We start from the raw sequence: 57057 nt of genomic DNA on the forward strand, positions 1-57057 counted from the left end.
TCGACGCCCTTGTGGACGAGGAGGGTGGCGTCGCCACCGTCGTCCAGGATCATGTTCGGGCCGCCGGTGGGGCTGTCGGGCCAGGTCAGCGCCTGCTCCGTGCACCACCAGTACTCCTCCAGGGTCTCGCCCTTCCAGGCGAAGACCGGGACGCCCTGCGGGTTGTCGGTCGTGCCGTTCGGGCCGACGGCGATGGCGGCGGCCGCGTGGTCCTGGGTGGAGAAGATGTTGCAGGAGGCCCAGCGGACCTGTGCGCCGAGGGCGACCAGGGTCTCGATGAGCACCGCGGTCTGCACCGTCATGTGCAGCGAACCGGTGACACGGGCACCGGCCAGCGGCTGCGCCTCGGCGTACTCCTTGCGGATCGCCATCAGGCCGGGCATCTCGTGCTCGGCGAGGGTGATCTCCTTGCGGCCGAACTCGGCCAGCGAGAGGTCGGCGACCTTGAAGTCCTGTCGGTTTTCGACAGTCGTCATTACGAGCTGCTCCTCGGTATCGGGGCGAGGGTGGGTACGGCTGGTCTGCGCGGCGGCGGACACACGGGTGTCCGAGAAGAGGACACTGGCATGCCCACGTACGCGCAGCGCAGTCCGTCGGAGGCCCTCTCTCCCTCGGCCGGTCCCTGCTGGACCGCCCGACCGCCATCAGCAGCGACGTCTGGCTTCGTCCCAAGCTACACCGGACGACCCACTCGTCCCCAGTCCGCATCCGGATACTTCGAGCCGATCCGGGGCGGAGACCGGTCCGGCGCCGGGTGGGTCAGTGGCCGACGGCGTGCGGGTTCGGGCCGCCCGGGGTGGCCTCCGGGTCCGGGCCCTTGGCGGCCTCGGCCTCGCTGTAGATGTCCGGTTCCAGGTAGATCACGCGGGCGATGGGGACGGCGGCGCGGATCCGGGCCTCGGCGGCGTTGATGGCGTTGGCCACCTCGGCGGCCGTGTCGTCGTGCTGGACGGCGATCTTGGCGGCGATCAGCAGTTCCTCGGGGCCGAGGTGGAGGGTGCGCATGTGGATGACGCCGGTGACCGTGTCGCCGTCGACGATCGCGCTCTCGATCTTCTTGACGTCGTCGAGGCCGGCGGCCTCGCCGAGCAGCAGCGACTTGGTCTCGGCGGCCAGGACCAGGGCGATGCAGACGAGCAGGACACCGATGCAGACGGTGCCGACGCCGTCCCAGACGCCGTCGCCGGTGAGCACGGAGAGGCCGACGCCGCCGAGGGCCAGGACCAGGCCGATGAGCGCGCCGAAGTCCTCCAGCAGGACGACGGGCAGCTCGGGTGCCTTGGCGCGGCGGATGAACTGCGCCCAGGACAGCGAGCCGCGCAGCTCGCTCGACTCCTTTATGGCCGTGCGGAAGGAGAAGCCCTCGGCGATCACCGCGAAGACGAGGACACCCACCGGCCAGTACCAGTTCTCCAGTTCGTGGGGGTGGCTGATCTTCTCGTAGCCCTCGTAGATCGCGAACATGCCGCCGATGGAGAAGAGGACGATCGAGACGAGGAAGGCGTAGATGAAGCGCTCGCGGCCGTAGCCGAAGGGGTGCTGCGGGGTGGCCTGGCGCTGGGCCTTCTTGCCGCCGATGAGCAGCAGGAACTGGTTGCCGGAGTCGGCGAGCGAGTGGACGCCCTCGGCGAGCATCGAGGAGGAGCCGCTGAAAGCGAACGCCACGAACTTCGATGCCGCGATCGCGAGGTTGGCGCCGAGTGCCGCCACGATCGCCCTGGTACCGCCTGACGCGCTCATGTGTCCGCGTTGTCCCTTCGCCGCTATTCGCGCTCGTCCGTCCACGCCGTCCGGGCGTGGCCCGGCTTTGCCCGGCCTTTGCCGGTGGGCCATTGTTGCAGCCCGGCCGGGCCCCGGCGCGTCAGGTATCCACAGCCGCGGTCATACGATCACAGTGGCACGGAAGATCGTGCCCGCGCCCGCGATCTCGGCCTTCTCGTCCGCCGGGACGAAGACGGACTGACCGGGGCTCAGCTCGTGCTCGCCCGCCCGGACGGAGCCGGCCGTGCAGAGCAGGATCTGCGGGGTGTCGCGGGTGACGTCGTGGGCGGCGGCGCCCTCGGACAGGACGTAGCGGGAGAGGCGGAACTCGTCGATCGGGGTCTCGTAGACCTCCTCGCCGTCCGGGGAGGCCTCGGGGCGCAGCACGCCCGGGTCGCCCGCCTCGAAGCGGACCACGCGCAGGAGTTCGGGGACGTCGACGTGCTTGGGGGTCAGGCCGCAGCGCAGGACGTTGTCGGAGTTGGCCATGATCTCGACGCCGAGGCCGCTGATGTAGGCGTGCGGGATGCCGGCGCCGAGGAACAGGGCCTCGCCGGGCTGCAAACGAACGTGGTTGAGGAGCATGGCCGCGATCACGCCGGGGTCGCCGGGGTAGTGGTGGGCGAGGCCGGCGTAGGGGGCGTAGTCGCCGCCGAGGCGGTCACAGGCGGCGGCGGTCTCGGCGACCGTGTGCGCCATCTCCTCGGGGTCGGCGCCGAGGATCGCGGTGAGGACCTCGCGCAGGGCCGCGTCCTCGGGGTGGGCGTGCAGCAGGTCGACGTACGGCTTGAGGGAGTCGACGCCGAGCCCTTCGAGCAGGTCGGCGGCCTGGTCCGGGGCGCGGAAGCCGCACAAGCCGTCGAACTCGGTGAGGGCGCAGATCAGTTCGGGCTTGTGGTTGGCGTCCTTGTAGTTGCGGTACGGGGCGTCCACGGGGATGCCGCGCTGCTCCTCGTCGGCGTAACCCTCCTTGGCCTGCGCCAGGTCGGGGTGCACCTGGAGGGACAGGGGCGCGCCGGCGGCGAGGACCTTCAGCAGGAACGGCAGGCGCGGGCCGAACTTCGCGACCGTCTCGCTGCCCAGTTCGCCCTTCGGGTCGGCGTCGATGACGTCGACGAGCGTCCCGCGCGCGGTGCGCGAGGGAGCGCCGGGGTGGGCGCCCATCCACATCTCCGCCTGGGGTTCGCCGGTCGGCTCGACGCCGCGCAGGTGCGGGATGGCGGTGGGCGAACCCCAGGCGTAGGGGCGGATGGTGTTGTCGAGGCGGTCCATGTGTTCTCTGTCTCCGTGTGTACGCGGCTCGGCCGGCGCCCGTGCCGGGGGCGCCGTGCCGGTGGTGGGCGCGGCGGATCCGGCCCGTAGCCAGATCAGGCCCTGGAAGCGAGCGCCAGGTAAACGGCGGCGAAATCCGTGACGGCGATCAGTTCCGCGAGGGTCTCCAGTTCGCCGCCCTCCTCCGGTTCGAGCTCGCTGATCGGCGTGTCGTGGCTGAGGGCCAGGTCGCGGGCGGCGGGCGCGGCGGTGAGGCCGCCGAGGGGGCGGTCACGCAGCAGCACCACGCGCGCGTGCATCGCGGGCGGCTCCTCCACGCGGTCGCGGAAGAAGTCCTCCGGGTCGGCGCTGGCGGCGAGCGGTCCGGCCAGCAGGGCGCTGTGCGCGGCGAGCGCCTCGGGAAGCTCGGCTACGACGGCGGGGCGGCCGGCGAGTTCGGCGAGGGCGGCGGCGAACCGGCGGCCCGCGGGCCCCGCCGAGCTGCCTTCCGTCCACACCACGGGGAGGGCGTCGGCGAGTTCGGCGGCGAGCGTCTTGGCCGGGTTGCTGTAGGTCACGATGGCGGGGCCGCAGCGCTCGGCGACCTGGTCCAGGTGGTCGGCGATCTTCTCCAGGGCCTCCGGCGGCGCGTTGAGCAGGCCGATGCGGTCCAGGAGGGCGAGCAGCGGGGTCAGCAGGGCCCAGAAGACGCCCGGGGAGGACGCGGCGAGCGGTTCCTCCTGGTCGTAGGGGGCCGTCGCCATCGGTACGAGCAGCCCGTGCGCGCCCGCGACCGCCTCGGCCAGCGGGGTGCCGTCGGGAGCGACGGCCACCACCGAGACACCGCGGCGGTAGGCCTGGTCGGCGAGGAGGGAGAGGCTGGGTTCGGTGCCGTCCGGGGTGGCGATCAGGAGCAGGTCCACGGAACCGGCCCAGCCGGGCAGCTCCCAGCGCAGGGCTCCCGCGGCCGGGGCGACGCCCGAGGGGGCCAGGCGGACCACCGGACTGCCGGGGCCGGCCAGTGTGCCGAGGAGGTCGGCGGTGTGGGTGGCGGCGGCGCCGGGGCCTGCGATCAGTACGGCGCGCGGGCGGCCGTCGGGCTTGAGTTCGCCGACGCCGGCCTCGACGGCGTGCCGGGCGGCGGTACGGACGCGGGCGCCGGCCTCCGCGGCCCCGCGCAGCAGGCCTCGGCGGTCGGCCTCGGCGAGGCCTTCCGGGGTGTCTAGCAGCGATTCGTCCAGCATGGGCGGCAGCCTCCGATCGCCGGGGGTGCTGTGCGGGGTGGGGTCCTTCGCGGGGGCGCGGGCGCCCTGCCGCTACGGGGTGACGGGCCGCGTCACGCGGGGCGGCGGGCCTCGTCCACGAGCAGGACCGGGATGCCGTCGCGGACCGGGTAGGCGAGGCCGCAGTCCTGGCCGGTGCAGATCAGCTCGGTGTCCTGCTCCTTGAGGGGAGCGTGGCAGGCCGGGCAGGCGAGGATCTCCAGGAGGCCGGCTTCGAGCGGCATGGGATGTCCCTTCGAGGGCGGGTACGTGTCTGTGGTCGTGCCTGGTCAGCGTACCGCTGGTGAACGGGCTGGGCCGGGCCGCGGGCGGCGCCCAGGGGAGCCTTTCGCCCCCTGGGCACCGGGCCGCGCGGTCCCGGCTGCCGCAACCGCGGGCCGGGGGGCCGCGTGTCAGGCCCTGATGATCGCCAGTGCCTCGTCCCTGACCTCGGCCATCGTCGCCTCGTCCTTCGCCTCGGCGTTCAGGCGCAGCAGGGGCTCGGTGTTGGAGGGGCGGACGTTGAACCACCAGTCGGCGGCGGCGACGGTGAGTCCGTCGAGTTCGTCCAGGGTGACGCCGGCGCGCCCCTCGTACGCGGCGCGGATCGCGGCGAGGCGGCCGGCCTGGTCGGCGACGGTGGAGTTGATCTCACCGGAGCCCGTGTAGCGGTCGTACTGGTCGACCAGGGCGGACAGCGGGCCGTCCTGGCCGCCGAGGGCGGCGAGGACGTGCAGGGCGGCCAGCATGCCCGTGTCGGCGTTCCAGAAGTCCTTGAAGTAGTAGTGGGCGGAGTGCTCGCCGCCGAAGATCGCGCCGGAGCGGGCCATCTCGGCCTTGATGAAGGAGTGGCCGACGCGGGTGCGGACCGGGGTGCCGCCGTTCTCCCGGACGACCTCGGGGACCGTGCGGGAGGTGATCAGGTTGTGGATGATCGTGCCGGTCCCGCCGTTGCGGGCCAGTTCGCGCGCGGCGACCAGTGCGGTGATCGCGGACGGGGAGACCGGGTCGCCGTTCTCGTCCACGACGAAGCAGCGGTCGGCGTCGCCGTCGAAGGCGATGCCGAGGTCGGCGCCCTCCGCGGGGACCCGCTTCTGCAGGTCCACGAGGTTGGCCGGGTCGAGCGGGTTGGCCTCGTGGTTCGGGAAGGTGCCGTCCAGTTCGAAGTACATCGGGACGAGCGCCAGCGGCAGGCCGTCGAAGACGGTGGGGACCGTGTGGCCGCCCATGCCGTTGCCGGCGTCGACGACGACCTTGAGGGGGCGGATGGCGGTCAGGTCGACCAGGGAGCGCAGGTGCGCCGCGTAGTCCGCCAGCGTCTCGCGGGAGGTGAGGGTTCCCGGCTCGGCGGCGGGCTCGGGGGCGCCCGACTCCAGCCACTGCTCGACCAGTTCGCGGATCTGCGACAGGCCGGTGTCCTGGCCGACCGGGGCGGCGCCGGCGCGGCACAGCTTGATGCCGTTGTACTGGGCCGGGTTGTGGGAGGCGGTGAACATCGCGCCCGGCAGGTTCAGCGCGCCCGAGGCGTAGTACAGCTGGTCCGTGGAACACAGGCCGATCTCGGTGACGTCCACGCCGCGGTCCGCCGCGCCGCGCGCGAAGGCGCGGGTGAGACCGGGGGACGAGGGCCGCATGTCGTGGCCGACGACGATCGCCGCCGCACCCGTCACCTCCGCGAAGGCGGCACCGAAGAGTTCGGCCAGTGGCTCGTCCCACTGGTCCGGAACCACTCCGCGTACGTCGTACGCCTTCACGATCTGCGACAGATCAGCAGTCACGGCCAACCCTCCTGAAAGTCCTATGGGTGCCCACAAACTACCCGTCCGGGGTAAGGGCGAGGTGTGCGGACACCAGGTGGACGCTCAGTCGTGACCGGGAAGGCGGTCGGCGGGCGTGGCTCGGCCGACGGGGTGGCTCAGTTGTCCGGGGAGCGCAGGACCCGCAGATGGCCGCGGCGGGCCACCTCCATGGGATCCGCCGTACGGCCGCCGCCGCCCGCCTCGGCAGCGCGCTGCTGGGGGCGGGCCGCCTCGCGCACGGCGTTGGCCAGCGCCTCCAGGTCGTCCCCGCTGGGCCGTGCGGGGGCGGAGCCGTCGAGGAGGCGGACGACCTCCCAGCCGCGCGGGGCGGTGAGGCGCTCGGAGTGCTCGGCGCACAGGTCGTAGCAGTGAGGTTCGGCGTAGGTGGCGAGCGGGCCGAGGACCGCGGTCGAGTCGGCGTAGACGTACGTCAGCGTCGCGACGGCGGGTCGGCCGCAGGCGGTGCGCGAACAGCGACGTACAGGGCTCACGATGTTGGACGGTACCGCACTCTTGAGCGGGCCGCGACGACTCTCCCCCAGGTCACTCCACCGTGTCTTGCTGTGAGGCGCCCCACACGCCCCCTCGGACAAGCTCTGCTGACCTGCGTGGACGAGGTCCCGCCGGCTCCTGGGCGGGACTGCTTCCGGTCATGAGTCGGCACAAACACCGTCAATTGCCTTGTGCTCGGCGCTCTTGGAGGGTTACGGAAACGAGCCAGACCTTGGCTGGAATGGTCATCCTGCGACATGGGGGCGCCGGTGGCCGGTCGGCGCGTGGGGTCGGGCGGGCGGGGCGCCCGGGGACTAGGCTTCACCGGTGATGGACAACCGTGTACCGCCCCGTGCCGCCGGCCCCGGGCCCCGCCGCCGTGATCGTCACGGACGGGGCATGCGGGGGCCGATCGCACCGCCGCAGGTGCCGCTGGCGGCCAGCCGTGCGGAGGTGTTCGCGGACCTGGTGCAGGACTCCGTGGAGCGACTTGAGCGGCGCTGGCCGCAGCTGGCCGACATCGATTTCCTCGTGCTCGAGGTGCCCCGGCTGGAGGCGCCGGGTGAGCCGGCCGGGTGGACCGACGAGGCCGTGCCGCTCGGGGGGATCATCCCCGCGCGTGACGGGCGGCAGGCACGGGTGGTCGTGTACCGGCGGCCGGTGGAGATCCGGACGAAGGGGCGGGACGAGCGGGCCGCGCTGGTCCACGAGGTGGTCGTGGAGCAGGTGGCCGAGCTGCTGGGGCTGACCCCGGAGACGGTGGATCCCCGGTACGGGGAGGACTAGGACGTCGGCGGCGGCCCGGGTGGTGCCGCCGCCGCGCCGCTGTCACTGGAGGATCGACAGGTCCTCGTCCACTTCCGGGACCGCCACCAGGCCCCTGTCGTTGGGGAGGGTCTGGATGGTGAAGCCGGGGACGCCGCCTTCGGTGGCCGCGAGGGTGCGGGAGGCGTAGACGGGGCCGCCGGAGAGGGGCTCGACGGTCAGGGCGTACGTGCCCTTCACCCCCGAGGGGACCGGGGCGTCGACGTTCTGGGTGGTGCCGGACTTGATCGTGTAGGTCTTGGACACCGTCGTACCGCCGTCGCTTCCCGCCGAGGCGGTGACCTTGACCTGGGCCGCGGCGGTGGGGGCCGTCAGCGCGAGGGTCGTGCCCTTGGCGCTGTTGTCGGCCACCGTCGCGCGCGTGCCGACCGGCGCGGTGGCCGGGATGAAGGCCGTCTCCTGGTTGGCGCCCTTGCCCCGGACCACGCGCAGCGCGGCGACGACCGGAACCGTCTGGTCGGTGGGGGTGAGCACCAGGGAACCGGCCTCGCCCCGGGTCACGGGGCCGAGGTCGGTCGCGGTCGTCATGCCGGACTTGACGTGCACGGTCTCGTTGCCCGCCGGGGTGATGAGGCCGTCGGGCGAGGCGAGACGGATCTTGAGGTCGGCGTCCGCGTCGCCGGGCGTGAAGGCGATCAGACTCACGTCGGTGGCGTCCTTGGGGATGCCGGGCAGCACCATGCTGCCGGCCGGGTCGGCGGACGCCGCCAGCCAGTCGCCGCCCGACTTGTCGTCCAGCGCCTGCACGGCCGCGCCGACCCGCCCGCTGCGCACGCTGACGTGCACGGTCAGGTCGCTCTCCTGCGCGTCGGTGAGGGTGGACAGCAGGATCGGCTTGCTCGCGTGCGGGTTGACCGTGAGGTCCTCCCCCAGCGGCGACTTGATCGCGCCGTTCTTGCCGTACAGCTCGATGTCGACGACGGCGGCGGAGTCGTCGGGGTTGGTCAGGTGCACGTAGTCGGTGCGGCCGGTGGCCGTGCTGGCGCCCGGGAACCAGAACTCGGTGTCCGCGGGCGTGCAGTTGACGCCCTGGAGGCCGCGGCCGGTGCCGGCGGCGACCTCGGTGGTCTCCTGGACGGTCCAGCCGGGCGCGAACTTGCCGTCGGCGGTGCCGATCAGCGCGGGCGCGTCGGCACCGGAGGTGTCGCCGGTGACCGGCGTGCCCGGCTCCTTGGGGGTGAGCACCGGCCGGGCGGCCTTCTTCTTGGTGCCCTTGCCCTGCGGGGTACCGCTGGCGCCGTCCGCCGAGTCCTCGGCGGCCGCCTGGAGTTGGGCCTTGCCACCGCTCGCGGCACTCTTGGTGACCGGTGTGAACGACGTGTACGACGTGTCGGCGATGTCCGAGATGCTCGGCGCCGGGCACAGCAGGCTGGTGCGCTCCACGGGCAGCTGGGCGGCGGCCCTGGGGGCCGGGGCGCCGGACGCGGACGGGGTGTCGAGCGCGGCGAACGCCGTGACGGCGGCCAGCGCGGTCGTGCCGGCGATCAGGGACAGGGTGGTGCGGTTCACTGCTGGCTCCCGTCGGGGCGCTCACTGCCGGTGCCGTGGGGGTGCTGGGCGGGGTCGTAGCCCTGCTGGGCCGGGTCGTACGCCGGGTCGTAGGCCTGCTGCTGGTACGCCGCCGGGTCGTAGGGCATCTGGTCGGCGGTGCCCCCGTAGGCGTACGGGTCGTACTGGGCGGCCTGGTAGGGGTCGCCCTGGTACGCCTGCTGGTCGTAGCCCGCCGCCTGGTAGGGGTCGGTGTCGTAACCGGCGTACTGGGCGTTCGCGTAGGAGCCCGCGTCCCACTCGTCGTAGGACTGCTGGTGCGGTACCGCGGCCGGGGTCTCCTCCGGCGCCGGGGGCACGTCCGGCTGCTCCTCGGCGGCGGCCTCCTCCTCGGCCTGGGCGCGCAGCCGGCGGGCGCGGCGGCCCTCGCCCGCGGTGGCCTGGGCGGGCAGGGGCTCCTCCTCCGGGAGGTCGTCGTCGACGTCGCGGCGGCGGCCGGGCAGGGCGAGGACGACCAGGACGACGGCGAGCGCGCCCTGCGCCCACAGCCAGGCGGTGTGGGTGATCGGGGCGTCGTAGGTGACGTCGAGCCGGCCGCCGGACGCGGGGAGCTGGAAGCCCTGGGCCCAGCCGTCCACGGTGGTGCGGGTCAGGGGCTTGCCGTCCAGGGTGGCGGTCCAGCCGGGGGCGGCGCTGTCCGCGAGGCGCAGGACGCGGCCGTCCGCTCCGGAGGGGACCGTGGTGTGGATCTCGACCGGTCCGGCGGAGACCGGCTGGGCGGTGCCGGAGCCGCCGGCGGGCTCGATGGCGGCGCGGGAGACCTCCTGGTCGACGCGCCACAGGGCGCTGCCGTCCTGCTGGCTGAGCCGGGTCAGGCCGGGGGTGGCGTCGAGGACGCGGGTGATGTCGCGCGGGGCGCCCTTGTGGACGAGGACGTAGCGCACGGCGAAGCCGCCGAGTTCGTCGGCCTGGTCGGCGCCGGAGCCGGCGACGAGGTTGGCGACGACCTTGTCGAGCCGTGCGTTCTCGCCGTCGGCGGCGGTCAGTTCGGCGTCCCCCATGCGCGCGCCCGAGCCGCGGACCAGGGTGTAGCGCACGCGCGCGGTGGAGTCGCTGTCGAGGACGAGGGTGCGGGCCCGGTCGCCGGTGCTGGAGTCCTCGGCGACGAAGGCGGGCACCTGGGACGGGTCGTGGCGCCCCAGCGGGCCGTCGGCGCCGCGGAGCATCCAGCCGGCGGCGACGAGCAGCGGGCCCGCGGCCGCGGCGAAGGCGATCAGCGCGGCGACGGGTTGGCGCCAGCCGAAGCTCTGCTCGGCCACGCGCGCGCGTGCGCCGTCGGCGCCGAGGGTGGCGGCCGCCAGCAGGGCGATGCCGTAGACGAGGGTGGCCGGTCCGGCCCAGGCGGAGCGGTTGGACAGCACGGCGAGGACGAGGCCCACCAGGGCGACGGCCCATGCGGTGCGGATGCCCAGCTGCCGCTCGGAGCGCAGCAGCGCGGCGAGGGCGGCGAGCACGATGCCGATGAGCAGCAGGCCGTTCAGGGTGCCGGGGCCGCCGGGGCTCGCGCCGAGCAGGTCCGGCGCGGAGGCGGCCGAGGTGCCGTACGCCAGGCCCGCTTCCTTGAAGAAGCCGGTCGGGAGCAGGGTCAGCGACCAGGGCGCGAGGACCAGCAGCGGGGTGCCGAGCTGGACCAGGAAGCGCAGGCCGTGGGCCACGAGGTCGGAGCGGCGCAGGACGAGCACGCCGAGGCCGAGGACCAGCGCGACGGGCCAGACGACGGGCGTGAAGGCGGTGGCGACGGTCAGCAGGAGCGCATACGCCCAGGTGGCTCGCCAGCTGCCCCGGGCGCCGGTGCGGCTGGTGAGGCCGCTCGCGGCGACGCCCGCACGCGCGATGAGCGGCAGCAGCACGGCGAGGACGGCGGTGCCGACGCGGCCGCCGGCCAGCGCGCCGGTGGTGGCGGGCAGGAAGGCGTAGGCGATCGCCGCCCAGGCGCGCAGCAGCCGGGAGGTGACGAGCGGCCGGGAAGCGAAGTAGGCGGTGAAGCCGGCGAGCGGCACCGCGCCGACGAGCAGGACGGTGACCGCGAGTCCGGTGGAGCCGAACAGGAGCGAGGCGAGGCTCGCCACGATGGCGAGGTAGGGCGGTGCGGACGGGGTGCCGCCGGCGCCCACCGCGTGCCACGCGTCCGTGTAGCGGGACCACAGCTCGCCGGCGTCGGCCGGGGCGGGCAGCAGGGCGCCGCCCGCGAGTGCGCCGCTGCCGAGCAGGGCGCGGCAGGCGACCAGGGAGACGGCCAGGAGCGCGAGGAAGAGCACCGGGCCCGGCCTGCGGGCGATCCGCTTGAGCCGGGCGAACTGCTCGACCTCGAGGAAGTCGGCGTCGTCGCCGCCGGGCCCGGACTCCACGGCGCCGCCGTGCCGGCCGGCCGTGGTGTCGATGTCGGAGCCGCCGGTGAAGTTGCCCGCGAACTGCTCCGCGGTGGCCCGGACGGTGGCGCCGGGCGGCGGCAGGAGCTGGCGCAGTTCGCCCTTGTCGATCCCCGGGCGGCCGCGGCGGCGCCGGGCGGCGATGATCCGCTCGGGCCGCAGCAGGGTGCTCAGCAGACCGCGGATCTCGTCGACAGCCTGTCCGGGGACCTTGCCGACGAGGTAGGCGACGGTCCTGAGGACGGTGCCGAGGACGAGCCGGAGCAGCACCCACGGCAGGGCGCCGGTACGGGTGTTGGCGAGCAGGGTGTAGACGGCGCCGGCCTTGTCGACCTTGTGCGGTGAGGCGGTGGTGCGGCCCGCGCAGTCGACGGTGCGGCGCTCGCGGGAGGCGGCCTCGGCGTGCCGTACGACCGCGTCGGGGACGATCAGCACGCGGTGGCCGGCGTTGTGGGCGCGCCAGCACAGGTCGACGTCGTCGCGCATCAGGGGCAGCCGGCGGTCGAAGCCGCCGAGCTGTTCGAAGACGTCGCGGCGGACGAGCATGCCGGCGGTGGAGACGGACAGCACGGTGCGGACGTGGTCGTGCTGGCCCTGGTCCTGTTCGCGGCGGTCCAGGCCGGTCCAGCGGCGCCCGGAGTTGGCGATGGAGACGCCGACCTCCAGCAGCTGCCGGCGGTCGTACCAGCCGCGCAGCTTGGGGCCGACGATCGCGACGTCGTCGCGGCCGAGTTCGATCTCGTTCTCGACGACCCGGAGCAGCTGGGCGAGCGCGTCGGGCTCGGGGGCGCAGTCGTCGTGCAGCAGCCAGAGCCACTGGACGGGCTCGCCGTGCGGCAGTTCGGGGAGGTCGTAGGCGTCGTCGCGCCAGCTGCGCGTGACGGGGTCCCAGCCGCTGGGGCGCCGGAGGTACGGCAGGTCGTCCGGGGTGAGGACGGGGGCGGTGCGCCCGGCCTCCTCGACGGCCTGGCCGAAGCCGGTGCGGCGGGCGAGGTGCAGCACGTTGCCGTCGCCGAGGGCGCCGGTGAGTAGCTGGGCGGAGTCGTCCGCGCTGCCCGTGTCGGCGGCCACCGCGTACTGGACGGGGCGCTCCTGGCCGAGCAGCCCGGCGAGCGCGTCGGGCAGCCAGCGGGCGCCGTCGTGGGAGACGAGGACCGCGGTCACCACATGACGCGGGAACTCAGGTGTGGCGGCGCCGTCTTGGGCTGCCGTATGGCTGTGCACGGACATCGAGGTACGGGCCCCGGTTCGATGGACTGCGGTGGACGCCTGTGCCTTCTCGTGCGCCGAGGGGACAGCGGGGCGTCTCGGACGAGCGACCACACTATCGGCTGCCCACGACGACGGCCCGCCGCCTGTGGATAACCCACCCGCGACGGGCCGTTCGTGCAGTTTGTGTGTGTACGTGTGATCAGACGGCGGCCTTCTTGAGACGGCGGCGCTCCCGCTCGGACAGTCCGCCCCAGATGCCGAAGCGCTCGTCGTTGGCGAGGGCGTACTCGAGGCACTCGGACCGGACCTCGCAGGCGAGGCAGACCTTCTTCGCCTCTCTGGTGGAGCCGCCCTTCTCGGGGAAGAAGGACTCGGGGTCGGTCTGGGCGCACAGCGCGCGCTCCTGCCAGCCGAGTTCCTCGTCCGCGTCGTCGACCAGCAGTTGCTGCACCAGCTCGGTCATGTGCGCCCCTCGTCTGTCTTTCACGTCCCCGTGCGTAGCCGTACCGATTTCGGCTGAACGACACGAGTGAAATTACAAGTGTGCTGCTCCGGGCGAGTCAAGCCGAGATCTGCTATTGGGCCCGTTATTCACTCTGCGGAACCAAGCCCGTGCGGAAAGTGTTCAAATCGCCATAAACCCTGACACGCAGACGAGACCCCTTGTGGGTTCCGGACCCGTACTGATCTCTGTACGGAGGAGGACGCCCTGGCGTTCGATCGCGTTCCGCGAGGTTTGACCGCTCGGTTGTGCCCCATGTGTCCTGGCATCCCGGTGAGCAAACCTTTCATCTGAGAGATGAACCGGATGAGGTGAAACATGTCCCACATTTCGGGCTCCGAGTTGACACTGCGCGTGTGAACCGATGTCCTAGTGGGCATGTTCGCGAACTTGGCACCCACCTCGACCCGCCCCGCCGGGTCCCACGGTGCCGCTCGCGCGCGCTGTAGCTGTTGTTGCTGTCCCAGCTGTTGAGCCAAGCCCGCTCCGGCTGTTCCCGAGTCCATCCCGGCTCGGTCGCGTCTCCCCCTTCGTGATCCCTCACCCAGGGCACCCCGCCCGCCCGTGACCCGGGCGGACCGACACGCCACCTCCAGCTCCGGCCCCCACTCCCGCCGAGGACCACCGCACCCCGATGAACAGCGACAACGACCTCCAGATCGCAGGCGACATCCTCGAAGTCCCGCACCTGCTCCAGCCGCCCCGCGAGCACCCGGCCACCGTCGCCGAGTTCGTGGGCCTCGCCCGCGAGATCGCCGCCGACCGCTCCCAGTGGGCGCACCTCGTCCGCTACGACGCCACCACCCGCTGGTACCACCGTCTGCGCACCGGCCCCGGCTACGAGGTGTGGCTGCTGTCCTGGGTGCCGGGGCAGGGCAGCGGGCGGCACGACCACGGCCGCTCCTCCGGTGTGCTCACCGTCCTGGAGGGCACCCTCACCGAGCACACCCGGCGCGGCACGCGCGCGCTGGCGCCCGGCACGCAGCGGGCGTTCGCGCCGGGCTACGCGCACGAGGTCGTCAACGACACGCTGGAGCCCGCGGTCAGCCTGCACGTGTACTACCCGGGCCTCACCGAGATGCCGATGCACACCTCCCCGCACTGCGAGGCGCGCACCGAGCCGCCCGCGGTACGCGCCTGACGCCCCGACTGCTCCGTACCGCCCCGGACTGCTTCCGTCCGCTTCGATCCGCCCCCGCCGGCGCCGCGACCGCCTGACGCGTTGTCGTACCAGCCTGCAAGACTGGGGCCCATGCGCATTGTGGTTCTGGCAGGCGGCATCGGCGGTGCCCGGTTCCTGCGTGGTCTGAAGCGGGCCGTGCCGGACGCGGACGTCACGGTGATCGGCAACACCGGCGACGACATCCATCTCTTCGGTCTGAAGGTCTGCCCGGACCTCGACACGGTGATGTACACGCTGGGCGGCGGCATCAACGAGGAACAGGGCTGGGGGCGGGCCGACGAGACCTTCCACCTCAAGGAGGAGCTGGCGGCCTACGGGGTCGGGCCGGAGTGGTTCGGGCTCGGCGACCGGGACTTCGCCACCCACATCGTGCGGACGCAGATGCTCGGCGCCGGCTATCCGCTCAGCGCGGTGACCGAGGCGCTGTGCGACCGCTGGAAGCCGGGCGTGAAGCTCATCCCGATGACCGACGACCGGGTCGAGACGCACGTGGCGGTGGAGACGGACGGCGAGCGCCGGGCCGTCCACTTCCAGGAGTACTGGGTGAGGCTGCGCGCCTCCGTACCGGCCCAGGCGATCGTGCCGGTCGGCGCCGAGCAGTCCAAGCCGGCGCCGGGCGTCCTGGAGGCGATCGCCGCGGCCGACGTCATCCTCTTCCCGCCGTCCAACCCGGTCGTGTCCATCGGCACGATCCTCGCCGTCCCCGGCATCCGGGAGGCGATCGCGGACGCGGGCGTACCCGTGGTCGGCCTCTCCCCCATCGTCGGCGACGCGCCCGTGCGCGGGATGGCCGACAAGGTCCTCGCCGCGGTCGGCGTCGAGTCCACGGCCGCCGCGGTCGCCGAGCACTACGGCTCGGGCCTGCTGGACGGCTGGCTGGTGGACACCGTGGACGCGGGGGCGGTCGAGCGGGTCGAGGCCGACGGCATCCGCTGCCGCGCCGTACCGCTGATGATGACCGACGTGGACGCGACCGCGCAGATGGCCCGGGAGGCACTGACGCTCGCCGAGGAGGTGCGGGGAGCGTGACCGAGGAGCGCCCGCAGTACCGGGTCTGGGCCCTGTCCGGCATTCCCGAGGTGCAGCGGGGCGACGACCTCGCCAAGCTGATCGCCACCGCCGAGCCCGCCCTGGCCGACGGGGACGTGGTGATCGTCACCTCCAAGATCGTCTCGAAGGCCGAGGGCCGCATCGTGCAGGCCACCGACCGAGAGGCCGCGATCGACGCCGAGACGGTGCGCGTGGTGGCGCGCCGCGGCACGCTGCGGATCGTCGAGAACCGGCAGGGCCTGGTCATGGCCGCCGCCGGGGTCGACGCCTCCAACACCCCCGCCGGCACCGTGCTGTTGCTGCCCGAGGACCCGGACGCGTCCGCGCGCGCGATCCGCGCCGGCCTGCGCGACGCCCTCGGGGTCGACGTCGGTGTCGTCATCACCGACACCTTCGGGCGCCCCTGGCGCTCGGGGCTCACCGACGTGGCGATCGGCGCCGCGGGCGTGCACGTGCTGGACGACCTGCGCGGTGGCACGGACGCGTACGGCAATCCGCTCAGCGCCACCGTCGTGGCCACGGCGGACGAACTGGCCGCCGCCGGCGACCTGGTCAAGGGCAAGGCTGCGGGCCGCCCGGTCGCCGTGGTGCGCGGGCTCCCCCAGGTGCTGGACCCGGACGGCGGCACGGGCGCCCGCGCGCTGGTGCGCGGGGCGGCGGGCGACATGTTCCGGCTCGGCACCTCCGAGGCGGTCCGGGAGGCCGTGACCCAGCGGCGCACCGTGCGGGCCTTCACCGACGCCCCCGTGGACCCCGGCGCGGTACGGCGGGCGGTGGCCGCGGCCGTGACCGCGCCCGCACCGCACCACACCACCCCGTGGCGGTTCGTGCTGCTGGAGTCCGCGGAGTCCAGGACCCGGCTGCTGGACGCGATGCGGGACGCGTGGGTCGCCGATCTGCGCCGGGACGGCAGGAGCGAGGAGTCCGTCGCCAAGCGGGTGCGCCGCGGTGACGTCCTGCGCAACGCCCCCTACCTGGTGGTGCCCTGCCTCGTCATGGACGGCTCGCACCACTACGGGGACGCGCGGAGGGACGCCGCGGAGCGGGAGATGTTCGTCGTCGCGATGGGCGCGGGCGTGCAGAACTTCCTGGTCGCGCTGGCCGGCGAGCAACTGGGCTCGGCCTGGGTGTCCTCGACGATGTTCTGCCGGGACGTGGTGCGCGAGACGCTCGGGCTGCCCGCGGACTGGGATCCGATGGGCGCGGTCGCGATCGGGTGTCCGGCGGAGCGGCCGGAGCCCCGGGGCGAGCGGGACGCGGGGGCGTTCGTCGAGGTCCGGTGAAAGGACCCGGACACCATGGGCACCGCCTAGTCTCGTAGGACGGCACCGGCTCCCCTAGGAACTCGATCGTGGCAGGACGATTCGCTCAGCGCCCCACGCGCACGACCGTGCGCGGCGGCCATGCAGGCGTACCCGCGGGTTCCACCGCGATACCGCGTCAGGCCGCCGTCCCGCCGCGGGTGCGGCGCTGGGTGCCCGAGGGGCCGCTCGATCTGGGACTGGTGCTCGGACCGCTGCGGCGCGGGCCCGCCGACCCGACGTTCCGGGCCACCTCGGACGGCTCCGTGTGGCGGGCCACCCGCACACCCGCCGGTCCGGGCACGCTGCGGGTGCGCGCGCACGGCGGCGAGGTGCTCGGCGAGGCGTGGGGCCCCGGTGCGCAGTGGCTGCTCGACCGGCTGCCCGAACTGCTCGGCGCGGCCGACGACCCGGAGGCGTTCGTGCCCCGGCACCGGGTGGTGGCGCTGGCACGGCACCGGCGGCCGGGACTCCGGCTGACCAGGACCGGGCTGGTGCTGGAGTCCCTGATCCCGTCGGTGCTGGAGCAGAAGGTTACGACCGACGAGGCGTACCGGGCGTGGCGGCTGCTCGTCCGGCGGTTCGGGGAACCGGCGCCGGGGCCCGCGGGGGCGGGCGAGCGGCCGATGTCCGTGATGCCCGCACCGCGCACCTGGGCGCTGATCCCCTCCTGGGAGTGGCACCGGGCCGGGGTCGACGACAAGCGCGCCTCGGCGATCCTGCGCGCCGTACGGGTCGCCGCGCGGCTGGAGGAGGCGGTGGGGATGCCGGCGGCCGAGGCCCAGGCGCGACTGGAGGTCGTGCCGGGGGTGGGGCCGTGGACGTCGGCGGAGGTGGTGCAGCGCAGCCATGGGGCCGCCGACGCGGTGACGGTCGGTGACCTGCATCTGCCGGGGATCGTGGGGTGGGCCCTCGCGGGCGACCGCCATGCCGACGACGCGGCGATGCTGCGCCTGCTGGAGCCGTACGCCGGGCAACGGCACCGGGCGGCCCGGCTGATCCTGCTGAGCGGGAACGGTCCCGCCCGGCGGGCCCCGAAGATGCCGAAGGTGGACATCGGGCTGCTGTGAGGCGCCCAGCGCCTCACCGGCGCGCGTCGCCCCGCCCGCGGCACCCACAGCGGACGATCAAGCGGATCCGTCCCCCGGGCAGGGGGTTCCGGGGGCGCAGCCACCGTGGACGGCGCCCCAGCCGGCCCGCCCGGCTACTGGTCGGAGGAGAACCGCACCGCCCCCGCCGGGATCCGCGCGTCGCACCACACCCGCGCGCCCTCCAGCAGCTCGTTGTCGGGCCCCACGACCGCGCCGTCGCCGACGACCGTGCCGGTGAGCACGGAGCGTTCGCCGACGCGGGCACGGGCGCCGATGAGGGAGTCGGTGATGACGGCACCGGGTTCGATGACGGCGCCGGGGAGGATGGTCGAGCCGAAGACCCGGGCACCCTCGGCCACGAACGCGCCCTCGCCGACCACCGTGCCGCCCGTCAGCTTGGCGTCCGGGGCGACCTGGGCGGTGGGCAGGATCAGGCGGTCGCCGCAGCGGCCGGGGACGGCCGGGGAGGGGGCGCGGCCGAGGACCAGGTCGGCCGAGCCGCGCACGAAGGCGGCGGGGGTGCCGAGGTCCAGCCAGTAGGTGGAGTCGACCATGCCCTGCAGATGGGCGCCCGCCGACAGCAGCTCCGGGAACGTCTCGCGCTCCACGGAGACCGGCCTGCCCATCGGGATCGCGTCGATGACCGAGCGGCGGAAGACGTACGCACCGGCGTTGATCTGGTCGGTGACGATCTCCTCGGGCGTCTGGGGCTTCTCCAGGAACGCCAGCACGCGGCCGGTCTCGTCCGTGGGGACCAGGCCGTAGGCGCGCGGGTCGGTCACCTTCGTCAGGTGCAGGGAGACGTCCGCGCCGGTCGACCGGTGGGTGTCGACGAGGGCCCTGATGTCCAGACCCGTCAGGATGTCGCCGTTGAAGATCAGCACCGGCTCGTCGGGGCCCGACTGGAGGCGGGAGGCGACGTTGCGGATCGCTCCGCCGGTGCCCAGGGGCTCCTCCTCGGTGACGTACTCGATGTGGAGGCCCAGCGCGGAGCCGTCACCGAAGTACGGCTCGAAGACCTCGGCCAGGTAGCTGGTCGCGAGCACGATGTGCTCGACACCCGCCGCTTTCGCTCTGGCCAGCTGGTGGGTGAGGAACGGCACCCCGGCGGCCCGGACCATGGGCTTCGGAGTGTGCACCGTGAGCGGACGCAGCCGGGTGCCTTTGCCGCCGACCAGGAGGATCGCTTCTGTCACCTGTCGTCTCTGCTTCCTGCCGGGACCGGCCGAACTGTTCGTTACTACTCGTTTCGGCCGGTCAGTGTATGCAGACCGTAACGACGGCGCCTTCGAAGACAGCGTGGTTTCGCGCGAGATCGGTGTGAGATCGGTGTGAAGTCGGCATGAACTCGGCGCGCCCCCGTCGGCGCTGAACACGCCCCCGGCCTCATCGCCCCTGGTGGTGGGCGGCGCCGGAACGGGCCGTACCGAGTCCGGCACAGAGCCGCCTTGCCGGGGCACTCGGTGGCGAACCCGTCCCGATGACCTGAGATCACGTTCAGTCGTACGTTCTTCCCCTTGGGGTAGAGATTGCCACCACCCGGCGTCAGATATGTCATTCCACGCGGGTCCCACCGGTCCCTGCTCGTGACGTGGTAGCGGTGGGTACTGCGGATGGCGGAGGGCGCCCGGGAGCGAGGCACCGGCGGACGGGGCCGGGAGTGTCCGCTCCACCCCGTGCGCGGGGCCGCCCGCGCGTACCCTGTGCCGGGTGAACGCCACCGATCGCACCCCTGCCGACCTGCTGGCTTCCGCGCTCGCCGCGGACCCCGGCCGTCCCCTGGTGACCTTCTACGACGACGCCACGGGCGAACGCGTCGAACTGTCCGTGGCCACCTTCGCCAACTGGGTGGCCAAGACCGCGAACCTCCTCCAGGGCGATCTGTCCGTCGGACCCGGCGACCGGGTGGCGCTGCTGCTGCCCGCGCACTGGCAGACGGCCGTGTGGCTGCTGGCCTGTTCGGCGGTGGGCGTGGTCGTCGACGTCGCCGGGGACCCGGCCGCCGCCGACGTGGTCGTCAGCGGGCCGGACGCGCTCCAGGCGGCGCGGGCCTGCCGTGGCGAGCGGGTCGCGCTCGCGCTGCGGCCGCTCGGCGGGCGGTTCCCCGCGACGCCGGAAGGATTCGTGGACTACGCCGTGGAGGTGCCGGGCCAGGGCGACCGGTTCGCGCCGTTCGCGCCGGTGGACGCGGAGGAGCCCGCGCTCATCGTGGCCGGCCGGGAGTTCAGTGCGGCGGAGGTCGTCGAGCGGGCCGCGGCGGAGGCGCCGTCGCTGGATCTGACCGGGCCCGGGTCCCGGCTGCTGTCGGGGCTGTCGTACGACACCTGGGACGGCCTGAACGCGGGGTTGTACGCGCCGCTCGCCACCGGCGGTTCCGTGGTGCTCTGCCGGAACCTGGACCGGCTGGACGAGGAGGCCCTCGCCAAGCGGATCGAGAGCGAGCGGGTCACCGCCGTACGGCGCTAGGGCCGCCGCAGCCGGCGACCGTCCGCCGGCCGTCCGGCGGGGGGCCGCCGCCGTTCAACCAGGCCTTCCGGCTCGGCGGTTCGGCGTGCACGATCCGAACCGCCGGGATACCGGAGGGCGTTCGGATCCCCGGTACGCGGCCGGGCACTGCAGCGGTCTTCGAACGGACGGGGCGTCAGCGGCGCTTCCCCGGCGCGCTCCTCGGCGGTCCGAGCGCCGGGACGGCGAACTTCCGTTCAGAAAATGAGGCGGATTGCCCAGTTGTAGGGAGGTGGAATTTGTCACCGGCGTCGCTTGACGCTGAACTGGGCGGATAGTGTGAGCGATCCGGTGCACGACCGCGTGGTCCGTCCTGGGGTCGTGCACTGTTTCACCGAGACCCGAGCGCCTTTTGAGGGGGGAAGGCGCCGCGTGGCCCCGACGGAGGATTCGGACAACCGTGGACGCGCAAGGCCGTGGGCGGGCGGACAACATCGACCCCGCAGACCAGTGGGTGCTCAATCCGAGCACGGGCGAATACGAACTGCGACTGACTCCTTCCGCTCAGCAATCAGGGGTGCCGCGCCCGCGCCGTTCGGGCTCCCGGGGCAACGGCGCCGCGCCGCGCCCCCGTGAGGACGCGGCGCCCGGCGGCACCCGTGAGATGCGCCAGGTGCGCACCGGTGACGTCCCGCAGCCGCGGCGGCGCCGGGCCCCCGAGCCGGAGGCGCCGCAGGGGCGCCGCGGCCGGCGTCCGGTGAAGAAGAAGTCGAAGGCCAAGAAGGTGCTGGCATGGACGGCCGGCGGTACGGCCTTCGCGCTGGTCGCCGTCGGCACCGCCGGTTACCTGTACCTCAAGCACCTCGAGGGAAACGTCACGACGACCGACATCGGCAGCGCGGGCAAGAAGGGCTTCAGCAAGGACGAGGCCTTCAACCTGCTGATCATCGGCACCGACAAGCGCACCGGCAAGGGCAACGAGGGCTACGGCGACAAGGGCAGCGTCGGCCACGCCGACACCGACATCCTGCTGCACGTGTCGAAGGACCGCACCAACGCGACGGCGCTGAGCATCCCCCGCGACCTGATCGTGAACGTCCCGGACTGCCCGACGAAGCAGCCCGACGGCAGCACCAAGGTCATCCCCGGCACCGAGAACGCGCGGTTCAACACCAGCCTCGGGCAGGACGGGCGCGACCCGGGCTGCACCATGCGCACCGTGAAGGAGATCACCGGCATCCAGCCGGACCACTTCATGATGGTCGACTTCAACGCGGTGAAAACGCTGACGACGGCGGTCGGCGGCGTCAAGGTGTGCCTCGCGCACGCGGTGAACGACAAGGAGTCGCACCTGAACCTGCCCGCCGGACCCTCCACCATCGAGGGCGAGCAGGCCCTGGCCTTCGTCCGGACCCGGCACAGCTGGGGCAACCACGGCGACCTGGACCGCATCAAGGTGCAGCAGCAGTTCATGGCCTCGCTGATGCGCAAGATGTCCTCCAGCGACACCCTGACCAGCCCGACCAAGCTGGTGGACCTCGCCGAGGCCGCCACCAAGGCCCTCACCGTCGACACCGGCATCGGCTCCGTGAGCACGCTCAAGGACGTGGGCCTGGAGCTGAAGAAGGTGCCGCCGAAGAACATCACCTTCCTCACCGCGCCGGTGAAGGACAACCCGGCGGACGGTGTCGTCCACAAGACGGTCATCCTCGACCCGACGCTGGCCCCGCAGGTGTTCGACGCGATCAACGGCGACGTCTCCTTCACCGACGTGAAGAAGAAGCAGAAGGCGGCCAAGGACGCGCAGGCCGCCCGCCTCAAGGGGACCAGGTCCGCGGCCTCCGACGTGCGGGTGCGCGTCCTCAACGGCGGTGCCCAGGCCGGGAGTGCGCAGGAGACCCTCGACTGGCTGCAGAACCAGGTGGGCGTGCTGAAGTCGGAGAACGCGGGCAACGCGCCGGCGGCGCTGAGCGAGACCACGCTCGAGTACGCGCCCGACCAGGGCGCCCAGGCCCGGGAGCTGGCCCATCTCATGGGCCTGTCCGGCTCCGCGCTCAAGCCCGGCAAGAGCGTGACCAACTCCCAGGGTCTGCCCGCGATGACACTGACGCTGGGCGCGGACTTCAAGGGGGCGGGTGTGCCGCTCACCGCTCCGTCGAAGGCGCCGGACGTGGACAGGTCCACGGCCGACAAGGTCAAGTGCGCCAGCTGAGCAGGGCTCGAACCACCCCCGCGCTTCCCGCAGAAGCCTCTTACCCGTCACCTGGATAATGCGGGCGCTTCCACAGCGGACAAGGTGAAGTGCGCCTCGTAGGTAACCCAATGGGGCCGTCGGGCGTCTAACTCGGCGCGGGACGGACCCGTTGGCCGGCGCCAGGGTGGGGAGGGGCAGGAAGGTTGGCACAGAGCGATGTGCGAGGAGAGGTTCCTGCGGTGGACGACACGATGTCGGGGGCACCGCCGCGGACCTCGGACGCGTCGGACGACTCGGGCCGGCACGGCGGGCGGCGCAGAGGCGGCCCGAAGACCGAACGGCGGCGACGCAGACGGCGCGTACTGCGCTGGTCGGCGACCGTGCTCACGGTGGTCATACTGGGTACGGCGGGCGCCGGATACCTGTACTACCAGCACCTGAACGGCAACATCCAAAAGGGCGAGCGCAGCAGCGGCGACGACTCCAAGGCGCTCAGGACGCGGGCGAACGCGGCCGGTCAGACGCCCTTGAACATCCTGCTGATCGGCTCGGACAGCCGTAACTCCGACGAGGACGTGAAGCTCGGAGGCAGCAGGGACAACCGCGGCAACCCGCCGCTGGCCGACGTGCAGATGCTCATCCACCTCTCCGCGGACCGCAAGAGCGCCGCCATGGTGAGCATCCCGCGGGACACCCGGGTCGACATACCCAAGTGCACGGACCCCGACACCGGCAAGGTGTACCCGCCGACCAACGACATCATCAACGTCAGCCTGGCCCGGGGCGGCGCCGGCTGCACGCTGGCCACCTGGGAGAACCTCACCCACGTCTACATCGACCACTGGATGATGATCGACTTCGCGGGCGTGGTGAAGATGGCGGACGCCATCGGCGGCGTCGAGGTCTGCGTGAACCAGAACGTCTGGGACCACCCGACGCCGGCCCAACCCGGCGGCTCCGGGCTGAAGATGAGGGCCGGGACGAGGAAGGTCCAGGGCGTGCAGGCGCTGCAGTGGCTGCGCACCCGGCACGCCTGGGGCGACGACCTGCTGCGCGCCCGCGCCCAGCACATGTACCTCAACTCGATGATCCGCACGCTGAAGCAGCAGAACATCTTCACCGACACCGGCCGGCTGATGGACCTCGCCGAGGCGGGCACCAAGTCCCTCAAGGTCTCCGAGGAGATCGGCACGGTCAAGAAGCTGTACGACCTCGGCATGGAACTGAAGTCGGTGCCCACGAACCGGATCACGTCGGTGACGATGCCCAACATCGCGGACCCGCAGAACAGCTCGCACCGCCTTCCGGACCCGGCGAACGCCGACAGGATCTGGCAGATGCTCCGTGACGACGTGCCGTTCGACAAGCACGGCACGGCGTCCGAGGCGAAGCAGGCCGCGAACAAGGAGGACGCGGCCAAGACGCCCTCGGTCGATCCGGCCCGCCTCGGGGTGCTGGTGCAGAACGCCACCCGGACCTCGGCCGAGGCCCCGACCGGGGGCCGGGCCGCGACGGTCAGGGAGGCCCTGGTGCAGAAGGGCTACGGCAGGGCCACGGCCGACACCTCGTCGGCGCTGTCCGCGGACACCACGGTCGTGCGGTACCCGAGCGCGGACCTCCAGGGCGACGCGCAGGCCGTGGCGAAGGCCCTCGGCATCCCGATGAGCGCCGTGAAGAAGTCGACGGACGTCTCGGGTGTGACGGTCGTCGTCGGCGCCGACTGGCGCACGGGCACGGCCTATCCCAAGCAGCCCGCCCCCAAGGCCGGCGATCTGCCCAGCAATTCCGACGCCATCAACGGCTCGGACAAGTCGCAGTGCATGGACGTCTACAAGCCCTACCGGTGGTGACCGGCCCACTGGGCAGGCCCCGGGCCGGCGGCCCCCCGCCGGTCGCCGGGCACCGGTCCGGTCAGCGGGCGGCCGTGCGGGGGGTGGCCGCTCCCGCGGCCGTGTCCAGGCCGGCCTGGGCGAAGGAGGTCGTGCCCTTGTCGTGGACCATCGGCGTGTAGCACTGCTTGCGGCCCCGGGTGACGGTGCAGCCGTAGGCGCGGCCGTCGTCGTTCCGCACGACGTAGGCGTGGGCGCAGCCGTAGCCGGCGGCGGGGTCGCCGCACGCGCCCTGGGCGCGGTCGAGGGTGAGCCTCGCCCAGGCGGTGTGGCACGCGAGGCTGTAGCGCAGCTCGATGGTGCCGAAGGTGGCGTGGGCGTTCCCGACGGTCGCGGACTCCACCGTGGTCGCGTCACGGGCGCAGCCCGTGGCCGGCGGGTCGCCGCCGTCGTAGGCGCAGGCGCCGGAGACGCCCGTGGCCGCCACCGTCGCGAGGCCGAGTCCGCCTGCCACGACACCGGCCCGGGCGAGGTGGCGCATGCTGGAGCGCATTTTGGTCCCCCTTTTCGGTTCTGGTCGTGCGCGAGCACACCTGCGACCGTCCGCCACGGGCGCGGAGACGAAAGACGCGCGCGTGCAGATTCGAGCATGACCACGACGCACCGTCAACAGCCTTTCACGCTGAGTGAGTCGGGGAGCCGGGCGCCTGCCGAAAGGGGGCCGCGCGAGCGCGGCGGATACGGGAAAGGGGCCCTTCCGTCGCCGGAGGGGCCCCCTTGTCACACTCGGCCGGCGTCGACGACGGCCGGCCGCCGTGACGCGATGACCTTCCTCGCCAGGGACTTGGGGCTGGTCAGGAAGCCCCAGCCCCAGGACATGTGCATGGTGGCCAGCGCCACGGGGATCTGCAGACGGGCCTTCAGCGGCAGGCCCTTGCCGGCCGGGACGGAGCCCGCGACGATCGCGGCCAGGTAGCCGCCGGGTATCACCAGGCCCCACGGGGTCAGGACCGCGCCCACCACGAGGCCCGCCGCGATCGCGCACACCGCCGTCGGCGGGGCCAGGTAGCGCAGGTTGATGGAGCCGGAGTGGTAGCGGGCGACCACGTGCCGCCAGCGGCCGTAGTCCTTGTACTGCTTGGCCAGCGCCCGCACGGAGGGCCTCGGCCGGTACGACACCTTCAGCTGCGGCGAGAACCAGATCAGCCCGCCCGCCTCGCGGATGCGGAAGTTCAGCTCCCAGTCCTGGGCGCGGATGAACTCCTCGTTGTAGCCGCCCTGCTGTTCGAGGGCCTCGCGGCGGAAGACGCCGAGGTAGACCGTCTCGGCGGGGGCCGCCTCGCCGCCGGTGTGGAAGGCCGCGTTGCCGACGCCGATCTTCGAGGTCATGGCGGCGGCGACGGCGTGCTCCCAGTCGTTCTCGCCCTCGGCGTGCATCAGGCCGCCGACGTTCTGCGCGCCGGTCTCCTCCAGGAGCCGGACGGCGGTCGCGATGTAGTTCGGCGAGAGGATGCCGTGGCCGTCGACGCGGACCACGATCGGATGCCGGGAGGCCTTGATCGCCGCGTTCAGCGCCGCGGGCGTGCGGCCGGTCGGGTTGGGCACGGTGTGCACGCGCGGGTCTTCGCGGACCAGCTCGGCGGCGATCTCGTCCGTGCGGTCCGTGGACGGACCGAGGGCGATCACGACCTCCATCTCGCCGGCGTACTCCTGCGCGAGGATCGCTTGGACGGCCCCGCGCAGATGCCGCTCCTCATCGAGGACGGGCATGATCACGGATACAGCGGGGAGCCGCACGTCGGGCTTGGCGTTCATAGGACGCTCACGTTACCGCGAACGGGGGACACCGGTGCGCGCCGCCGGGGCTGAGACGCGGGATGGAGATCGTATCGCCCTACGGTGCTCACGGATCCCACGTACGGCCTCGTCCGGAGGTGTCCTCCTTTGCCCAGCCCGCCTCGGTCCCCCGCTCGTCCACAGCGCAGCCCGCAGCCGCCACGCCGGGTGCCGCGGCCGCCCGAGCGGCCCGTGAGGTCCGCCCGGCCGCCACGTCGGCCGCGCTGGGCCATGCGGGCGGTGACCACGCTGTCCGTCGTGGTGCTCGCCTCCGCGGGCATCGGGCACGCGGTCGTCACCAGCCTGGACGCGGGCATCGCCAGGGTCGACGCGTTCAGGGACATGAAGAACCGGCCGCGCGCCGGCCACGGCATGAACCTCCTGCTGGTCGGCACCGACGGGCGGGACAAGATCACCGAGCGGCAGCGGCGCGCCTACCACCTGGGCGGCCAGCCCTGCCACTGCACGGACACGATGATGATCGTGCACATCTCGGACGACCGGGACCGGGCCACGGTGGTGAGCCTGCCGCGCGACTCCTACGCCGAGGCGCCCGCCCGGACCGACGGGACCACCCGCGGACAGGCCGGCCCGCACCCGCTCAGGCTGAACGCGGCCTACGCCGAGGGCGGCCCCCAGCTGACCGTGCGCACGGTCGAGAGCATGACCCACGTGAAGATCGACCACTACCTGGAGGTCGACTTCACCAGCTTCATGAAGACCGTGGACGTCCTCGGCGGCGTGCAGATCTGCACGGCGACACCGCTGAAGGACTCGTACACCGGGCTGGACCTCACCCCCGGCACCCACACCCTCCTGGGCGGGCAGGCGCTGCAGTACGTGCGCTCCCGGCACCTCGACGGGGCGAGCGACCTGGGCCGGATGAAGCGGCAGCAGCGGTTCCTGGCAGCGCTGATCGAGAAGGCCACCTCCTCGGGGGTGCTGCTGAATCCGATGCGGTTCCGGGACGTGACCCGGGCGGTGCTCGGCTCGGTCCGCGCCGACGAGGGCTTCGGCACCGACGAGCTGCTCGACCTCGGCCGCGCGATGCGGAACTTCTCGCCCTCCTCCTCGGAGTTCACCACGGTCCCGATCGCGCAGATGAACTACCCGGTCAAGGGCATCGGATCGACCCTGAAGTGGGACCCGGTGAAGTCGGCGCAGCTGTTCCAGTCGCTGCGCGACGACAAGCCGCTCACCGTGGCGCACCCGCACCGCGGGCCCGCCTCGCAGCCGGTGGAGACGGATCCCCGGCAGATCCGGGTGCAGGTGGCGAACGGCACACGCGTCGCGGGGCTGGCCAAGCGGGTCGACGCGGCACTCGCGGCGGCCGGCTTCGCGGCCACGCACCGGCCGGTGACCGCCGCGCTGCACGACGTACGGCGCACGGTGATCTTCTTCGACCCCCGCTGGGACCGCTCCGCCCGCTCCCTGGCCGCGGCCCTGCCCGGCAGCGAGCTGCGCCCGGTCCCGGGCCAGGGGCCGCTGCTGAAGGTGACCGCCGGGTCCGACTTCAGGCAGGTGCGCAAGGTGCACTTCGAGGACCCGGGGCGTCCGGAGCAGAGCGTGGTGCGCGGCAACGAGGTGGTGTGCTCGGGCAGCGCCTGAGCCCGCCGGTCCCCGCCCGGGTCCGTCAGTCCTCGAAGCCCTGTGCCGCGCGCCTCTCGCGCAGCTCGCGGATGGCGCGCCGGCGGGCCAGGCGGTGGGTGCGGCGGATCTGGGCCTCCTGGCAGCGGCGGCGGTCGCGTTCGGTCTCCGGGATCACCGGGGGCACCCGGCGCGGCTTGCCGTCGGCGTCGACGGCCGCGAAGACCAGGTAGGCGGAGCCGACCTGGGTGGGCGGGGTCGACTCGTTCCAGCGCTCGGCCAGCACTCGCACGCCTACCTCCATGGAGGTCCGGCCGGTCCAGTTGACCTGGGCCTTCACATGGACCAGGTCGCCGACGCGGACCGGCTCCAGGAACGCCATCTCGTCCATGGAAGCGGTCACGGCGGGGCCGCCGGAGTGCCGGCCGGCCACCGCTCCCGCCGCATCGTCCACCAGCTTCATGATCACCCCGCCGTGCACCGTCCCCAGCAGGTTGGTGTCGTTGTGGGTCATGATGTGGCTGAGTGTGGTGCGCGAGGCGGATGTGGGCTTACCCGGAATGTCCGGCTCCATATCTGCTTCCGTGTCCGTGACCTGGTCTGTCATGCCCTCCACCTTATGCCGAGGTGACATTCGCGGAATTTGTGTCAGCTTCGCAACAGGGGCGCCCTGATTTTCCGACATCCCTTGTAAGGCACACACCAGTGCCCTGCACACTGGGGCGCATGAATGACTGGCCCGAGGGATTCTCCGACGACAACCGCGGCCCCCGCTACGGACGCGGCAGTGCCGGCGCGCAGCCGGAGAACGCCCGCGTGATGCGTCAGGTCCGGCGCACGCCCGGGCAGCGCCCGGCGTACGGCGACCCCGGGCCGTCGGCGCCGCCGTACGCCGGCGGCGTCCCGCAGCAGCCGACGTACGTGGACGGCGGCGGCTACGACGAGTACGACAGCGGCTACAACACCGGCCAGGTCTACGGAGGCCCCGGCGGCCACGGCCCGGGCGGCGAGCCCGGACGCGCGCCGCGGCCCAGGCCGAACTGGCGGCGGCGGATCAAGTGGACGGTGATCACGCTGGCGACCGTGCTGATCGTCACCTCGGTCGCCACCTACTTCTGGGCCGACTCCAAGCTGCGCCGCCAGGTCGACATGTCGAAGGTCATCGACCGGCCGCAGTCGGGCTCCGGCACGAACTACCTGATCGTCGGCTCGGACAGCCGCGAGGGCATGACCAAGGCGGACGAGAAGAAGCTGCACACCGGCGCCGCCGAGGGCAAGCGCACGGACTCGATGATGATCCTGCACGTCGGCGACAACGGCGACACGCTGGTCTCGCTGCCGCGTGACTCGGACGTGGAGATCCCGTCGTACCAGGGATCGACCTCCGGGAAGACGTACCCGGCGACCGGCCGGCACGAGAAGCTGAACGCGGCCTACGCCGAGGACGGCCCGACCCTGCTGGTCCGCACGATCGAGTACAACACCGGGCTGCACATCGACCACTACGTCGAGATCGGCTTCCAGGGCTTCGCGAACATCGTGGACGCGGTCGGCGGTGTCGACATCACCATCGACAAGGGCTTCAAGGACAAGTGGTCCGGCGCCGACTTCAAGGCCGGCAAGCAGACCCTGAACGGCCAGCAGGCGCTCGCCTTCGTCCGTACCCGGCACGCGTTCGCCGCGTCCGACCTGCAGCGCACCAAGAACCAGCAGAAGTTCCTGTCGGCGCTGGCCCACCAGGTGGCCACCCCGTCGACCGTCCTGAACCCCTTCAGGTTCTACCCGACCATGGGCGCGGGCCTGGACTCCCTGATCGTCGACAAGGACATGTCCCTGTGGGACCTGGGCTCGATGTTCTGGGCGATGAAGGGCGTCAACGGCGGTGAGGGCACGTCGATGAACATGCCCATCTCCGGCTCCACCGGCGGCAACCTGGTGTGGGACAAGTCCAAGGTGAAGACGCTGGTGAACGAGCTGAACAACGACCAGAAGGTGACGGTCACCGGCAACTAGGCGGCCGGGAGAAGCGTTTCGGGGCGGGGAAGGGCCAAGTGCCCTTCCCCGCCCCGCTTTCCGCTCGGCGCGGGCGTCGCCCGGCGCCGGAGCGGCGGATACTGTGAGCGATCATGTGCGAACGGCCCACAGGTCGCGCACGTGACCAGAGGTCGGTGGGGGCTCGGCACCGCGTCACGACGAACGGCCGTGGTGCCGCCCGGGGGGTGGGAGGGTCAGGAGCATGGCGCGTAGCAGCGTGCGCGGCGAGGGGGCGGTACCCCGCCCCAGACAGGGCGCGTCCGGCGGGAGCGAGGCCGAGGGCGGGCGGGGCGGCCACCGGCGCGGCGGGGGCAGGAGGCGCGAGGCGGAGTCCGGACCGCCGCGCCCCAGGCGCCGGATACTGCGCTGGTCGGCGGCGACGCTGGCGATCCTGATACTCGGCACCGCCGGCGCGGGCTACCTCTACTACGAACACCTCAACGCCAACATCGAGAAGGACAAGCTCAACCTGGGCGACTCCGACGTGCCCAGGGCGACCCCGAACGCCGACGGCCAGACCCCGCTGAACGTCCTGCTGATCGGTTCGGACAGCCGGAACAGCGCGGAGGACCTCAGGCTCGGCGGGTCCAAGGCGGACGTGGGCCGGCCGCCGCTGGGGGACGTGCAGATGCTGGTGCACGTCTCGGCCGACCGGACCAACATGTCCGTGATCAGCCTCCCCCGGGACACGATGATCCCGATCCCCCGGTGCACCGACCCGCACACCGGCCACAAGTACCAGGCCTCCACCCTGGCCATGGCGAACGACTCGCTGGGCCGCGGGGGCCCCGGCTGCACGGTCGCCACCTGGCAGCACCTCACCAGGATCCACATCGACCACTTCATGATGGTCGACTTCTCCGGCGTGGTCTCGATGGCGAGCGCCATCGGCGGTGTCCCGGTCTGCGTCAGGCAGAACGTGTGGTCGCACACCTCCGACGGCCACGGCTCGGGCCTGAAGCTGAAGAAGGGCACCACGTACGTCAAGGGGCAGCAGGCCCTGCAGTGGCTGCGCACCCGGTACGGCTTCGAGGACGGCACCGACCTCGGCCGTACCCACGCCCAGCACATGTACATGAACGCGATGGTGCGTCAGCTGCGCGAGAAGGCCACGCTGGACGACCCCGGCGCAATGCGCGACCTGGCCGAGACCGCCACCAAGGCCCTCAAGGTCGACGAGGGACTGGGGACGATCAAGAAGCTGTACGACCTGTCCGAGGAGTTCAAGCAGGTCCCCACCAAGCGCATCACGATGACGACGCTGCCGACCGTGCAGTGGTCGCAGGACCACAACCGGCTGGTGCCCGCGCCCGGGGACGCCGACCAGCTCCTCTCCATGGTGCGCGACGACACACCGCTGGACGGGCGCGGCGTGAAGAAGAAGACCGAGGAGCAGGCGAAGACCCCCGCGCACCCGGACGACGGGATCGCGGTGCAGGTGCGCAACGGCACCGCAGCGGACGGCGGGCCCCCGGCGCAGCAGCGGGCGCTCGCCCTGTCCCGGCTTCTGCAGGACAAGGGGTTCACCCGGGCCGCGGCGGACACCACGGCCGCCTCGGAGACCCGGACCGTCGTGCTCTATCCCGGCGCCGGCCTGGAGGGCGACGCCCAGGCGGTGGCCAAGGCGCTCGGAGTCCCGCTGAAGCAGGTGCGCAGGTCGGCCGACGTTTCGGGCGTCACCCTGGTCGTGGGCTCCGACTGGCGCACCGGCACCGCGTACAAGGCGCCCGCCCAGCCGACGAAGGCGCCCACCACGGCCGCCGTGCTCCCCGGCGATCAGAAGGGCGCCTGCATGGACGTGCAGAAAGGATTCACCTGGTGAGCCGGGGACCGATCCGGTGACGACGAGGGGGCCGCGGCTGTGGAAAGCCGCGGCCCCGATGCGTCACGGACGCCGAGCGGTACGACGCCGGCGGACGGGTGGTCAGTACGACGACGTCCGGGTGTGTGCCTGGCCGCTCGCCGCGTCGACGAACCCCTGCGCGAACGAGGTCATGCCCGCGTCGTCGACCTGGGGGGTGTAGCAGCTGCTCTGGCCCTGGTGGATGGTGCAGCCGTAGTCGCGGCCGTCGTTGTTGCGGATCACGTCGGCGGTGGGGCAGGCGGTGCCGGCGGCCGCGTTGCCGCACGCGTCCTGCGTGAAGTTCATGGTGAACCGGGCCCAGGCGGTACGGCACGTGGAGCTGTAGCGCAGCTCGATCGTGCCGAAGGCGGCACCGGCGCCGTTGCGGACGGTCGCGGACTCGACGGTGCTCGCGCTGCTGGAGCAGCCGGTCGACGACGGGGCGCTGCCGTCGTACGCGTAGGCCTGCGCGCCACCGGTGGCGGCCACCACCGACAGCACCACGCCACCGGTCACCACGCCGGCCCGCGCGAAAAGTCGCTCGGCCAGGTTCATTTCGTCCCCCACTGGGTCGCCTCCGGAAGCCGACGGCCGGTCACCACCCCCGCGGCCACCCGGAGTTCTCGATCACTGGAGGAGATCATGGCCTGAACACGATGGTCACGGCAAGGTCACGGAACGCACATACCCTCCACACCCGTCCGTCATGACGTCCGGCCCGCGGCGGCGGGACGCGCACGGTCAAGGGCACCCGCGAGGGGTGCCCTTGGGCGGTACCGGGAAGCCTGGGTCACATGCCGGCGCCCGCCATGGCGCGACAGGTCTCCGCGCAGCGGCGACACGCCTCGGCGCAGCGCATCATCTGCTGGTCGTCGGGCATGGACATACACGCCTCGGCGCACATGTCGCAGATCTTGGCGCAGAGCATGCACATCTCGGCGGACATGGGCGAGCGCCGCATCATCATGTCGGAGCACATGCGCGTCGCCTCGGAGCAGTCCATGAGCGCGCGCATGACCTGCATCTGCTGCTGCCCGCCCTTCTGCATGCAGGAGCTCATGGTCTCCTCGCACATGCTGTGGCAGTTCATGCAGGCCTCGATGCAGTCCTGCATCTGCTGGGTGAGAGCAGGCATCATCTGGGACTGGGTCATGGCTCCTCCTGGGAGGCGGGGGCCCGGCCGGGCCCCGTGTGGTTCCGTCCTACGTCCCCCCGGCCCCGCCCGCATGTGACCGACCGGTCGTAAGGCGCGCCCGAACACACGGAAGGCGCCCCGCGGGGCGCCTTCCCGAAGATCCCGGAACGTGACCGGTTACGGCAGGTTGCGGGCCATGACGATCCGCTGGACCTGGTTCGTGCCCTCGTAGATCTGGGTGATCTTCGCGTCGCGCATCATGCGCTCGACCGGGTAGTCGCGGGTGTAGCCGTAGCCGCCGAGGAGCTGGACGGCGTCGGTGGTGACCTCCATCGCCACGTCCGAGGCGAAGCACTTGGCGGCGGCACCCAGGTAGGTGAGGTCGGCGTCGCCGCGCTCCGAGGCGGCCGCGGCCTGGTAGGTGAGCGCACGCGCCGCCGAGATCTTCATCGACATGTCCGCGAGCATGAACTGGATGCCCTGGAAGTCGGCGATCGCCTTGCCGAACTGCTTGCGCTCCTGGACGTAGCCCTTGGCGTAGTCGAGGGCGCCCTGCGCGACACCGAGGGCCTGGGCGGCGATGGTGATGCGGGTGTGGTCCAGGGTCTTCATCGCCGTGGCGAAGCCGGTGCCCTCCTCGCCGATCATGCGGTCGGCGGGGATGCGGACGTTGTCGAAGTAGACCTCGCGGGTCGGGGAGCCCTTGATGCCGAGCTTCTTCTCCGGGGCGCCGAAGGAGACACCCGGGTCGGACTTCTCGACGACGAAGGCGGAGATGCCCTTGGAGCGCTTCTCCGGGTCGGTCACGGCCATCACCGTGTAGTACTCGGACACACCCGCGTTGGTGATCCAGCGCTTCACGCCGTTGAGTATCCAGTGGTCGCCGTCGCGGACCGCCTTGGTCTTCATGCCGGCCGCGTCCGAGCCCGCCTCCGGCTCGGAGAGGCAGTACGAGAACATCGCCTCGCCCCTGGCGAGCGGGGTCAGGTACTTCTTCTTCAGCTCCTCGCCGCCCGAGATGATCACCGGCAGCGAACCCAGCTTGTTCACGGCCGGGATGAGGGAGGAGGACACACAGGCGCGCGCCACCTCCTCGATCACGATGACCGTGGCGAGCGCGTCGGCGCCGGCGCCGCCGTACTCCTCGGGTACGTGCACGGCGGCGAGGTCGTTGGCGACGAGGGCGTCGAGGGCCTCCTGCGGGAAGCGGGCCTCCTCGTCCACCGCCGCGGCATAGGGCGCGATCTTCGCCTCGACCAGCGAACGGACGGCGTCGCGGAGCATGTCGTGCTCCTCGGACGGGCGGTACAGGTCGAAGTCAGCCGATCCGGCCACGGTCTCTCACGCTCCAAAGACGCAGTGATACTGACGCTAATTACCGTTAAGTAACTCAAATTTTAGAGGCCCGCCCCTGAGCCGCCTACGTGAGCTTGGCGACAGCGGGAAAGTTGCCCGGTGAGCGGCCCGACTATGCTCAGGCACCGCACGAGACAGTCCCCTATCTGGAGCGCATCCATGAGCCTGAAGATCACCGTGATCGGCACCGGTTATCTCGGCGCCACGCACGCCGCGGCCATGGCCGAGCTGGGGTTCGAGGTGCTGGGCCTGGATGTGGTGCCCGAGAAGATCGCGATGCTGGAGCGCGGCGAGACCCCGATGTACGAGCCGGGGCTCGAGGAACTGCTGCGCCGGCACGTGCCGGGCTTCGAGGGGTCCTCCGGCCGGCTGCGCTTCACCACGGACTGGGCCGAGGTCGGGGCCTTCGGCGATGTGCACTTCGTGTGCGTGAACACCCCGCAGAAGCACGGCGAGTACGCGTGCGACATGTCGTACGTCGACTCCGCGATCGCCTCCCTCGCCCCGCACCTGCACGGCCCGGCCCTGGTCGTCGGCAAGTCGACGGTCCCGGTGGGCTCCGCCGACCGGCTGGCCGCCTACCTCGCCGAGCACGCCCCGGCCGGCGCGGACGCGGAGCTGGCCTGGAACCCCGAGTTCCTGCGCGAGGGCTTCGCCGTCGACGACACGCTGCACCCGGACCGGATCGTGGCGGGCGTGCGCAGCGAGCGGGCCGAGAAGCTGCTGCGCGAGGTGTACGCGACGCCGGTCGGCGAGGGCACCCCGTTCGTCGTCACCGACTTTCCGACCGCCGAGCTGGTGAAGACCGCCGCGAACTCCTTCCTGGCGACCAAGATCTCCTTCATCAACGCGATGGCGGAGGTGTGCGAGGCCGGGGGCGGTGACGTGGCCAGGCTGGCGGAGGCCATCGGGTACGACGACCGGATCGGGCGGAAGTTCCTGCGCGCCGGCATCGGCTTCGGCGGCGGCTGCCTGCCCAAGGACATCCGGGCGTTCATGGCCCGGGCCGGCGAGCTGGGCGCGGACCAGGCGCTGACGTTCCTCCGGGAGATCGACTCCATCAACATGCGCCGGCGCGGCCAGATGGTGGAGATGACCCGGGAGGCGCTCGGCGGCGGCTCGTTCCTCGGCAAGCGGGTCGCGGTGCTCGGTGCCACCTTCAAGCCCGACTCGGACGACGTCCGCGACTCGCCCGCGCTGAACGTGGCCGGCCAGATCCACCTCCAGGGCGGCCAGGTGACCGTGTACGACCCGAAGGGCATGGACAACGCCCGCAGGGTCTTCCCGACGCTGGGCTACGCCGACTCGGCGCTGGAGGCGGTCCGGGGCGCGGACGTCGTGCTGCACCTCACCGAGTGGCGGGAGTTCCGCGAGCTGGACCCCGCGGCGCTCGGCGAGGTCACGGCGGCCCGGCTGATGCTGGACGGGCGCAACGCCCTCGACCCGGAGCTGTGGCGGCGGGCCGGCTGGACGTACCGGGCGATGGGCCGCCCGACCGCCTAAGGCCCGCGGTGGCGACGCCGGTTCGGCCGAGGCTCAGTCGGCCGAACCGGCGTCTTCCCGCATTCTGCACCATCGGACACATACGTGGCCGGTGAACTCCCCGTGTCCGCGCCCGCTAGCGCTCCCTGGCGCGGTAGCGGCGCATCTTGGCGCGGGCCCCGCACACCTGCATCGAGCACCAGCGGCCGCGGCCGGCGGGGCTGCGGTCGTAGTAGGCCCAGTGGCAGGTGTCGGCCGCGCAGGCCTTCAGCCGGGGCCAGGTGCCCGCGATCAGCGCCTCGGCGACGGCGGCGGCGACCCGGGAGGGCAGCGGCTCCCCGTCGGCCGGGGTGAGGGCCGCTGCGCCGTCGTGCTCGGCGAAGGTCACGTACAGGGGGGCGCGGGACAGCAGGGCGCCGAGCGGGGCGACCGCGCGGTGCGGCGGGTGGCCGGCGTGGGCGAGCAGCACGGCCCGCAGGGACTCGCGCAGGACGCGTGCGTCCGCCACCTCGTCCTCGGTGACGCCGAGGCGTGCCCGGGTGTCCGCCGTGTCGAGCGAGTCGTGTCCCGTCTCCAGGTCCAGGGTGTTCACCAGGGACTCGATCAGGGCCAGGCCGCCGGGGGCGGCCGATCTCTCGCTCATGTCCGCAAGGTACCTCCGCAATTCGATTGCGAGGTTACCCCCCATGGGGGAGCATGCGGTAACCGTTACTGGTTACCCGGCTTCAGGGGTAACACGAGGAGGTAGTCATGGCTCTCGCCAAGCTAGGTGCCGTGGTCCTGGACTGTCCCGATCCCCGTGCGCTGGCCGGCTTCTACGCCGGTGTGCTGGGCGGCACGGTGGAGGGCGACCAGGAGTGGGTGGAGCTCGCGGTCCCCGGCGGGCAGGGGCTCGCCTTCCAGCGGGCGCCCGGGTTCGTGCCCCCGAAGTGGCCCGCTCCCGACGCCTCGCAGCAGTTCCATCTGGACCTGGCGGTGGAGGACCTGGACTCGGCCGAGCGGGGCGTGCTGGAGCTGGGGGCCCGGCCGCTGGACGCCGAGGACCGCGACCGCACCTTCCGTGTCTACGCCGACCCGGCGGGGCACCCGTTCTGTCTCTGCGCCTGCTGAAGCCACCGAAGGAGGACTCCATGGCGTCCGTCGCCCGTTTCCGCAACGTCGTGCTCGACTGTCCCGACCCGGAGGCGCTGGCCGCCTTCTACGCGGCGGTGGGCGGGGGCACCCCGCAGGCCGAGGACGACGACTGGGTGGTGCTGCAGATCCCGGACGGCCCGCGGCTGGGCTTCCAGCGCGCCGAGGGGTACGTGCCGCCGGAGTGGCCGCGCGCGGACCGCAACGGCCAGCAGTTCCACCTGGACTTCGACGCGGGTTCGAGCTGGGCCGAGATCGACGCGGCGCACGAGCGGGTGCTCGCGCTGGGCGCCCGGCCGCTGGACCTGGAGGACCGGGAGAAGAAGGACTTCCAGGTGTACGCCGACCCCGCCGGACACCCGTTCTGCCTGTGCCGGATCGAACACCCGTGAGGAAACCCGGCCCGGGGCACCGGGGGGCTAGGGCCTGTCTGACGGCAGACGGGCATTGTCAGACAGGCCCCAGGGGGGCGTCCAGGTCCGCGATCCGCGCGGTGGACGCCTCCCGGCGATGCTGGGCGGCCCGGGCGGTGAATTCCGCGCTGCGCAGCACCCGTTGCACGTTTCCCCAGGTCAGCTGGGTCAGTTCGGTCCGGGACCAGCCGCGGCGGAGCAGTTCTGCGATCAGGTGGGGGTAGCGGGAGGCGTCGGCCAGGTCCTGGGGGTGGGCGGCGCCGGAGTCGTAGGTGCCGGACAGGCCCACGCAGTCGGGGCCGGCCACGTCGCGTACGTGGTCGAGGTGGTCGGCGACGTCCCGGACGGTGGGACCCGCCTGCTCGGCGGTCAGCGGCACCATGCACAGGCCCCTGGCCTCGCCGAGCGCGGTGAGCAGGTCGTCGGGCAGATTGGCGGGGTGCGGGCGCAGGGCGCGGGCGGCGGAGCGGGTGCAGAGCACGGGGGCCCTGGACAGGGCCACGGTCCGCGCCACGGTGGCCTCGGACGCGCCCGACACGTCCGCGAGGACGCCCAGCCGGTTCATCTCCCGGACGACCTCCTCGCCGAACCGGGTCAGCCCCGCCTCGCCGGCCCAGGCCGTGCCCGCGAGGGTGAGCACGCGCAGGCCGAGGGAGTGCAGGACGCGCAGCAGGGCGAGGGAGTCGTCGAGCGCGGCGCCGGGCGCCGGGCCGAGCAGCACCGCGACCCGGCCGCAGTTGCGGGCGTCGATGAGCTGGCCCGCGGTGCGCACCAGACGCAGCCCCTCCGGGTGCGCCTCGACCGCCGAGCGCACCAGGTCCAGCTGTTCCAGGGTGGCCGTCGCCACGCGGCCGGCGCCGGGCCCCTCGGGCTGGTGCAGCGACCCGAACAGCGCGCCGACGTGGCCCTCGCGCAGCCGGGGCAGATCCGTGTCGAGGGCCGCCTCCCCCAGCTCCAGGTCGTAGCAGGGGAGCCGGCGCAGGGCCCAGGGCAGGCCGCTGTGGCCGTCGGCGACGGGGTGGGCGGCCAGCAGGGCGTGCGCCCGCCGCAGGTCGTCGCCGGAGGGCTCCCCGACGAAGGGGTCGTCCGGCAGGTCCTCGTCCGCGCCGACCTCGGTCGTGATGGGGAGGTCGTCCTGCAGGTCGGCCATGGCGTGCTCCGTACGTCGTCGTGAGCTGCGTCGTGGTGGGGCGTAGGCCCACCGTCGCACGGAGGTGAGGACGGCTTCCTGGTGAGTGCGGCGTTCGGGGGTACGGCGGCCGGGAGTTCGCGGCCGGGTCCCCGGCGCCCGGGACCGGTGCCCGGGAGTGCGGGGCGGTGCGGCCGGCCGCACCGCCCCGGGCGTCAGCCGTCGAGGGACTCGATGGTGGCGTTGGAGGGGGTGCGGCCGGTCTGGAGGCCGCGGGCCACGTCCTCCGCCGCGCCCAGCACCCGTACCGAGTTCTGCCAGGTGAGCTTGGCCAGGTCGGCCCTGGACCAGCCGCGGTCCAGCAGCTCGGCGAGCAGGTTCGGGTAGCCGGAGACGTCGTCCAGGCCGTCCGGGGTGAACGCGGTGCCGTCGTAGTCGCCGCCGATGCCGAGGTGGTCGATGCCCGCGGCCTCGCGCATGTGGTCCAGGTGGTCCGCCACCGTCGACACCGTGGCGACCGGGCGCGGGTTGCGCTCCTCGAAGGCGCGGTGGAGCTTCATCGCCTCGGGACCGGTGTCCAGGTGGTGCAGGCCGTGGGCGCGCAGGTTCTCGTCGGCCGCGGCCGTCCAGTCCACGGCCGCCTGGAGCACGAACTTCGGCACGAACGTCACCATGGCCACGCCGCCGTTGGCGGGCAGCCGCTCCAGGACGTCGTCGGGGATGTTGCGCGGGTGGTCGCACACCGCCCGGGCGGAGGAGTGCGAGAAGACCACCGGCGCGGAGGTGGCGTCCAGCGCGTCGCGCATGGTGGTGGCGGCGACGTGGGAGAGGTCGACCAGCATGCCGAGCCGGTTCATCTCGCGGACCACCTCGCGGCCGAAGGCGGTGAGGCCGCCGGCCCTCGGCTCGTCGGTCGCGGAGTCCGCCCAGTCCACGTTGGAGTTGTGGGTCAGCGTCATGTAGCGCACGCCGAGCCGGTACAGGCCGCGCAGGGTGCCGAGCGAGTTGGCGATGGAGTGGCCGCCCTCGGCGCCCATCAGCGAGGCGATGCGGCCGTCCGCGCGCGCCGCCTCCATGTCCGCGGCCGTCAGCGCGGGCGCCAGGTCCGCGGGATAGCGGGCGAGCATCTGCCGGACGCAGTCGATCTGCTCCAGGGTCGCGGCGACCGGCTCGGGCTGCTCCGCGGGCACGTACACCGACCAGTACTGCGCGCCGACCCCGCCCTCGCGCAGCCGGGGCAGGTCGGTGTGCAGGCTCGCGTGCTGGTCGTCGGCGATGTCGAGGGCGCCGAGGTCGTAGCCGGCCTTCTTGCGCAGCGCCCAGGGCAGGTCGTTGTGGCCGTCGACGACCGGGAACTCGCGCAGCAGCTCGCGGGCCTCGTCCAGGGGGGCCACGGCGGTCACTTCCCGAAGCCGAAGCCGCTGCCCGCGCCCTCGACCTTGGTGCGCAGCCGCTTGCCCTTCTCGGTGGCCTGGTCGTTGAGCTCCTGCTGGAACTCGCGCATCCGGTGCAGCAGGTCCTCGTCGTGCGCGGCGAGCATGCGGGCCGCGAGGAGGCCGGCGTTGCGGGCACCGGCGACGGAGACGGTGGCCACCGGGACGCCGGCCGGCATCTGCACGATCGACAGCAGGGAGTCCATGCCGTCGAGGTACTTCAGCGGCACGGGCACGCCGATGACCGGCAGCGGGGTGACGGAGGCGAGCATGCCCGGCAGATGGGCCGCGCCGCCGGCGCCGGCGATGATCACCTTCAGGCCACGGTCGGCGGCCTGCTCGCCGTACGTGATCATCTCGCGGGGCATGCGGTGTGCGGAGACGACGTCGACCTCGTACGCGATCTCGAACTCGTCCAGGGCCTTGGCGGCGGCTTCCATGACGGGCCAGTCGGAGTCCGACCCCATGACGATGCCTACAACAGGGCTCATTCGGTGATCGTGCCTCTCAGGTAGCCGGCTGCGTGACGGGCGCGCTCCAGCACGTCGTCCAGGTCGTCGCCGTAGGTGTTGACGTGTCCGACCTTACGGCCGGGCTTCACGTCCTTGCCGTACATGTGGATCTTGAGTTTGGGGTCGCGGGCCATGCAGTGCAGGTACGCGGAGTACATGTCCGGGTAGTCGCCGCCGAGGACGTTGACCATCACGGTCCACCTGGCACGCGGGCGCGGGTCGCCGAGCGGGAGGTCGAGGACCGCGCGGACGTGGTTGGCGAACTGGGAGGTGATCGCGCCGTCCTGGCTCCAGTGGCCGGAGTTGTGCGGGCGCATCGCCAGCTCGTTGACCAGGATGCGGCCGTCGCGGGTCTGGAACAGCTCCACGGCCAGGTGGCCGACGACGCCCAGCTCCTTGGCGATGGTCAGGGCCATCTCCTCGGCCCTCAGCGCGAGGTCCTCGTCCAGCTCGGGGGCGGGCGCGATCACCGTGTCGCAGACGCCGTTCACCTGGCGGGACTCCACCACCGGGTAGGCGACGGCCTGGCCGTGCGGGGAGCGCACGACGTTGGCGGCCAGCTCGCGGACGTAGTCGACCTTCTCCTCGGCGAGGACCGGCACGCCCGCCCTGAACGGGTCGGCGGCCTCCTCGGCCGACTCCACGACCCACACGCCCTTGCCGTCGTAGCCGCCGCGCACGGTCTTCAGGACGACCGGGAAGCCGTCCCCTTCCGCCGCGAACCGGACCACGTCCTCCGGATCGGCGACGATCCGGTGCCGTGGGCACGGGACGCCGATCGCGTCGAGCCTCGCGCGCATCACACCCTTGTCCTGGGCGTGCACCAGCGCGTCCGGCCCCGGGCGCACGGGGATGCCGTCCGCCTCCAGGGCCCTGAGGTGCTCTGTGGGTACATGTTCGTGATCGAAGGTGATCACATCGCAACCGCGCGCGAACTCACGCAGCGTGTCCAGATCGCGATAGTCGCCGATGACGACTTCGTTCACGACCTGCGCCGCGGAATCCTGAGGGGTGTCACTGAGAAGCTTGAACCTGATGCCCAACGGGATGCCCGCTTCGTGCGTCATACGCGCGAGCTGCCCCCCGCCGACCATGCCGACTACCGGGAACGTCACACCTATAGCGTATCGGCCACGGCGGGGCCGCCGGATCGCGTCCCTCTTCCGGACTCTTACCCGGCACTTTCCGGTCTCTTTCCGACCTGTTTCCCAGTCCTGGCATGGTCCACAGGCGGCGGCCGATTCGCCTGGATAGCATGGCGTGGTTGACGAAACCTACCGACGGGAGCTGCAACACCATGGAACGACGTTCCTCGGGGCTGCAACGGCTCGTGGGCGAGTTGGCCAAGTTCGGCGCCGTCGGCGGCGCCGGCGTTCTTGTCAATCTCGGTGTGTTCAACCTGGTCCGGCACGTCTCCGACCTGCCGGTGGTCCGCGCCAGCATCATCGCGACCGTGGTCGCGATCGCGTTCAACTACGTCGGATTCCGTTACTGGACGTACCGGGACCGCGACCGGAGCGGCCGCACCAAGGAACTCACCCTGTTCCTGTTCTTCAGCGCGATCGGTCTGGTGATCGAGAACGGCGTGCTGTACCTGGCCACCTACGGTCTCGGCTGGGACAGCCCACTGCAGAGCAATGTCTTCAAGTTCCTCGGCATCGGCATCGCCACCCTGTTCCGGTTCTGGTCGTACCGCACCTGGGTGTTCCGCGCGCTGCCGGCGCAGGAGGCCGAGTCGATCCTGGTGGCCGAGTCGGGCAGGCCCGGCTCCCCCAAGGACCGGCCCACCCAGCGCGTGCCGTAACCCGTCTCAGCGCACCATCGGGTGGTCCTCGTCCGGCTTGCGGGCCGGGGGTGTGCGCGAGAGGAACAGTCCGAAGACCGGCGGCTGGGCCTGGAGCAGCTCCAGGCGGCCGCCGTCGGCCTCGGCGAGGTCCCGCGCCACGGCCAGGCCGATCCCCGTGGAGTTCCGTCCGCTGATCGTGCGCTCGAAGATCCGCGCGCCGAGGTCGGCCGGGACGCCGGGGCCCTCGTCGGTGACCTCGACCACGGCCTGGTTGCCGGTGACCCGGGTGCGCAGGGCGACGGTCCCGCCGCCGTGCATCAGCGAGTTCTCGATCAGCGCGGCCAGCACCTGGGCGACCGCGCCCGGGGTGCCGACGGCCTGCAGATGCCGCTTGCCGGAGCTGACGATGGCCCGGCCGGCGCTCCGGTAGGCGGGTCGCCACTCGGCGAGCTGCTGCTGGATGACCTCGTCCAGGTCGAAGGTGACGGCGGAGCCCGTGCGCGGGTCGCGCGAGTTCGTCAGCAGTCGCTCCACCACGTCGGTGAGCCGCTCGACCTGGGTGAGCGCGACGTTCGCCTCCTCCTTCACGATGTCCGGGTCATCGGTCAGGGTGATCTCCTCCAGCCGCATGGACAGCGCGGTCAGCGGGGTGCGCAGCTGGTGGGAGGCGTCGGCGGCGAGGCGCCGCTCGGCGGTCAGCATGCGCCCGATCCGCTCGGCGGAGGAGTCCAGCACGTCGGCGACCCGGTCCAGCTCGGGGACGCCGTAGCGCTTGTGCCGGGGGCGCGGGTCGCCGGAGCCGAGCCGCTCGGCGGTCTCGGCGAGGTCGGTCAGCGGGGACGCGAGCCGGTTGGCCTGCCGCACCGCGAGGAGCACGGCCGCGACCACCGCGAGCAGCGCCACCAGACCGATGATCAGCAGGGTCCGGCCGACCTCGCGGGTCACCGCGGAGCGCGGCTCCTGCACGGTGACGGTCTCGCCCTCCTCGCCCTGCTGGGTGGCGTGGATGACGTCGCCCTGCGGCCTGGTGCCGATCTCTATCGGCGCCTGGCCGGGCATGCGGATGACCGCGTACTGCTCCTTGCTGACCGGATTGCGCAGCACGTCGGCGTTGACGTTCTCCGCGGCCAGGACCCGGCTGTCCACGATGCTGGCCAGCCGCACCGCCTCGGACTCGACCCGCTCCTGGGCGCTGTTGCTGATCGTCCGTGTCTCGACGATCACCAGCGAGATGCCGAAGACGGCGATCACCACGAGGACGACGGCGAGGGTGGACTGGATGAGACGTCGGCGCATGTTCCGTTACCTGGCGTGACCGCTGGCCCCGGGAGGGGGCTCAGCTCTTCTCGAAGCGGAAGCCCACGCCTCGTACGGTGGCGATGTAGCGCGGGTTCGCCGCGTCGTCGCCCAGCTTCTTGCGCAGCCAGGAGATGTGCATGTCGAGGGTCTTGGTGGACGACCACCACGTGGTGTCCCAGACCTCGCGCATCAGCTGGTCCCGGGTGACGACCCGGCCGGCGTCCCGCACGAGCACCCGCAGCAGGTCGAACTCCTTGGCGGTGAGCTGGAGTTCCTCGTCGCCCATCCAGGCCCGGTGCGACTCGACGTCGATCCGCACCCCGTGCGTGGCAGGCGGCTGCTGCGGCTCGGCGGCTCCGCGCCGGAGCAGGGCCCGCACCCGGGCGAGCAGTTCGGCGAGCCGGAAGGGCTTGGTGACGTAGTCGTCGGCGCCCGCGTCCAGGCCGACGACGGTGTCCACCTCGTCGGCCCGCGCGGTCAGGATGAGGATCGGCACGGTGTGGCCGTCGGCGCGGAGCCGGCGGGCGACCTCCAGGCCGTCCATGCCGGGCAGGCCGAGGTCGAGCACGACCAGATCGACGCCGCCCTGCATTCCGGCGTCGAGCGCGGTGGGGCCGTCCTCGCGCACCTCGACCTCGTACCCTTCCCGGCGCAGGGCGCGGGCCAGCGGCTCCGAGATGGAAGCGTCGTCCTCGGCGAGCAGTACACGGGTCATGAGGTGATGGTAGACCGCCCACGTGCGGTGCTGGGGTGTGATCGGTTCCAGGGTTTCTTACCTACCCCGGCCGCTGGTACGAACCATCGCTCCGGGGATGCGATCGTAGAAGGGCCTTCGAATTCCGTTGCGCGGTTCCTTCGACACCTGTGATCCGTGTCTCAAGTCCTTCCATATCCGGCAGTGTGCTGACGTACAGTGACGTGAACGCCTGTAGTACACCTGGGGACCTTTGGCGGGCAGTTGTCGCTGAGGGTCCTTCTTGTGTGCGGGCTGATCAAGATCAGCCTTGAAAGGAATGACCTCTGGCCGGGCTCCGGACGCACCGACGCGTCACCGAGCGTGGATCCCGGTGGTCGCCGTCCACCGCTCCGTGACCCGGGGCGGACTCCCCCGGGCGTTGGGGGCGGACGACCGACCCCGCCGGTGCCGGCCGACACCCCCACCGGGCGCAACGCTCCACCGCGCGTCCCGACCAGCAAGGAACGACCATGGCGTCCAGCCTGACGAAGGACTCGGTCCGCCCGGGCACCCCCGGCTCCGAGAAGACCTTCTTCGGCCACCCCCGCGGCCTGGCCACTCTCTTCATGACCGAGATGTGGGAGAGGTTCTCCTACTACGGCATGAGGGCCCTGCTCCCGCTGTACCTGGTGGCCCCGGGCGGCCTGCACCTGAGCGCGGGCACGGCGACCGCCATCTACTCGGTGTACGTGTCCCTCGTGTACCTGCTCGCCCTGCCCGGCGGCTGGGTCGCGGACCGCTTCCTCGGCCCCCGCAAGACGGTCGCGGTCGCGGGTCTGATCATCATGCTGGGCCACCTGTGCCTGGCGCTGCCGGCCGCCGCGAGCTTCTTCGTCGGTCTGGGCCTCGTCGCCATCGGTTCCGGTCTGCTCAAGGCCAACATCTCCACGATGGTCGGCCACCTCTACAAGGGTCCGGACGACCCGCGCCGTGACGGTGGCTTCACCCTCTTCTACGTCGGCATCAACCTGGGTGCCTTCGCCGCGCCGCTCGTCATCGGCACCGTCGGTGAGAACGTCAACTGGCACTTCGGCTTCGCGCTCGCCGCGCTCGGCATGGCGCTGGGTCTGGCCCAGTACCTGCTCGGCAGCCGTCACCTGAGCGAGCAGAGCGACGTCGTCCCCACGCCGCTGTCGGCCCAGGAGAAGTCCGCCACCCTGCGCAAGGGCCTGATCTGGCTCGTCATCGCCGCGGTCTTCTACGGCGTCGTCGGCTTCTCCGGCCACTTCACCCTGAACTGGGCGCTGATCCCGCTGACCCTCATCGGCCTGATCGTGCCGATCCTGGTCATCGCGCGCATCCGCCGGGACAAGGACCTGGACGACGCCGAGCGTTCGAAGGTGTCCGCGTACGTCTGGTTCTTCGTCGCCGCCGCCGTCTTCTGGATGATCTACGACCAGGGCGGTTCGACCATGTCCCTGTTCGCGGACAGCAGCGCCAAGAACTCGGTCCTCGGCTGGGGCTTCCCGGTCTCCTGGTACCAGTCGGTCAACCCGGTCATGATCATGGCCCTGGCGCCGGTGTTCGCCTGGCTGTGGCTGTGGCTGAACCGGCGCGGCAAGGAGCCGAGCACGATCGTGAAGTTCTCCGCCGGTCTGGTGCTGATCGGTGCGTCCTTCTTCCTCTTCCTCGCCCCGCTGTCGATCGCCGAGGGCGGTCACAAGGCCGCGGCCATGTGGCTGGTCGCGATCTACTTCGTGCAGACCGTCGGTGAGCTGACGCTGTCCCCGGTGGGTCTGTCCGTGACCACGAAGATGGCGCCGAAGAAGTACGCCTCGCAGATGATGGGCGTCTGGTTCCTCGCGGTCACCGCGGGCGACTCGATCACCGCTCTGCTGTCGAACCCGGCCGTCGGCGGGATCAACCTCGACAAGATGGGCTTCGTCGCCCTGGAGGCCGCGCTCGCCGTGGTCGCCGGTGTCGCGGTGTGGATGTACCGCAACAAGGTCAACAAGCTGATGGGCGACGTCCACTAGTCGCTCGGACCCGGCCGACGGAGGGCCGTCGCATCCCGCGGGATGCGACGGCCCTCCGTGCGTTGCGCGTGGACCGGCTCAACGCGTCCTGCGCCGTGGCATGAACGTGAACACGGCGCCGCCCAGGAGGATCGCCGTGCCGGCGACCAGGCCCAGGGCCTTCAGGGCGCCGTGGTCGTCGGCGCCGGTCTGCGCGAGGCCACCGGAGCCGCCGCTGGTGGTGCTACCGCCGCCGGCCGAGCCGCCGGAGGTGGACGTACCGCCCGAAGCGCCGCCCGGCTGCCCGCTGATGTCCAGCGTGAGGGACACCTCGGTCCTGGTGGGCGTGCACGTGGTGGTCGTACCGAGCGCCTTCACGGTCAGGACACCCGGGGACAGGGTCGAGGTGCCGCTCGCGCCGGGCTTGTAGGTGCCGGTGAGGTCGGGGATCGCGATCGGGTCGCCGGACTTGATGGGCTGGGCGTTCGTCGGCCCCTCCACATGGACCGTGCCCTTGTCGGCGCCGCCCAGCACGACCTCCATGGACGGCTTCACGGAGTTCGCCGGGATGTCGGCGGGACTGTCCATCACCGACTTCTTGAACCGCACGGTGAGGTCGTAGCTCCCGCCGTTCTTCCTGGCGTCGACCTGCACCGGCGAGGTGGCGTTCTTGTCGCCGATGGGGGTCTTGCAGGCGTAGGGGATCTGCACCTCCTTGCCGGTGAAGTCGGTCTGCCCGGTGCCGCCGGTCGCCGTGGCACCGGCGCTGCCCGTGGGGGTGGCCGACCCGGTCGGGGTGGCCGACTGCGTGGGGGTCGTCGACTGGGTCGGGGTCGTGGTGGGCGTGCCGCCGCCGCTCCCCGTCACCTGGATCGTCGCCGACTTCTGCACGGTCTCCTTCGGGGCGCACTTGGTGTCGGTCGACATCGCGTTGACGGTGTACGCGTCCGGGGTCAGCGTCACCTCGCCGGCCGCCGTCAGCTTCAGGCTGCCCTTCATGTCGGACAGCACCATGTCGCCGCCCTTGGGGATAGCGGGGTTCTGCCGCGGGCCCTGCATGGCGATGTCGGCGGTCTGCGCGCCGGCCGCCTTCAGGACGCCGGAGGGCTGCACCGAGTTGGCCGGCAGGTCGATGATGTCCGGGTTCTTGGACGCGGCCTGCACGAACTTCCATGTGACGTCCACGGTGTCGCCCACCTTCGCGGTGGCCGGCGCGGTGATCTCGACCTTCGTGGTGCCGTCGACCGGACTGATGCCCGCGGGCGGCACGCAGTGCGTGGCGTACGCCACCGTGGCCGCCTGCGCGGGCGTCGCGGCCAGGCCCAGCAGGGCGCCCGCACCGCTCAGCACCAGCGCGGCGCCCACCGCCGTGCCTCTCCTTCGCATGCTCACGTGGGTCCCTTCGTGGTGGGAGTCGTAGGACTCGTCGGGCTGTCGTCGTGCGGTGCGGAGAGCCGGCCGGCCGGGTCGCCCGGAGCGGAGTCCGGGGCGAACCACGGCAGGACCGGGGTCGTGGGGGCCGGGGGCGCGGAGGCGCGGGAGCGGAGCACCGGCAGCCGGGAGGTGACGGCGGTTCCCCCGCCCGGACGGAGCCGGGGCAGGGGCAGGGCCGGGCGCCGGTGGCGGACACCGCCCGGGCGGCGCGGCCGTACCCGGTCCACCACGGCCATCCCGGCGCGGAACAGCGCGGCCGGTACGACCAGGCCGAGCAGGATCCAGAACAGGGTCACGCCCCACGGGCGGCCCACGCCCCACGGCTGCTCGGCGAGGATCCGGCCGCCGTACTTCAGGGACACCGTGTAGTCGCCGTGCGCCCCGGCCGACAGTTCGACCGGCAGCTCGATCTGCGCCTTCTTGCCGGGCCCCAGGGTGCCGTGCCACTGGCGGTCGTCCCACTGCGGGGCGAAGACGCCGTGCGCCGTGCCGACCTGGAACACCGGGTCCTCGACCGGGCTGGTGCCGAGGTTGCCGGCGGTGAAGACCAGGGTGCGGCTCGGCGGGGCGCCGAACCAGGTGAGCAGGGAGCCGGAGCCGGTCAGCCGGGTGTCGGAGAGGATCGACAGCCGGCCGCCGGAGGGTTCGGCGGGCAGTGGGGCGACGGGGTGCCCGGCGACCTGGAGGACGGCGTCCGCCTCGGCGCCCGCCCCGGTGACGGTGGCCACGTGCACCACGCAGGGGCAGGGCACGGGCGGTTCGGCGACCGGCAGCCGCTTCGAGAAGGCGCCCCGGGCGTCGGTGGTCACGGCCCGGCCGTCGCCGTTGGCGCAGGAGTTGGTGCCGCCGATGACGCCCCGGGCGGGGGTGGCCCGCCCGCAGACCAGCAGCATCAGGAGGGTGCCCGGCCGCCAGCCGGTGCCGCTGGCGGTGACCGAGCCGCCGGTGCCCGCCTGGGCCGCCGACAGCTTCACGGAGGGTCCGTCCGCCGCCGCCACCGGGCCCGAGAGCGGCAGCAGGAGCAGCGCGAGGACCGCCAGGACCACGATCCGCCTCACGACACCGCTCCCGTCAACTCGGCTTCCCTGCACGGCTGTCCGTCGCCCTCGGGCGGGGGCCTGCGGGATCCGCGGCGGCGCGCGAGGAGCGCGGCGGCCGCGGCCGTCGCCCCGGCGACGACGGCCGTCGTGCCCCACGGCACGAACGCGGCCGAGGTGGCCGCCGTGGCGTGTGCCCCGCCCGCCGCCGTCACCGTCAGCCGCACCCGGACGCGGTCCAGGACCGGCCGGTCCGGCCACGGCTCGTCCAGCGTCCGCCGGGCCCCCGGCGCCAGACGGACCGGCAGGGTGCGCGGGGCGCGGTCCAGGACCGGCCCGAAGACACCGTCGGCGCGCACCGCGAGTCTCGGTACGAGCACGGTCGTCCCGCGGTTGACCAGCTGGTACGTGATGCGGTCGGCGTGCACGGCGAGGTGCTCGACGGTCAGCGCGGCCAGCGCCGGGCCGCCGACGCGCAGCCGTACCGGGACCCGCGCCGTACGCCCCCGGGCGTCGCGCGCCACGATCGCGCCGGAGCGGTCGCCGGGCGCGGCCCCGGCCGGCACGGTCAGCGTGAAGGGCACCTCCGCGCGGGTGCGGGCCGGGACGGTGAGGCCGCTCCGGGCGAACACCGCCGGCACACCGGTGCCGCTCAGCCGGACGGTGACGGGGGTCCGGCCGGGGTTGGTGACGGACACGGTGTCCTGGAGGACCGAGCCGGGGGCGCCCTCGGCGTAGAACGACGGGCGGGCTCCGCCGGGTGCCAGGGACCACCCGCCCGGGTGCGCGGCGGTACGCGGGGCGGCGCTCAGCAGCATCAGCAGGGTCAGGCCGAGGACCCGGGCGGCGGACGGCATGGGCGGCTCCATCAGCAGGTGTGGCGCGACGGGGGTGCCCACCCCTCCGGGGCGGCGGGTGGGCGGTCCGTGGGGTCAGCGGCGCGCGGCCTGGCCCCGCCGGGTCAGCCACAGGGCGCCCGCCGCCCCGGCTAGGAGCACCGTGCCGCCGAGCGTGCCGAGGGCGACGGCGGAGTCGTCGGGGCCGGTCTGCGGCAGCTGGCCGCCCGACGAGGAAGAGGAAGAGGAAGAAGAGGACGACGACGAGGACGACGAGGAGGAGCCGCCGGTGGATCCGCCGGCCGCCGTCACGTCGAGCGTCAGGGACGGACCGGGGTTGTTGGTCGGCGTGCAGGTCGTCGTCGTGCCGAGTGCCTTGATGACGAGCGTGGCCGCCGTGAAGGTGACCTTGCCGGTCTTCTTCGGGGTGTAGGTCCCGCTCAAGTCACTGATCTTGATGGGGGTGTTGGCCGGGATGGCCGCCGCGTTGGGCGGGCCGCTCACCGGGAGCGTGCCGCTGTCCGCGCCGCCCAGCCTGATGGTGGCGCTCGGGGTCATCGCGCCCTTGCCCAGCTCGACCGGGCTGGAGGAGACGCCCTTCTGCCAGGACATGGTGACCCGGTAGCCGCTGCCGCTCCTGACGCCCTTGATGTCGATCGGCGAGACGGCGCTCTTGACGCCGATCGGCGTCTGGCAGCGGTAGTTGACGTCGGCGACGTCGGCGTGGGCCGCCGGGGCGGCCAGCAGTACCGCCGAGCCGGCCAGGGCCGCGGCGGACGCGAGCGCGGCGGTTCGTTTCGGGTACGACACGTTCGGTCCACCCCATTCATTCCCGACGGAATTCCTGACGGCGTATCAGATTCGGCCGCCAAGGTACGCCGGGGGTCGTGAGGAGGGAAGACGCGTCACACGCCGGAGTTGTGGCGATCCGGCGTGTGTGACGGGGTGTCGGAGTGGAGGCGGGGGCCGGGGTGACCGGCCTTGCGGTCAGGCCGGGGCACCCAGTTCCGCCCACACCGTCTTGCCGGGACGGCCCGCGGGGCGGACCACGCCCCAGTCCAGGCACAGCCGTTGCACGATGAACATGCCGTGGCCGCCCGGGCGGCCGGCGCGGTGCGGGGTACGCGGGGCGGGCTGGCCGGTGCCGCCGTCGGAGACCTCCAGCCGGATCACCTTGTTGTCGCAGGCGAGGACGAGTTCGTCGGGGCCCTCGGCGTGCAGGCAGGCGTTGGTGACCAGCTCGGAGACGACGAGCAGCACGTCCTCGGCCGCCGCCCGCTGGTCCGCGGACGCGGCGGGGAGCCAGCCCCACGCGTACAGCGCCTGGCGGGTGAAATCACGGGCGAGCGGGACGACCCCGCTCTCGCCCTGCAGCTCGAGTCTGCGGACGTGCCGGGCCCGGGCCGCACCTGTGCCGCCGCCGGACTCCGACGGCACGGACGGCGCGGCTGCCCCCGTGGTCGCGCCGGCCGGCGCATCCCCCTCGGACGCCCCGGAAGCGCCGCTGGGCTCCGGGCCGCGGTCGCCCGGCGAGTAGGGCCGGGTGGTGCTCATCAGCGCTTCACCTCACCGATTCACCGATTCACGATTCAATGGTCCGGCGCCGTTCGGCACCGGCCGGTCCGTCTGTGGTCCGTCCCGTCATCTGCACATCCGTCCCGTCGCCCGCACGTCGTTCCGCTCCCGTCCGCCCTCGTCCGTCCGGCGTCCGGATCCCGTCCACCGTCCGTACGCGCCCCCGTCGCGCAGGGTCACCGCCCGTCCCGGGCCGTCGCGCGCACAGGGGCCCCGTCCCGTCCGGGACCGGGTCGGCGATGCGGTGGCCGATGGTCGTCAGCATGACTCCTGCCCGACCGGGGCGCCGGAACACCCCCGTCTTCCGCGCGACCGGCGGGACACCCGGGGCGGCACCGGCACACCGGTGCGCCCGCGGGGCCGGGAGCGGCGGGCACAGGGGCTCTCAGCCGGCGCCGCCGCCCTCCTGGGCCAGGGCCGCGTCCACGGAGTCGTGGACGGTGAAGACCGCCTCGGCTCCTGTGATCTCGAACACCCTCGCGACGACGGGCAGCATGCCCGCCAGGTGGACCCCGCCGCCGGCGGCTTCCGCCTTCAAGCGGGCCCCGAGCAGGACGTTCAGCCCCGTGGAGTCGCAGAACTCCAGGCGCGAGCAGTCCACCACGAGCCGCGAGAAGCCCTTGGCCAGAAGATCGTCGAGGGGCTCGCGCAACAGATCGGCGGTGTGGTGATCGAGTTCGCCGGCCGGTGTCACAACGGCGCTGGAGCCCTCTTCCCGCACATCCACCAGAAGCCGGCCCGACTGTGCGCTGCCGACCGTCCCGTGGTCCATGCCGTCTCTCTCCCGAGGTCGTGGCTGCTGATGCCCTCGAACATTACGCCTTCCATGCGCACTCCGACACCTGAACAAACTCACATAACTGGACATACACGAACAGAACGCACTTGCGATCGGTTCGGGGAAGCCGGTAGGGCTAGTAGGGACACGTACACCTACACGCCGGCCACGGAGGCGCCGCACACCGCAGTGCACGTTTTGGCTTCGGCAGCCTTATGCCGAGAACGATGGAGGACACCCATGTCACCCCGGCTCGACGCCTCGCATACCCCGACCGCGACGTCGACACCCCCACCGGAACAACTGGATCATCCCATCGATCTCCTCGACCCCGTCGAGGGGCTCCCGGAGATCCCTCCGTACGACGAGGTCGGTCCCGTCGACGCGCGGGCCCTGTCCAAGACCCTCTTCGAGCGCCTCCAGGTACTGGAGGAAGGGACGCACGAGTACTCGTACGTCCGCAACACGCTCGTCGAGCTGAACCTCGCCCTCGTCAAGTTCGCCGCCTCGCGCTTCCGCTCCCGCAGCGAGCCGATGGAGGACATCATCCAGGTCGGCACGATCGGCCTGATCAAGGCGATCGACCGCTTCGAGCTCTCCCGCGGCGTCGAGTTCCCGACCTTCGCGATGCCGACCATCATCGGCGAGATCAAGCGGTTCTTCCGCGACACCTCCTGGTCCGTGCGCGTCCCGCGCCGGCTGCAGGAGCTGCGCCTGGACCTGGCGAAGGCCGGCGACGAGCTGGCGCAGAAGCTGGACCGCGCGCCCACCGTCGCGGAACTCGCCGAACGGCTCGGCATCTCCAACGACGAGGTCGTCGAGGGCATGGCCGCCTCGAACGCCTACACGGCCTCCTCGCTGGACGCCCAGCCCGAGGAGGACGAGACCGAGGGCGCCCTCGCGGACCGCATCGGGTACGAGGACCACGGGATCGAGGGCATCGAGTACATCGAGTCCCTCAAGCCCCTGATCGCCGGGCTGCCGCCCCGCGACCGGAAGATCCTCTCCCTGCGGTTCGTGGCGAACATGACCCAGTCGGAGATCGGTGAGGAACTCGGCATCTCCCAGATGCACGTGTCCCGGCTGCTCTCCCGCACGCTGGTGCGACTGCGCAAGGGACTGACGGTGGAGGAGTGACCCCTGGGGCGACGAGCCTCCGGATGTCCGCCTGAAGCGGCCCGGCCCACACCGCCGGGCCGCTTCGGCGCCCCAATGCACCGGTTGGCTGGTACCCGGCATCCCAACCGTTATGCTGTTACCGGCGGAAACCTCTTTCCAGCGCCGTTCCCCTCCACCACTATGGGGCCCCCGAACCGACCAGTAGGTCGGCTGTTTCTCGGGACGGAGGCTGCTGGATGACTCAGGGGGACGGCGACGAGGCCGAGGCGAGCGGGGGCCACGAGGACGCGCCGGACGCACGGCTGACCGAACTGCTGCGCTCCCCCACCCCGACGGCCTACCCCGCGCTGCAGGAACTGCGCAGACGGCACCTCCCGGCGGTGCTCGCCTACGCCCGGCTGTGCGCCGCGAGCGAGTCCGCCGCGCGCCGGCTGGCGGCGGAGGCCGTCACCGCGGCCGCCCGCGAGACGGCCCGCGGGGTCGAGCCCGGTGTCCCGCTGCGCCACGGGCTGCTGCTGCGCACCGCGCGGACGGCGACCGGCTGGGCCCGCGACGAGCGCTCCGCGGGCGTCGACCCCGGTCTGCTGCTCGTCCTGAACGCCTCCGGTCTGCCCGACGGCCCCACCCCGCCGCTGCTGCCGGCGTTCCAGTCGCTGCCGTCCCGCACCCAGGGCCTGATCTGGTACGGCGTGCTGGAGGAGGAGCCGCAGGAGCGGACCGCCGCCTTCCTCGGCCTCAGCGGCACGGACGTGGCCTACGGCACCCCGCAGGCCCTCAAGGCCCTCGCCGGGGCCTGCCTCAGGCACCGGCTGGCCGCGTCCGAGGACCCGCGCTGCGCCGACTTCCGGCGGCTGATCGAGGAGGCGGTACGGCCGGACGGACCCCGCCACAGCCCCGACCTGGACGCCCACATGGCGCACTGCCCGCACTGCACGGCCGCCTTCGAGGACCTGCGGGCCCTGCGGGACGCGCCCCGGCAGACGCTGGCGGAGGGCCTGCTGCCGTGGAACGGGACCGCCTATCTCGGCCGCGCCGAGCCCACCGCGCCCCGTCTCCCCGCGGTGGCGCCTGACGGGCCGCCCCGGCGCCGCCTCGTCCTGGCCACCGCGGCCCTCGGCGTGGCCCTGACCCCGCTCCTGGTGTTCCTGCTCACCCCCGCGCACGACTCCGACCAGCAGCCGACGGCGGCGACCCCCAAGCCGCCCCCGGTGACGGTGACCGCGACGGTCTCGGTGACGCCCTCCCCCTCGGCGTCCCCCTCACCGGCCCGTACGTCCCCCTCGCCGACGCCGACGCCTTCGTCCCAGAGCCCGACCGCCTCCCCCTCTCCCCGGCACACCGCCTCCCCCACGCCCCCGCCGTCGCCCCCGGGCACCTCCCCCGCGCAGGTGGTGAACCTCGGCGACGGGCGCTGCCTGGACATCCGGGACGGCGACCTGGAGCAGGGCAACGACGTCGTCACCGCGCCGTGCTCGTCCTCCCGCACCCAGCGCTGGCGCTACGACACCTATCTGGGCGTGCTCCGCTCGGCGGCCGACGACGGCTTCTGCCTGGACAGCCGGGGCTCGGTCGACCGGGGCGTGGGCATCTGGGGCTGCGACTCGGTGTACGGCCGCAACGGCGAGAACCTCCGCTTCACCGTCGACTCCGACGGCACGATCCGCCCCGACATCGCCATCGAGACGGCGGTGACACCGGACGGCGGCGACGGGGTGTCCCTGGAGCCCTTGACCGGCGGCCACGAACAACGGTGGCACGCGGGGGCCCGCTGAGAGGGAAACTCGACGCCGACGGGTCCGACGGGACCGGTGACTAGTCTGATCGCACCCCCGGTGACCGGTCGCCGGATGACGGCCGCCGCGTGCAGCGTCCGCAGATCCTCGAAGGAGTGCCCGTGCCCGTCACCGCGGCCCGCAGCGGCCGGCCGGCCGATCTCCCCGTGCTGCTGGTCGCGGCGGTGTGGGGCTCCAGCTATCTGGCCGCCAAGGGCGTCACCACGGAACGGACCGTGGTGGCCGTGCTGGTGCTGAGGTTCGCCGTGGCACTGCCGGTGCTGGCCGCCGTGGGCCTGCGGCGGCTGCGGTCGCTGAGCGCCGTCCAGGTGCGCGGCGCCGGGCTGCTGGGGCTGATCCTCGCCGGCATCTTCCTGCTGGAGACGTACGGCCTGGTGCACACCTCGGCGACGAACGCCGGGCTGATCATCAGCCTCACCATGGTCTTCACCCCGCTCGCCGAGAGCCGCTTGCGCGGCACCCCGCTGCCGGGCTCCTTCATGGCGGCGGCCGGCCTCTCGGTGCTCGGCGTGGCGCTGCTGACCCAGGGCGCCGGCTTCAGCGCCCCCACCGGCGGCGACCTGCTGATGCTGGGTGCCGCCGTCGCCCGTACCGTGCACGTCCTCGCCATGTCCCGCATGGAGTCGGTGCGCGGCGCGGACGCGCTGTCGCTGACCACCGTCCAACTGGGCGGCGCCGTCGCCGTGTTCGCCGTGCTGACGGCCGTGCCGGGCACCGGTTCCTCGCCGTGGGCGACCGCGGCCGGCTTCGGCGCCGGGGACTGGCTGGGACTGCTGTACCTGTCCGCGTTCTGCACCCTGTTCGCGTTCTTCGTGCAGATGTGGGCGGTCCGGCGCACCTCACCGTCCCGGGTGAGCCTGCTGCTCGGCACGGAGCCGGTGTGGGCCGCGGCGGTCGGCATCGCCGTCGCCGGCGACCGGCCGGGCCGGCCCGGCCTGCTCGGCGCGGCCCTGGTGCTCGCCGGCACGGCCTGGGGGCGGTCGGTGGCGGACCGCGGGCAAGCCGCCGGGAAGACCCGGGAGCCGGAGCCCCCGGGCACGGGAACCGAGGTCACGGACACCGGGGCAGCGGTCTGAGACCGGCCGTGCGCCGTGACCGGTGTGCCTCCCCGGTCGTCCGTCCCTCCGTTCAGACGACCCGTACGCCCGCGCGCCACACCCCGCTGACCAGCGGCACACCGGGACGGTAGGCCAGGTGGACGTGGCTGGGGGCCTCCAGCAGGGTCAGGTCGGCGCGGGCGCCCGGGGTGAGGCGGCCGATGTCGGTGCGGCGCAGCGCGGCGGCGCCGCCGGCCGTGGCCGACCAGACCGCCTCGTCCGGGGTCATCCGCATGTCCCGGACGGCGAGGGCGATGCAGAACGGCACGGACGAGGTGAACGACGAGCCCGGGTTGCAGTCCGTGGACAGGGCGACGGTGACGCCCGCGTCCAGGAGCCGGCGGGCGTCCGGCCACTCGGCACGGGTGGAGAACTCGGCGCCGGGCAGCAGGGTCGCGACCGTGTTCCCGCCCGCCAGGGCGTCGACGTCGGCGTCCGTGAGGTGGGTGCAGTGGTCGGCGCTCGCCGCGTCCAGCTCGACGGCCAGCTGGACGCCGGGGCCGTAGGAGAGCTGGTTGGCGTGGACGCGGGGGTGCAGGCCCTTCGCCTTGCCGGCCGTGAGGATCGCGCGGGCCTGGTCGCCGTCGAAGGCGCCCTTCTCGCAGAAGACGTCGATCCAGCGGGCGTGGGGCGCGCAGGCGTCCAGCATCTCGCCGGTGACCAGGGCGACATAGGCCGCCGGGTCGTCGGCGTAGTCGGGGGAGACGATGTGCGCGCCGAGGTAGGTCACCTCGTCGGTGTGCTTCGCCGCGAGGCGCAGCGCCCGGGACTCGTCCTCGACGGTGAGACCGTAGCCCGACTTCGTCTCGAAGGTGGTGGTGCCCTGGCGCAGCGCCTCCGCCAGGTAGTGGGTCAGGTTCGCCTCCAGCTCCGCGTCGCTCGCGGCCCGGGTGGCCGCGACGGTGGTGCGGATGCCGCCCGCCGTGTAGGACCGGCCGGACATGCGGGCGTTGAACTCCTGGGTGCGGTCACCGGCGAAGACCAGGTGCGAGTGGGAGTCCACGAAGCCCGGCAGCACCGCCCGGCCGCCCGCGTCGACCCGGTTGTCAGTGGCGGGTGCTTTGCTGGATTCACCGGTCCACGCGATGCGGTCGCCGTCGATGACGACGGCCGCGTCCTGGATCAGACCCAGGGGCGAGCCGTCACCGGAGGAGGGATCGTTGGTGACCAGCGTGGCGATGTTGGTGATGACGGTGCTGCTGCTCATGGTGTCCTCGTCGGGGGCGTTGGGGTTCAGCCGCGGAGGGCTTCGACGGCGGCCGACAGCGCCTGCGGCACGTCGGGTACGAGCGTGTGCGCGCCGTCGCGCACGACCTGCCGGCCGCCGACGACCGTGTGCCGCACATCGGCCGCGCCCGCCGCGAATACGGCCGTCTCGGCGCCCAGCCGGGGCAGCGGTCCCGCTGTCCTGACCGAGTCCAGGGCGATCGTCGTCAGGTCGGCGAGCGCGCCCGGCCGGATGGTGCCGGCCTCGTCCCAGCCGAGGGCCGCGTGGCCGTCGGCGGTGGCGGCCCGCAGCAGTGCCGCGGCCGTCCAGTGGCCTCGGGTGCGGGTGCGCAGCCGCTCGTTCAGCTCCATCGCGCGCGCCTCTTCGAGCAGGTCGATGA

Annotated in this window: 51 protein-coding genes and 1 pseudogene (1 of these 52 only partly in view); 19 read left to right on the forward strand and 33 right to left on the reverse strand. The window is 72.6% G+C overall.

Going from position 1 to position 57057, the window contains the following annotated elements; genetic code table 11:
• The 7 genes from ACZ7FF_RS38155 to ACZ7FF_RS38185 all read right to left on the reverse strand — a co-directional run.
• The coding region (locus ACZ7FF_RS38155) for an adenosylhomocysteinase (protein WP_470818449.1) at positions 1–476 on the reverse strand (476 nt) is incomplete at its 3' end.
• Positions 477–759: 283 nt separating this feature from the next.
• Complete coding sequence (locus ACZ7FF_RS38160; RefSeq protein WP_470818450.1) at positions 760–1740, reverse strand: cation diffusion facilitator family transporter; 981 nt, start codon at positions 1738–1740, stop codon at positions 760–762.
• A 141-nt stretch (positions 1741–1881) separates the two neighbouring features.
• Entirely contained in the window at positions 1882–3033 is a 1152-nt protein-coding gene (manA, locus tag ACZ7FF_RS38165) for a mannose-6-phosphate isomerase, class I (RefSeq protein WP_470818452.1), read from the reverse strand.
• A gap of 95 nt (positions 3034–3128) precedes the next feature.
• Positions 3129–4256, reverse strand: a complete 1128-nt coding sequence (locus ACZ7FF_RS38170; RefSeq protein WP_470818453.1) for an SIS domain-containing protein — start codon at positions 4254–4256, stop codon at positions 3129–3131.
• Positions 4257–4348: 92 nt separating this feature from the next.
• Positions 4349–4519, reverse strand: coding sequence for a Trm112 family protein (locus tag ACZ7FF_RS38175; RefSeq protein ID WP_007382472.1), 171 nt, complete (start codon positions 4517–4519; stop codon positions 4349–4351).
• A 168-nt stretch (positions 4520–4687) separates the two neighbouring features.
• The gene (locus ACZ7FF_RS38180; protein ID WP_470818456.1) at positions 4688–6052 is read right to left on the reverse strand and encodes a phosphomannomutase/phosphoglucomutase; all 1365 of its coding nucleotides are present in this window, start codon (positions 6050–6052) and stop codon (positions 4688–4690) included.
• 137 nt (positions 6053–6189) lie between these two features.
• Complete coding sequence (locus ACZ7FF_RS38185; RefSeq protein ID WP_470818458.1) at positions 6190–6564, reverse strand: DUF3499 domain-containing protein; 375 nt, start codon at positions 6562–6564, stop codon at positions 6190–6192.
• Positions 6565–6964: 400 nt separating this feature from the next.
• Here ACZ7FF_RS38185 and ACZ7FF_RS38190 point away from each other — a divergent pair, with 400 nt between their 5' ends.
• Entirely contained in the window at positions 6965–7351 is a 387-nt protein-coding gene (locus tag ACZ7FF_RS38190) for a metallopeptidase family protein (protein WP_470818460.1), read from the forward strand.
• A 42-nt stretch (positions 7352–7393) separates the two neighbouring features.
• Here the strand turns inward: ACZ7FF_RS38190 and ACZ7FF_RS38195 are convergent, their stop codons facing one another.
• From ACZ7FF_RS38195 to ACZ7FF_RS38205, 3 genes are all read right to left on the reverse strand, one after another.
• Positions 7394–8899, reverse strand: a complete 1506-nt coding sequence (locus ACZ7FF_RS38195) for a DUF5719 family protein (RefSeq protein ID WP_470818462.1) — start codon at positions 8897–8899, stop codon at positions 7394–7396.
• Positions 8896–12537, reverse strand: coding sequence for a glycosyltransferase family 2 protein (locus ACZ7FF_RS38200; RefSeq protein ID WP_470818464.1), 3642 nt, complete (start codon positions 12535–12537; stop codon positions 8896–8898). The genes ACZ7FF_RS38195 and ACZ7FF_RS38200 overlap by 4 nt, the downstream gene beginning before the upstream one ends.
• Positions 12538–12718: 181 nt before the next feature.
• Positions 12719–12982 carry a WhiB family transcriptional regulator gene (locus ACZ7FF_RS38205; RefSeq protein WP_003975777.1) on the reverse strand — a complete coding sequence of 88 codons (264 nt, stop codon included), beginning with the start codon at positions 12980–12982 and terminating at the stop codon, positions 12719–12721.
• 673 nt (positions 12983–13655) lie between these two features.
• Between ACZ7FF_RS38205 and ACZ7FF_RS38210 the strand changes: the two genes are divergently transcribed.
• The 4 genes from ACZ7FF_RS38210 (at position 13656) to ACZ7FF_RS38225 (ending at position 17625) form a co-directional block, all read left to right on the forward strand.
• Entirely contained in the window at positions 13656–14162 is a 507-nt protein-coding gene (locus ACZ7FF_RS38210) for a cysteine dioxygenase (RefSeq protein WP_470818465.1), read from the forward strand.
• 111 nt (positions 14163–14273) lie between these two features.
• Positions 14274–15233, forward strand: a complete 960-nt coding sequence (gene cofD, locus ACZ7FF_RS38215) for a 2-phospho-L-lactate transferase (protein ID WP_470818466.1) — start codon at positions 14274–14276, stop codon at positions 15231–15233.
• Positions 15230–16537, forward strand: coding sequence for a coenzyme F420-0:L-glutamate ligase (locus ACZ7FF_RS38220; protein ID WP_470818467.1), 1308 nt, complete (start codon positions 15230–15232; stop codon positions 16535–16537). Before cofD ends, ACZ7FF_RS38220 begins: the two co-directional genes overlap by 4 nt.
• A 68-nt stretch (positions 16538–16605) precedes the next feature.
• Positions 16606–17625: a DNA-3-methyladenine glycosylase family protein gene (locus ACZ7FF_RS38225; protein WP_470818468.1), complete on the forward strand. Its 1020-nt coding sequence runs from the start codon at positions 16606–16608 to the stop codon at positions 17623–17625.
• 134 nt (positions 17626–17759) lie between these two features.
• Here the strand turns inward: ACZ7FF_RS38225 and manB are convergent, their stop codons facing one another.
• Both manB and ACZ7FF_RS38235 read right to left on the reverse strand, forming a co-directional pair.
• Positions 17760–18842 carry a mannose-1-phosphate guanylyltransferase gene (manB, locus tag ACZ7FF_RS38230; protein WP_470818470.1) on the reverse strand — a complete coding sequence of 361 codons (1083 nt, stop codon included), beginning with the start codon at positions 18840–18842 and terminating at the stop codon, positions 17760–17762.
• A 190-nt stretch (positions 18843–19032) separates the two neighbouring features.
• Positions 19033–19216, reverse strand: a pseudogene (locus ACZ7FF_RS38235) (N-acetylmuramoyl-L-alanine amidase); the annotation flags it as partial.
• Positions 19217–19356: 140 nt separating this feature from the next.
• Here ACZ7FF_RS38235 and ACZ7FF_RS38240 point away from each other — a divergent pair.
• From ACZ7FF_RS38240 to ACZ7FF_RS38250, 3 genes are all read left to right on the forward strand, one after another.
• Positions 19357–20112, forward strand: a complete 756-nt coding sequence (locus tag ACZ7FF_RS38240) for a TIGR03089 family protein (protein WP_470818471.1) — start codon at positions 19357–19359, stop codon at positions 20110–20112.
• A gap of 439 nt (positions 20113–20551) precedes the next feature.
• Positions 20552–22303 (forward strand): LCP family protein, encoded by a 1752-nt coding sequence (locus ACZ7FF_RS38245; protein WP_470818473.1) that lies wholly within the window; start codon positions 20552–20554, stop codon positions 22301–22303.
• A 233-nt stretch (positions 22304–22536) separates the two neighbouring features.
• Positions 22537–24135 carry an LCP family protein gene (locus ACZ7FF_RS38250; RefSeq protein WP_470818565.1) on the forward strand — a complete coding sequence of 533 codons (1599 nt, stop codon included), beginning with the start codon at positions 22537–22539 and terminating at the stop codon, positions 24133–24135.
• A 61-nt stretch (positions 24136–24196) separates the two neighbouring features.
• On the opposite strand, the gene ACZ7FF_RS38255 is transcribed toward ACZ7FF_RS38250, so the two are convergent.
• Together ACZ7FF_RS38255 and ACZ7FF_RS38260 are read right to left on the reverse strand one after the other, a co-directional pair.
• Positions 24197–24667: a DUF2690 domain-containing protein gene (locus ACZ7FF_RS38255; protein WP_470818474.1), complete on the reverse strand. Its 471-nt coding sequence runs from the start codon at positions 24665–24667 to the stop codon at positions 24197–24199.
• Positions 24668–24894: 227 nt separating this feature from the next.
• Entirely contained in the window at positions 24895–25929 is a 1035-nt protein-coding gene (locus ACZ7FF_RS38260; protein WP_470818476.1) for a glycosyltransferase family 2 protein, read from the reverse strand.
• 129 nt (positions 25930–26058) lie between these two features.
• Between ACZ7FF_RS38260 and ACZ7FF_RS38265 the strand changes: the two genes are divergently transcribed.
• On the forward strand, positions 26059–27558 hold the full coding sequence (locus tag ACZ7FF_RS38265; RefSeq protein ID WP_470818478.1) for an LCP family protein: 1500 nt from the start codon (positions 26059–26061) through the stop codon (positions 27556–27558).
• A 25-nt stretch (positions 27559–27583) separates the two neighbouring features.
• Here the strand turns inward: ACZ7FF_RS38265 and ACZ7FF_RS38270 are convergent, their stop codons facing one another.
• Positions 27584–28144, reverse strand: a complete 561-nt coding sequence (locus ACZ7FF_RS38270; RefSeq protein WP_470818480.1) for an acyl-CoA thioesterase — start codon at positions 28142–28144, stop codon at positions 27584–27586.
• A gap of 119 nt (positions 28145–28263) precedes the next feature.
• On the opposite strand from ACZ7FF_RS38270, the gene ACZ7FF_RS38275 reads away from it, so the two are divergent.
• Together ACZ7FF_RS38275 and ACZ7FF_RS38280 are read left to right on the forward strand one after the other, a co-directional pair.
• Positions 28264–29550, forward strand: a complete 1287-nt coding sequence (locus ACZ7FF_RS38275) for an LCP family protein (protein ID WP_470818482.1) — start codon at positions 28264–28266, stop codon at positions 29548–29550.
• Positions 29551–29773: 223 nt separating this feature from the next.
• Positions 29774–31393 carry an LCP family protein gene (locus tag ACZ7FF_RS38280; protein WP_470818484.1) on the forward strand — a complete coding sequence of 540 codons (1620 nt, stop codon included), beginning with the start codon at positions 29774–29776 and terminating at the stop codon, positions 31391–31393.
• 102 nt (positions 31394–31495) lie between these two features.
• Here ACZ7FF_RS38280 and ACZ7FF_RS38285 read toward each other — a convergent pair whose 3' ends face one another.
• The 3 genes from ACZ7FF_RS38285 to ACZ7FF_RS38295 form a co-directional block, all read right to left on the reverse strand.
• Complete coding sequence (locus ACZ7FF_RS38285) at positions 31496–31981, reverse strand: DUF2690 domain-containing protein (RefSeq protein ID WP_470818486.1); 486 nt, start codon at positions 31979–31981, stop codon at positions 31496–31498.
• A 223-nt stretch (positions 31982–32204) separates the two neighbouring features.
• Positions 32205–32567, reverse strand: coding sequence for a four-helix bundle copper-binding protein (locus ACZ7FF_RS38290; protein ID WP_470818488.1), 363 nt, complete (start codon positions 32565–32567; stop codon positions 32205–32207).
• Between the two features lie 159 nt (positions 32568–32726).
• On the reverse strand, positions 32727–33884 hold the full coding sequence (locus ACZ7FF_RS38295; RefSeq protein WP_470818489.1) for an acyl-CoA dehydrogenase family protein: 1158 nt from the start codon (positions 33882–33884) through the stop codon (positions 32727–32729).
• Between the two features lie 180 nt (positions 33885–34064).
• On the opposite strand from ACZ7FF_RS38295, the gene ACZ7FF_RS38300 reads away from it, so the two are divergent.
• Entirely contained in the window at positions 34065–35408 is a 1344-nt protein-coding gene (locus ACZ7FF_RS38300; RefSeq protein WP_470818490.1) for a UDP-glucose dehydrogenase family protein, read from the forward strand.
• Positions 35409–35523: 115 nt separating this feature from the next.
• Here the strand turns inward: ACZ7FF_RS38300 and ACZ7FF_RS38305 are convergent, their stop codons facing one another.
• Positions 35524–36030, reverse strand: a complete 507-nt coding sequence (locus tag ACZ7FF_RS38305; protein WP_470818492.1) for a CGNR zinc finger domain-containing protein — start codon at positions 36028–36030, stop codon at positions 35524–35526.
• 107 nt (positions 36031–36137) lie between these two features.
• Between ACZ7FF_RS38305 and ACZ7FF_RS38310 the strand changes: the two genes are divergently transcribed.
• The gene (locus tag ACZ7FF_RS38310; protein WP_470818494.1) at positions 36138–36497 is read left to right on the forward strand and encodes a VOC family protein; all 360 of its coding nucleotides are present in this window, start codon (positions 36138–36140) and stop codon (positions 36495–36497) included.
• 20 nt (positions 36498–36517) lie between these two features.
• Entirely contained in the window at positions 36518–36910 is a 393-nt protein-coding gene (locus ACZ7FF_RS38315) for a VOC family protein (protein ID WP_470818496.1), read from the forward strand.
• Positions 36911–36968: 58 nt separating this feature from the next.
• Here ACZ7FF_RS38315 and ACZ7FF_RS38320 read toward each other — a convergent pair whose 3' ends face one another.
• The 4 genes from ACZ7FF_RS38320 to ACZ7FF_RS38335 all read right to left on the reverse strand — a co-directional run bounded on the left by ACZ7FF_RS38320 (position 36969) and on the right by ACZ7FF_RS38335 (position 41120).
• Positions 36969–38081 (reverse strand): dipeptidase, encoded by a 1113-nt coding sequence (locus ACZ7FF_RS38320; RefSeq protein WP_470818498.1) that lies wholly within the window; start codon positions 38079–38081, stop codon positions 36969–36971.
• A gap of 194 nt (positions 38082–38275) precedes the next feature.
• Positions 38276–39454 carry a dipeptidase gene (locus ACZ7FF_RS38325; protein WP_470818567.1) on the reverse strand — a complete coding sequence of 393 codons (1179 nt, stop codon included), beginning with the start codon at positions 39452–39454 and terminating at the stop codon, positions 38276–38278.
• A 5-nt stretch (positions 39455–39459) separates the two neighbouring features.
• Positions 39460–39984, reverse strand: coding sequence for a 5-(carboxyamino)imidazole ribonucleotide mutase (gene purE / locus ACZ7FF_RS38330; protein WP_470818500.1), 525 nt, complete (start codon positions 39982–39984; stop codon positions 39460–39462).
• A complete protein-coding gene (locus ACZ7FF_RS38335; RefSeq protein WP_470818502.1) occupies positions 39981–41120 on the reverse strand; it encodes a 5-(carboxyamino)imidazole ribonucleotide synthase in 1140 nt (379 codons plus the stop codon). The genes purE and ACZ7FF_RS38335 overlap by 4 nt, the downstream gene beginning before the upstream one ends.
• Before the next feature lie 182 nt (positions 41121–41302).
• Here ACZ7FF_RS38335 and ACZ7FF_RS38340 point away from each other — a divergent pair, with 182 nt between their 5' ends.
• Complete coding sequence (locus tag ACZ7FF_RS38340) at positions 41303–41809, forward strand: GtrA family protein (RefSeq protein WP_470818504.1); 507 nt, start codon at positions 41303–41305, stop codon at positions 41807–41809.
• A gap of 6 nt (positions 41810–41815) precedes the next feature.
• Here the strand turns inward: ACZ7FF_RS38340 and ACZ7FF_RS38345 are convergent, their stop codons facing one another.
• The gene (locus ACZ7FF_RS38345; protein ID WP_470818506.1) at positions 41816–43087 is read right to left on the reverse strand and encodes an ATP-binding protein; all 1272 of its coding nucleotides are present in this window, start codon (positions 43085–43087) and stop codon (positions 41816–41818) included.
• A 40-nt stretch (positions 43088–43127) separates the two neighbouring features.
• On the reverse strand, positions 43128–43805 hold the full coding sequence (locus ACZ7FF_RS38350; protein ID WP_020940464.1) for a response regulator transcription factor: 678 nt from the start codon (positions 43803–43805) through the stop codon (positions 43128–43130).
• Between the two features lie 491 nt (positions 43806–44296).
• Between ACZ7FF_RS38350 and ACZ7FF_RS38355 the strand changes: the two genes are divergently transcribed.
• The gene (locus tag ACZ7FF_RS38355; RefSeq protein ID WP_470818508.1) at positions 44297–45802 is read left to right on the forward strand and encodes a peptide MFS transporter; all 1506 of its coding nucleotides are present in this window, start codon (positions 44297–44299) and stop codon (positions 45800–45802) included.
• A gap of 78 nt (positions 45803–45880) precedes the next feature.
• Here ACZ7FF_RS38355 and ACZ7FF_RS38360 read toward each other — a convergent pair whose 3' ends face one another.
• The 6 genes from ACZ7FF_RS38360 to ACZ7FF_RS38385 all read right to left on the reverse strand — a co-directional run bounded on the left by ACZ7FF_RS38360 (position 45881) and on the right by ACZ7FF_RS38385 (position 51435).
• A complete protein-coding gene (locus ACZ7FF_RS38360) occupies positions 45881–47167 on the reverse strand; it encodes a hypothetical protein (protein WP_470818568.1) in 1287 nt (428 codons plus the stop codon).
• A 2-nt stretch (positions 47168–47169) separates the two neighbouring features.
• Positions 47170–48273: a hypothetical protein gene (locus tag ACZ7FF_RS38365; RefSeq protein ID WP_470818510.1), complete on the reverse strand. Its 1104-nt coding sequence runs from the start codon at positions 48271–48273 to the stop codon at positions 47170–47172.
• Positions 48270–49109 (reverse strand): COG1470 family protein, encoded by an 840-nt coding sequence (locus tag ACZ7FF_RS38370; protein ID WP_470818512.1) that lies wholly within the window; start codon positions 49107–49109, stop codon positions 48270–48272. The genes ACZ7FF_RS38365 and ACZ7FF_RS38370 overlap by 4 nt, the downstream gene beginning before the upstream one ends.
• A 75-nt stretch (positions 49110–49184) precedes the next feature.
• A complete protein-coding gene (locus ACZ7FF_RS38375; protein ID WP_470818514.1) occupies positions 49185–49898 on the reverse strand; it encodes an LPXTG cell wall anchor domain-containing protein in 714 nt (237 codons plus the stop codon).
• 177 nt (positions 49899–50075) lie between these two features.
• The gene (locus ACZ7FF_RS38380; RefSeq protein ID WP_470818516.1) at positions 50076–50642 is read right to left on the reverse strand and encodes an ATP-binding protein; all 567 of its coding nucleotides are present in this window, start codon (positions 50640–50642) and stop codon (positions 50076–50078) included.
• A 406-nt stretch (positions 50643–51048) separates the two neighbouring features.
• Entirely contained in the window at positions 51049–51435 is a 387-nt protein-coding gene (locus tag ACZ7FF_RS38385; RefSeq protein ID WP_470818518.1) for an STAS domain-containing protein, read from the reverse strand.
• A gap of 246 nt (positions 51436–51681) precedes the next feature.
• Here ACZ7FF_RS38385 and ACZ7FF_RS38390 point away from each other — a divergent pair, with 246 nt between their 5' ends.
• The 3 genes from ACZ7FF_RS38390 (at position 51682) to ACZ7FF_RS38400 (ending at position 55429) form a co-directional block, all read left to right on the forward strand.
• Positions 51682–52578 carry an RNA polymerase sigma factor SigF gene (locus tag ACZ7FF_RS38390; RefSeq protein ID WP_470818520.1) on the forward strand — a complete coding sequence of 299 codons (897 nt, stop codon included), beginning with the start codon at positions 51682–51684 and terminating at the stop codon, positions 52576–52578.
• A gap of 218 nt (positions 52579–52796) precedes the next feature.
• On the forward strand, positions 52797–54332 hold the full coding sequence (locus ACZ7FF_RS38395) for a ricin-type beta-trefoil lectin domain protein (RefSeq protein ID WP_470818522.1): 1536 nt from the start codon (positions 52797–52799) through the stop codon (positions 54330–54332).
• Positions 54333–54454: 122 nt separating this feature from the next.
• Complete coding sequence (locus tag ACZ7FF_RS38400; protein ID WP_470818523.1) at positions 54455–55429, forward strand: DMT family transporter; 975 nt, start codon at positions 54455–54457, stop codon at positions 55427–55429.
• Positions 55430–55481: 52 nt separating this feature from the next.
• On the opposite strand, the gene hutI is transcribed toward ACZ7FF_RS38400, so the two are convergent.
• Positions 55482–56657 (reverse strand): imidazolonepropionase, encoded by a 1176-nt coding sequence (hutI, locus tag ACZ7FF_RS38405; protein WP_470818524.1) that lies wholly within the window; start codon positions 56655–56657, stop codon positions 55482–55484.
• A gap of 26 nt (positions 56658–56683) precedes the next feature.
• On the reverse strand, positions 56684–57057 hold the end of the coding sequence (locus ACZ7FF_RS38410) for a formimidoylglutamate deiminase (protein WP_470818526.1). 964 nt of this gene lie beyond the right edge of the window; the window shows 374 of its 1338 coding nt (coding positions 965–1338); its start codon lies off the right edge, out of view; it ends in the stop codon at positions 56684–56686.

The organism is Streptomyces sp. NPDC037126 (assembly GCF_055605965.1).

Coding starts and splice junctions, on each gene's coding strand:
- ACZ7FF_RS38355 (WP_470818508.1), top strand. CDS start 44,297: ATGGCGTCCAGCCTGACGAAGGACTCGGTCCGCCCGGGCACCCCCGGC.
- ACZ7FF_RS38350 (WP_020940464.1), bottom strand. CDS start 43,805: ATGACCCGTGTACTGCTCGCCGAGGACGACGCTTCCATCTCGGAGCCG.
- ACZ7FF_RS38305 (WP_470818492.1), bottom strand. CDS start 36,030: ATGAGCGAGAGATCGGCCGCCCCCGGCGGCCTGGCCCTGATCGAGTCC.
- ACZ7FF_RS38275 (WP_470818482.1), top strand. CDS start 28,264: ATGAATGACTGGCCCGAGGGATTCTCCGACGACAACCGCGGCCCCCGC.
- ACZ7FF_RS38200 (WP_470818464.1), bottom strand. CDS start 12,537: ATGTCCGTGCACAGCCATACGGCAGCCCAAGACGGCGCCGCCACACCT.
- ACZ7FF_RS38320 (WP_470818498.1), bottom strand. CDS start 38,081: ATGGCCGACCTGCAGGACGACCTCCCCATCACGACCGAGGTCGGCGCG.
- ACZ7FF_RS38390 (WP_470818520.1), top strand. CDS start 51,682: ATGTCACCCCGGCTCGACGCCTCGCATACCCCGACCGCGACGTCGACA.
- ACZ7FF_RS38280 (WP_470818484.1), top strand. CDS start 29,774: ATGGCGCGTAGCAGCGTGCGCGGCGAGGGGGCGGTACCCCGCCCCAGA.
- ACZ7FF_RS38260 (WP_470818476.1), bottom strand. CDS start 25,929: ATGAACGCCAAGCCCGACGTGCGGCTCCCCGCTGTATCCGTGATCATG.
- ACZ7FF_RS38370 (WP_470818512.1), bottom strand. CDS start 49,109: ATGCCGTCCGCCGCCCGGGTCCTCGGCCTGACCCTGCTGATGCTGCTG.
- ACZ7FF_RS38360 (WP_470818568.1), bottom strand. CDS start 47,167: ATGCGAAGGAGAGGCACGGCGGTGGGCGCCGCGCTGGTGCTGAGCGGT.
- ACZ7FF_RS38290 (WP_470818488.1), bottom strand. CDS start 32,567: ATGACCCAGTCCCAGATGATGCCTGCTCTCACCCAGCAGATGCAGGAC.
- ACZ7FF_RS38300 (WP_470818490.1), top strand. CDS start 34,065: ATGAGCCTGAAGATCACCGTGATCGGCACCGGTTATCTCGGCGCCACG.
- ACZ7FF_RS38315 (WP_470818496.1), top strand. CDS start 36,518: ATGGCGTCCGTCGCCCGTTTCCGCAACGTCGTGCTCGACTGTCCCGAC.
- ACZ7FF_RS38395 (WP_470818522.1), top strand. CDS start 52,797: ATGACTCAGGGGGACGGCGACGAGGCCGAGGCGAGCGGGGGCCACGAG.
- ACZ7FF_RS38175 (WP_007382472.1), bottom strand. CDS start 4,519: ATGCCGCTCGAAGCCGGCCTCCTGGAGATCCTCGCCTGCCCGGCCTGC.
- hutI (WP_470818524.1), bottom strand. CDS start 56,657: ATGAGCAGCAGCACCGTCATCACCAACATCGCCACGCTGGTCACCAAC.
- ACZ7FF_RS38270 (WP_470818480.1), bottom strand. CDS start 28,144: ATGACAGACCAGGTCACGGACACGGAAGCAGATATGGAGCCGGACATT.
- purE (WP_470818500.1), bottom strand. CDS start 39,984: ATGAGCCCTGTTGTAGGCATCGTCATGGGGTCGGACTCCGACTGGCCC.
- ACZ7FF_RS38310 (WP_470818494.1), top strand. CDS start 36,138: ATGGCTCTCGCCAAGCTAGGTGCCGTGGTCCTGGACTGTCCCGATCCC.
- ACZ7FF_RS38345 (WP_470818506.1), bottom strand. CDS start 43,087: ATGCGCCGACGTCTCATCCAGTCCACCCTCGCCGTCGTCCTCGTGGTG.
- cofD (WP_470818466.1), top strand. CDS start 14,274: ATGCGCATTGTGGTTCTGGCAGGCGGCATCGGCGGTGCCCGGTTCCTG.
- ACZ7FF_RS38380 (WP_470818516.1), bottom strand. CDS start 50,642: ATGAGCACCACCCGGCCCTACTCGCCGGGCGACCGCGGCCCGGAGCCC.
- ACZ7FF_RS38255 (WP_470818474.1), bottom strand. CDS start 24,667: ATGCGCTCCAGCATGCGCCACCTCGCCCGGGCCGGTGTCGTGGCAGGC.
- ACZ7FF_RS38210 (WP_470818465.1), top strand. CDS start 13,656: ATGAACAGCGACAACGACCTCCAGATCGCAGGCGACATCCTCGAAGTC.
- ACZ7FF_RS38340 (WP_470818504.1), top strand. CDS start 41,303: ATGGAACGACGTTCCTCGGGGCTGCAACGGCTCGTGGGCGAGTTGGCC.
- ACZ7FF_RS38250 (WP_470818565.1), top strand. CDS start 22,537: ATGTCGGGGGCACCGCCGCGGACCTCGGACGCGTCGGACGACTCGGGC.
- ACZ7FF_RS38190 (WP_470818460.1), top strand. CDS start 6,965: ATGCGGGGGCCGATCGCACCGCCGCAGGTGCCGCTGGCGGCCAGCCGT.
- manA (WP_470818452.1), bottom strand. CDS start 3,033: ATGGACCGCCTCGACAACACCATCCGCCCCTACGCCTGGGGTTCGCCC.
- ACZ7FF_RS38385 (WP_470818518.1), bottom strand. CDS start 51,435: ATGGACCACGGGACGGTCGGCAGCGCACAGTCGGGCCGGCTTCTGGTG.
- ACZ7FF_RS38160 (WP_470818450.1), bottom strand. CDS start 1,740: ATGAGCGCGTCAGGCGGTACCAGGGCGATCGTGGCGGCACTCGGCGCC.
- ACZ7FF_RS38170 (WP_470818453.1), bottom strand. CDS start 4,256: ATGCTGGACGAATCGCTGCTAGACACCCCGGAAGGCCTCGCCGAGGCC.
- ACZ7FF_RS38205 (WP_003975777.1), bottom strand. CDS start 12,982: ATGACCGAGCTGGTGCAGCAACTGCTGGTCGACGACGCGGACGAGGAA.